Below are 57671 nucleotides of genomic sequence, written 5' to 3'. Positions count from 1 at the left end.
CTTGGGGATGCATCGAAGAAGTTTTTAAAGATTGAAAAACAGTATGCTTATACAGACTGGGGGCGTAAATCTTTGGTCATGGGTGCTTTTACTAATTATCGACTCGGAAAGTATGATGATTCAATTAGTATGGCTCAACGCTATATTACTCTTTATCCAGGGGCGACTGACTCGGCTTATGCGTACTATATTATTGGTCTTTCTTCTTTCCGTAGGATTCCTGATGTTACACGTGATCAACGTGATACGAAACGTGCTATTGCTGCTATGCAGCTCCTTATAGAGCGTTATCCTAATTCTGAATATGTCAAGGATGCTAAGGATAAAATACGTTTTGGGCGCGAACAGCTGGCTGGTAAAGAAATGCAGATTGGCCGTTATTATGAAGAGGGGCGGCGCTACCTTGCAGCAAGTAGACGGTTTCGTACCGTGGTTGAAGAGTATTCCGATACAAATCAAATTGAAGAAGCACTTTTCCGCTTGACTGAGGTTAATCTTGCTCTCGGTTTAACGGCGGAAGCACAGACGGCAGCAGCTATTTTAGGGCGTAATTATCCCAAAAGTGAGTGGTATAAATTTTCTTATAATCTCTTGCAGAAGAATAAAATATCGCCACGCGAGCATAAATCTTCTTGGATCTCAAATGCTTTAGGTGGTGATAAGAAGAGGGTACGTTGATTCTCTATGCTAGTACAGCTTTCGATTCATAATATTGTTTTGATCGAAACGCTCGATATTCATTTTACGGCGGGGTTGACGGTTTTAACTGGAGAAACAGGTGCGGGGAAGTCTATTCTCCTTGATGCTTTATCGCTTGCTCTAGGGGGGCGAGGTGATGCTTCGCTTGTGCGTCATGGTGCTGACCGCGGACAGGTCACAGCTGTTTTTGATGTGTCTGTTTCACATCCTGCACGTCAACTTATTCGTGAGAATGGTCTTGATGATGAGGGTGATATTATTTTACGACGTGTGCAATCAAGTGATGGACGGAGCCGTGTTTTTATCAATGATCAGGTGTCTAGTGTTGCATTGATGCGGAGTGTTGGCCGTTTGCTGGTTGAAATCCATGGACAACATGATGATCGTGCGCTTGTTGATGTTGCTACACATCGCCAATTATTAGATGCCTTTGGTGGTCTTGAGGATGAAGTGGAAAATTTGCGTCAGTGTTATCACACATGGCGTGAATTTGAGGAGCGTTTGCAACGGCAGCGTCTTAAAGTAGAGAGCGCTGTACGTGAGGTTGATTATCTTCGTGCGTGTGTAGAAGAGCTTGAAAAGCTTGATTTTAAAGTTGGTGAAGAGGATGCTCTTTCTCTTCGTCGTGCCGATATGCTTAAATTAGAAAAAATAGCGACGGATATTAAAGAAGCGGATGATCTTTTAACGGGTCAAAAATCACCAATCCCAGTGCTTTCTAATTTGGTGAGGCGTTTGGAGCGGAAAATTCCTGAGGCACAAGAGCTTATTGCACCAGTGGTGAAATCTATTGATGAGGCATTGCATGCACTTGCAACAGCACAAGAAGGTATTGAGACGGCAATACGAGCATTAGATTTTGAACCCGATGAATTGGAACGGATAGAAGAGCGTCTTTTTTCTCTTCGGGGTTTTGCTCGTAAATATCAAGTTTCTGGGGATGAATTGGTTCAGTTACGCGATAAAATGGATGCTGAACTGGCTGATTTTGAAGAGGCTCAGATTATATTGACACGTTTTGAAGATGAGGCAAGACAAGCACAAAAAAATTATGATATGTTAGCACAAGCGTTGACAATAAAACGTCAAGAGGTTGCAAAACACTTGTCTGAAAGCGTGATGACTGAGTTACCGGCATTGAAATTAGAGAGGGCTGAATTTATTGTTGAAATGCAAAGTGATATGGAAAAGCGGAGTGCAGAGGGATGTGATCGTATTGAATATTGGGTGCGAACAAATCCTGGAACACGTGCTGGACCGATGCTTAGTGTGGCTTCTGGTGGTGAATTGTCTCGTTTTTTGTTGGCATTAAAAGTTGTTTTGTCTGATCGAGGATCAGCACCGACGCTGATCTTTGATGAAATTGATACAGGTATTGGGGGGGCTGTTGCAGCTGCTATTGGGCAACGGTTGCAACGCTTAGCAGAGCATGTTCAGGTTTTCGCTATTACGCATGCTCCACAGGTTGCATCGAAAGCGCGTGGTCATTTTCTTATTTCAAAAATTGAGAGTCATGATAAAGGACGCTTTGTTACTGCGATTCATAAAATGGAAGAGCATGAGCGTGCAGAAGAAATTGCTCGTATGTTGGCAGGAGAACAGATTACTGAAGAAGCACGTGCAGCGGCTCAAAAGCTTCTAGCATAAAGGTAATTAGTCAGCGATAAAAATACTGGAAAGCTTGTATTTGTTGAGATTCACTTTATGAGGAAGCGTGGAGATCCTTGTAGTAGTGCTCGTAATTTGGAATAGATTTTATGAACAAAGATGCAGATAAAAATCTCACAGCTATTGAAGCAGAAAGTGAATTAGAGTGGTTGGCAAAAGAGATTGCACGTCATGATGTGCTTTATAATCGCGATGATCAGCCTGAAATTTCTGATGCAGAATATGATGCTTTGCGCCGCCGTAATGCAGAAATTGAAGCTCTTTTTCCAGAGCTTATTCGTGTTGATTCTCCTTCACATAAAATTGGGGCACCAATTTCTGAAAAGTTTGAAAAATCTGTTCATACACAGCCAATGCTTTCACTTGATAATGCGTTTAGTTCTGAAGATGTTACTGAATTTGTTGAGCGTATTCGTCGTTTTTTACGGTTTCCAGAAACACAAGTGTTGGAAATAACAGCGGAGCCAAAAATTGATGGTTTATCTTTGTCTTTGCGCTATGAAAAGGGGCAGCTTGTGGGTGCGGCAACGCGTGGGGATGGCACTGTTGGTGAAAATGTGACGGCAAATGCCCGAACAATTGCTGATATTCCAAACGTTTTGCAAGGTGATTTTCCTGATATAATTGAGGTGCGTGGTGAAGTTTATATGGGGCGGGAGGATTTCCAAGCACTTAATATCAGCCAGCAAGAGAAGGGCAAGTTAACCTTTGCTAATCCTCGAAATGCGGCGGCTGGTTCACTCCGTCAGCTTGATTCACGGATAACCGCTAGCAGAAAACTTCAATTTTTTGCTTATGCTTGTGGTGAGGTGAGTGAAATATTGGCAGAAAGTCAAATGGAGATGATGAAAAAGCTAAAACAATATGGCTTTGTTATCAATCCATTAACAAAAGTCTTTAAGACAGTAAAAGAAATTTTTTCTTATTATCACGATATCGAAGAATGCCGTCATTCTTTAAGCTATGATATTGATGGTATTGTTTATAAGGTTAATGATTTGGTACTCCAAAAGCGCTTGGGGTTTGTTTCTCGTTCGCCGCGTTGGGCGATAGCCCATAAATTTCCAGCAGAAAAAGCGATAGCGCTTTTGGAAGATATTGACATTCAAGTTGGTCGCACGGGAGCTTTGACACCTGTTGCACGTCTTACGCCTATTACTGTTGGTGGAGTGGTGGTGACTAATGCTAGTTTGCATAATGAGGATTATATTAAGGGAATTGGTCATAAAGGAGAGCCCATTCGTGAAGGACGTGATATCCGTATAGGCGATAGCGTGATTGTACAACGTGCTGGTGATGTGATCCCTCAAGTTGTTGATGTTATTATTGAAAAACGCCCGAAAGATGCTGTTGTTTTTATTTTTCCTCATTTGTGTCCAGCTTGTGGGAGTCATGCTGTTCGTGAAGTGGGGGAAGCCGTGCGTCGCTGTACAGGGGGGCTTATTTGTCCTGCACAGGCGATTGAGCGTATTCGTCATTTTGTTGCGCGCAATGCTTTTGATATTGAGGGCTTGGGTAAAAAACAGGTAGAGTTTTTTTTCTATGCTCAAGATGAAGCGCTTTGTATTCATACACCAGCCGATATTTTTACTTTAGAACGTCGCCAAGAAAAATCTTTGATACGTTTAGAAAATATAGAAGGTTTTGGTACTGTTTCAGTTCGCAAATTGTATGATGCTATTAATGCACGCCGCGAAATTCCTTTAAGCCGTTTTTTGTTTGCATTGGGGATTCGTCATGTTGGAGAGGTGAATGCACGCCGCCTTGCGCGTGCTTATAAAAATTATACAGCTTTTGAAACTGCGGCTATGGGAGCACTTATGCCATGTGATAAGGAAAATGAAAAAGGTAATGAAGCTTGGATGGAGCTTATCAATATTGAAGGAATTGGACCACAGGTAGGGAGCGCAATTGTTGATTTTTATCAAGAAGCGCATAATCGTGAGGTTTTGTCTGTTTTACTTGAAGAAGTAACCCCTCTTAATGAGGAGCCTATCATGACAGCTTCTTCCCCAATAGCGGAGAAGATAATTGTTTTTACAGGAACTTTGGCGCATATGTCACGCGATGAAGCAAAAGCATTGGCAGAGCGATTAGGGGCCAAAACATCTGGTTCACTTTCTAAAAAAACAGATCTTCTTGTTGCAGGACCTGGAGCGGGCTCCAAATTGGCTAAAGCTGAAGAATTAGGTGTTGAGGTTATCGATGAAGAGGCTTGGCTACAGTTGATTGAGAAACATAATGTTTAGAGGGTGTTTTCTAGAAGATGCGTATGCTGTTTGTATGATTATCTCTCTTACATTTTTGGGGGGGTGGAATCAAAAAGGGGATAATAGGGGCTATTTTTTTGCAAAAATAGAGCGCCATATACTTTGATATTTATTAAGTTATTAAAAAAACGTTAAACTTAAACTATTATGATTAAGAATATACAAGGTTATTATTAGTAAAAGATATACGGTATCACTGTGAAGCAAGGTAAAAATTGTAAATAAATATGCAGATTATAATAAGAGTGTTAGAAATGCGATGCGGAGGATTACAACATATAATGAAAATTTCTATATAGCAGAATAAGGCTATAACTCATGTGGAGATGGTGGAGGATAGTTGAGAAGCATTATCTTTTACAAGTGTATCCCGTTCTGTTTCAGTTTGGGAAGAGCTTTTGTCGTATCGGCAAAAAAACTTGAAGTATTTTATAGAAGCATTTTTTGTGTTTGCTGATGATAAATACGCATTTCTCTCTTTAACAGAGAAGGGTGTGGTGTTTTGTAAGAAGCGTTGGAAGATATTTGTGTTTCTTCATTTAAAGAGGCATTGTTGCCTCTTTTGACCATTTTTTATCTTCTTCATTTAAGTAAGGTGCATTCATCTGATAAACGCGCGCATGGTAGTCATTGAGCCATTGCCGTTCTTCTTGTGTCAAAAGATTTGGGAGAATGAGTTTTCGATCAATAGGGCAAAGTGTAAGCGTTTCAAACGAAAGCATTTCTATATCACCACCATCAATTTTTTGTGCTGGCTTTACGATTATCAAATTTTCAAGACGGATACCAAAAGCACCTTCGCGATAATATCCTGGTTCGTTTGAAAGAATCATACCGGAGATGAGTTCTTGGCATCCTTTGCGGGAAATATTTTGTGGTCCTTCATGAACAGAAAGATAAGATCCAACACCATGACCGGTGCCATGAGCATAATCAAAACCAGCTTTCCACAATGCAATGCGCGCTAGAATATCAATGTCTTGTCCACGGGTTCCTTTTGGAAAGCGAGCAGTTGAAAGGGCAATCATACCTTTGAGGACAAGCGTGAAACAGCGTTTTTCTTCTTCTCCAATATTCCCAATTGCTACTGTACGTGTGACATCTGTCGTTCCATCACGATATTGGCCACCTGAATCAACAAGGTAAAGTTCACCAGCATTGAGTTGTTTATTTGTTTGTGTCGTTACACGATAATGAATAATGGCGCCATTTTCTCCTGCTGCTGAAATTGTATCAAAAGAAAGATCTTTGAGTTTCTCTCCCATTTCCTTTGCTGTGTTTATGCGAAATTCTTCTAATTTTTGAGCAGCAGAAATTTCATTTATTGTACCTGGTATTTGTTTATCTAACCAAGAAAAAAAACGGGTTAGGGCAACACCATCGCGGAGATGCGCTTTACGTGCGCCATTGAGTTCTGTGTCATTTTTAATAGCACGTGGTAGAGCGGCAGGATCGGTAAGTGTGATGAAAGAGCTATTTTTTTCTTCAATAACAGTTCGTAATTTTTCGCATGTTAGCTGTGGATCTAAGGCAAACACTGTTCTTTTTTGAACATACTCTTTGATCTTTGGAATAAGCTGTTCTGGTTCATATAATTTTGCATAACGTTCCAGATATTGTTTCTGTTCTACATCAATTTTTTTGCTGTTAATGAATAAGGCTGGTATTTCGTTAAGTGGAATGAGAGAAAAACACAAGATAAAAGGTGTATTGGAAACATCACTGCCCCGTATATTGAATATCCATGCAATAGAGGAGGGATCTGTAAAAATAAAAGCATTTGCATGAGTTTTCTGTATATCTTTGTAAATCAAAGCGAGTTTTTCATCTGTATCGCACCCAGCATATTTGAGAGGGTGAATTGATAAGGCAGATTGTGGAAATGGTGGCTGATCATGCCAGAGCAGATCAATGGGATTATGTTGAACTGCTACAAGTTTTCCACCGGCTTTTATCTCTAAAGATTTTTTCAATGTTGCTGTAGCGGCAATCGTGTGGAGCCATGGATCAAAGCCAATAGAAAGTTTTTGGCCATTTTTTTCAAACCATTGTGAGGGAGGGCAAGCTATGAGATCTTCATAATCAAAAATATCAGGATCAGTTTGTTGGCGAACTTGGAGCTTATATCGCCCGTCTGTAAATATGATGGCTTTGTTTTTTAAAATCAGTGCAATCCCAGCTGATCCAGTAAAGCCGGTTAGCCAGCTAAGGCGTTGAGCATGAGGAGGGACATACTCTCCTTGGTGTTCATCTGTACGTGGAACAAGAAAACCATCGAGTCCAAGACGGTCTAGTTCTTTACGAAGAGAGGTAATGCGTTCTGAAGCATAAGCAGGATTTGTTGTCGCCTCAAAAGATTGATACATAACGACGTCCTTTTCTTTTATTTTAGATGTATCGTAACCCATCCTTGCCGGTGGTATGTTTCGATATGCTTGAGCCCTTGTTTTATATAAGTCTCCAAAACATGGGCATGTTGTTCTTCAAGAATTCCAGAGAGTATAAGTGATCCTCCTTTTTGAAGTGCTTTTACCACTTCTTGCGCAAGTTTAATAAGCGGATTAGCAAGGATATTGGCAACGATGAGATCAAAAGGGGCTCGTGATGCAATTGCATCATGGGCAAAACCTGTTGCTGTAATAGCTGTAACATATTCCTTGACACCATTGAATTCGATATTGTGTTGTGCAACTTGAACAGCAATTGGGTCAATATCGGATGCAAGCACAGTAATTGGTTTGAGCATTGCGATGCCAATGGCTAGTACACCGCTCCCAGTACCAAGATCAAGGGCATTTTTTGGATTTTCGTGTTTCATGACTTTGGCAATCATTTCTAAACAACCGGCTGTTGTTCCATGATGTCCGGTGCCAAAAGCTTGATTAGCTTCAATTTCAATAGGGAGAACATTTGCTGGAATGGCGTTTCGGTTGTGACTTCCATGAAGAAAAAAAGGTCCAGCATGCACAGGTTTTAGTCCTTCAAGGCTTTTTTGTACCCAATCAATGTTGGGTAAAACTTCCATATTAATTTTATCAAAATCTATAGAAAGGATTTGGGCAAAACGTTTTGAAATATGCTCGTAGTTTTCTTGGTCTACATAGAGTGAAAGTTCATATACAGCATTTTGTTCATCTATCTCTGTAAGAGCAAGAGGATAACCTTCTTCATCAAAGGCTGTTTCTATAAGGGTGTAGAACCGTTCTGCTTGATTTTTAGAAGCAGTATAATAGAGACGAATTTGTTGCGACATGCTGTTCTTTCTTTATGATCGGCTTTTTTTAGTTTAAGATGAGTTTTTTTAACCGTTCAATGGCGATTTCATCTTTTAATTCGCTATCGCTTTCTTTCGTGTCATAACGGATAACGCCAGCTAATTTTCCACCTTTTTTGAGTAAAAAAATTGCTGCTGTATGGTCATATGTATAGTTTCCATCTGTTCCAGGGACTTTTTCAGCAACGATGTTAAAGGAATTGACCATTTTATGAACTTTATCAGGATCTCCACTGATACCAATGATTTTATTGTTAAAATTACTGAGATATTCATGGAGTACTTCTGGTGTATCACGTTCGGGGTCAACAGTAACAAACCATATGCCTAATTTATCGGCATTGGGTCCAAGGGCAGTAAGCCATCGATCAAGATTCATCAATGTTCTAGGGCAGATTTCAGGACACATAGTGAAACCAAAAAAAATTATTGAAGGCTTGCTTCGGATATCAGCTTCAGTAATAATTTTTCCATTGGAATCAGTGAGTGTAAAATTATCACCTAAAGGCTTATTTTTTAACGCATCATAAATAAAAATGCCTGTAAGAAATATGACTGTCAGCCCCAAGATGCGTATTACATTTTTCATAATTTGATTCTCTTAGATAAATCAAGAAATTGTAACATCGGCAGTTTTTTTTGCAATCTCTGTTTCATGGTTGATTTTATTGGCTTGATTGGTATGTCTTTCTATATCTATTGATGAAACATTGGTGAAAGATGCATGAACATTGAGAACGATCTTCGATTTCATGAAAGTGAGCCTCATATTCATACGACAGCACGGCTGCATGGTTGTAAATTAGGGCGCTATGTGGAAATTAATGAGCGGGTGATTTTACGGGATGTAACCGTTGGAGATTTTTCTTATTTAGAACGTAATAGTGAGGCTATTTATAGCGATATTGGGCGTTTTTGTTCTATTGCATCTCATGTACGGATGAATGCGTTGGAGCATCCTATGGAGCGCGTTTCAACGCATAAAATAACCTATCGTCCTAATGAATATTTTCGTTATATGGCATTAGATAGTGGTTTTCGCGAAAGGCGCTGTGCAAAACGTGTTATCATTGGGCATGATGTATGGATTGGATATGGTGCGGTTATTTTGCCTGGAGTGACAATTGGACATGGTGCAATTATTGGTGCGAGCGCTGTTGTAACGAAAGATGTTATGCCTTATGCGGTTGTCGCTGGTGTTCCTGCAAAGCGCTTGCGGATGCGTTTTTCCGATTATGTGATAGAGTGCCTTTTGGAGATGGCTTGGTGGAATTGGCCGCTTGATAAAATTTATAACGCATTGCCTGATATGCAAAACTTATCCATCGAAGTCTTTGTTCGCAAATGGAAATGATAATCAGAATAAAACAAAATGGTCTCTTGAAAAAACTGATTGTGGTTTGCTTTTAGTTAAGCTTTGTTTACAAAATTATCCAGCACACGCTTTTCTCCGGCTTTTTCAAACATTATTGTCAATTTATGATCGTCTATTTCTGTAATATGACCATAACCAAATTTTATGTGAAAAATCCGATCATGGATAGAAAAATCTGATGATGTATGAGAGATTGATTGAGCGATAATTTTCCCTTCAATAGTCTTGTTTTTTTGTGCACGCTTTTGTCTTGCTATTGCATAGTCAGTATAACAGGAATCGTGATTTTGAAAGGAAGATTTTCCATAACCACCATAAGATGTTTCCATTGCTATGGCTTCTATATGTTCTGCTGGTAATTCATCTAGAAAGCGGGAGGGAAGAGCAGATTGCCAAAGTCCATGAATTCTACGGTTAGATACAAACCATATATGCAGATGTTTTTTTGCTCTTGTGAGTCCAACATAAGCTAGTCTGCGCTCTTCTTCTAAACCTGAACGTCCACCTTCATCTAATGAGCGCTGGTGGGGAAAGAGTCCTTCTTCCCAACCTGGAAGAAAAACTGTTTCAAATTCAAGCCCTTTGGCGGAATGAAGAGTCATGATGTTGACTGCATCGGTATTTTCATTGTTTTCAGCATCCATAACGAGTGCAACATGTTCCAAAAAACTTTGAAGATTTTCAAATTGTTCCATGGAACGGATCATTTCTTTAAGATTTTCTAGTCGTGTAGGAGCCTCTGGTGAGCGATCTTCTAACCACATGGTTGTATAACCAGAATCATCAAGGATGATCTCGGCAAGTTCTCTATGAGGAGTGTCTTGAAGCATATTTTGCCAGCGGCGGAAGTTTTCAATAAGGCTTCGTAATGCACTGCGTGCCTTAGGCTTTAACTCATCTGTTTCAATGATGTCAGCGGCTGCAGAAAAGAGAGGAACAGCACGTGCTCGTGCACTCTCATAAAGAATACGTAGGGTTGTATCGCCTATGCCACGTTTCGGTGTATTAATAACACGCTCAAAAGCTAAATCATCAGCAGGTTGGACAACAACACGTAAATAAGCCATGGCATCACGTATTTCCATTCGCTCATAAAAACGAGGACCACCAATGACGCGATAGTTAAGACCAAGTGTTACAAAGCGATCTTCAAATTCACGCATCTGGAATGATGCGCGCACTAATATAGCTATATGATTTAATGAATGACCAGCTTTTTGCGCTTGTTCAATTTCTTCTCCGATGGCACGGGCCTCTTCTTGCGAATCCCATGCTGAATGAATTTTTACTTTTTCTTCCTCACTCTTTATTTGTGCAGAAAAAAGGACTTTTCCTAGTCTTTCTTCATTATGAGCAATGAGATGGGAGGCGGTTTTAAGAATATGGGATGTTGAGCGATAATTGCGTTCTAGACGAATAATTTTGGCAGAAGGAAAATCTTTTTCAAAACGTAATATGTTCTCGACTTTTGCGCCACGCCATCCATAAATGGATTGATCATCATCGCCAACACAACAAAGATTAACATGTTGACCTTGAGGATGTTGTGCCAAAAGGCGAAGCCAGAGATATTGTGCTGTATTTGTATCTTGATATTCATCGACAAGAATATAGCGAAATTGAGAATGATACTCGCGAAGAATATCTGGATTATGTTGGAAGATGGAGATAGAATGAAGCAGAAGATCGCCAAAATCACAAGCATTAAGATCTTTTAATCGATTTTGATAACTGTGATAAAGTTCGCGTCCCATGCCGTTGCCAAAGGAATGAGCATCACTCTTTGAGATATGTTCTGGTGAAAGTCCTTGATTTTTCCAAGAATCAATCATCATGACAAGGTTTCGTGCGGGCCAACGCTTATCATCTAATCCTTCAGCTTGAATAAGCTGTTTTAAAAGTCGAAGAACATCATCGTGATCGAGAATAGTAAAGTTTCTCTTTAAATCAACAAGCTCTGCGTGACGGCGTAAAATTTTAGCACCAGTGGAATGAAAAGTTCCAAGCCAAGGCATACCTTCAACAACTCCTCCAATAAGTTCACCAATACGTATTTTCATTTCACGTGCTGCTTTGTTGGTGAAAGTGACAGCAAGTATTTGCTGAGGAGAGGCAAGCCCAGAGCGTAAAATATGAGAAATACGGGTTGTTAAAACGCGCGTTTTTCCTGTACCAGCACCTGCAAGAACTAAAAGAGGACCCTCAGTATTCATAACAGCTTGTTGCTGTTCTGGATTGAGCTGTTCTAAATAGTCTGTGTTATATGATTTTTGTTCTTTTAGAGTATGGAAGAAAAAACCAGAGCTCTTCTTATCATGGTCTGGAGGGGAATCTTCTTCAAAGAAAGGTATGTTGTGATCAGAAAAATTACTCATTATATCTCTTTTTTAGTCTTTTTTTCATTGAAGTTCTAGATTAAAAAAACTTCTCTTAAAAAAGTTACAACAGCTTCAGTTGAATAAACAGAAAAGCTTCAGTTGAATAAACAGAAAGAGAGCGTAAAAAAATAAGCACAAATATTAAAGGCGTTGGGTGAGAACGCTTTGAAGGGCATAAACGCGTAACGAAGCCGAAAGATTTATGTGTTGTGGTCTTTTGCTATCAATATCAGTGATAATAAAGGCTAAAGATTGTCCTTTTTTGCGGGCGATATCTTTTAGAATATCTAAAAATGGTGGTTCTAAAGAGACGCTTGTTGCGTGTCCATCAACGCGAACAGATATCTTTCGTGGAATGACTTTTGACCAATCGATAGAATTATTTTCGTGCATTTTTCCACCTTTATTCGTCGTTTCGTAAATGATTTTGATCAAGAAATTTTTGTGTTTTTAAAGATTTTTGTTGCTCAAAATTTTTTTCAGTTTTTGTTCGTCCAAAACGATAACGATTTTGCTCAGCACGAAGAGATTTTTCTGTACGTTTTTTTTGTTTTCGAAATTGGCGAAGATTAATCAATTCAGTCATGAGAAAAATTATTTTTTCCGAAAAGAATCTAAAGAGACAACATCAGCACTTTGTTTTGTATCATTATTTGAAGATCCTTTATCTGTACTGAAATTCTGTTCTTTTGTAAGTGTGTTTTCTTTTTTTTGTTTGTTTGATAGGGTAATGGGCGTAGTTGAGGTATTTTCTGAACTTTCACTTTCTCCAGAGGTAAGATTTGAGGGCAGATCAAATGCTGCTTCAAATGCTGCTACAGGATCATAAAAGACTTGAATGGAAGTAAAAGGAATTACGAGCTTTTCGGTTATTTCCCTGAAGGAGAGGGTTACTTCGAAAGCTGTTTCTGAAACACTGAGATCTCTAAACTGATGTTGTAAGACGATTGTCATTTGTTCAGGATAGCGATTTTTTAGCCGAGGAGAAATTTTAATACCTGGAGCATTTGTCAAAAAAGTTATAAAAAAATGATGATTTCCCGGAAGACCTGCTTTGGCAACTTCCGATAAAACTTTACGGATAACTCCACGAAGCGCATCCTGAACGAGAATATCGTAACGGATTTGATCTTTAACCATCGAAGTTTATTCCTTTTATTTCACGTAGCAGAATGAGGCGTATTAATAATGTCTGATAGAATATATTTTAAAATTAGCAGTATTTTGTCTACGATGCACCTCAATAAATCGAATAAATACGAAACTCTATGGTAAATAATGTCTGATAATGCCTGAAAGATCAATCAATAACATTTAAACAAAGTGAAGGCTTCTGTTGCCAGGTGCCTCCGAACCCCGCTTAAACCTGCGACGGTTTAAGACTTAGTTTGAAACATTCACACTGCATCAAGCAGCGAGACGTGCTTCCGCATAGTTGTCATTTGCAACTACTCATTTAGTCCGATAACGGTGGTACTATGCCGAGTAAAAGAGCAATCTTTACGCCCTTGTCGATCCTATTTCGCCCCCACCAAAGTATAATTTTCGCTTATTATATTTTGGTGGAGGCGCCGGGTACCGCCCCCGGGTCCAATGAGTTTATTTCATTGTCCATTTATTACCATAGCTGGCAAGCCAGCTCTTTAAATATAGATGAAGAACGGTCTTTAGAAAAGGGGGGGTTGTTAATATTTTAAATCCTCTAATTATTTATGAAGCTATATAATGCGGTTGTAAAATACAGTCGCTAATTCTTGGAGAGGAGATGGAGCAAAATGACCAATGATCTAGCAGATATTAAATTATATGATAAAAGTCCCGATGAGGCTGCAATAGAAAGGCTTCGTCATCGCTTAGCTTTAGTGATGAAAAAACAGGATGCATCACTTGTTGCTACATCGGATCCAAAAGAGCTAGAACGCGTTGAAAAATGGGTTCAAGATGTATTAGGTGCTGATGAGCAGAGGGCTAAAATGGCTGTGTCAAAAGTTGCAGAAATGATGTCTGGAGATCACAGAAAAAGTCGTATGACTTTCTATTATTTGGTAGCCAAACAATTAAACGCACTTGATAAAATTTAAACAATTTTAAAATTCAATTTTTGCTCAATAAAAAAAAGCCCAAAATTCTTTGGGCTTTTTTTTAGTATCGAGGGCTTAATTTTTTTCGTCTTCTTGAAGATATCCTCCTTTTTTCATATCCGGTATAAAGAGGGTAGCAATGAATGCAATGATCATTATGCTGATTACATAAAAATAAAAGAGTGATTCATGTCCCATATTTTTTAATCCAAGTGCTACGTATTCGGCAGAACCACCAAATAATGCATTGCCAATAGCATGAGAGAGACCAACTCCCAGTGCTCGTACTGAAGAGGGAAACATTGCTGATTTTACGACACCAGAGATGGATGTGTACATGCTCATAATACAGAGTATTCCAATAATGGCTGATAGCGCAATCCATGGATTATGTGCGTGACCGATTATGAGAAGTCCAGGAATTGTAAAGAGAGTAGAGAGTGTACTCCAAAGGATCAGTAAATTTCTAGTCCCAATTTTATCAGCTATGATACCAAATATGGGTTGGAGTAATATGAAAATAAAGAGTGCTGCGGTCATTACAGTTGTAGCGGTATGTTTATCAAAACCGGTAGTTGTGATCAGATATTTTTGCATATAAGTCGTACAGGTGTAAAATGTGAGAGATCCCCCAGATGCAAAGAGAACAATTACAAAAAATGCTTTTGTGTGTTTACTTAGAAGCTCTTTAAGACTCCCAGTGTGTTTTTGAGAGCGGCTTTCTTTAGTGGTTGTTTCATGAAGTGAACGACGTAGATAAAGTACAACGAATACTCCCAATCCACCAATGGCAAATGGAATACGCCAGCCCCATGTTCTTAATTGGTCTTCCGTTAGATAAAGTGCCAAAATAAATATAATAAAACTAGCTAAAAGTTGACCAGTAATAAGCGTACCAGATTGGAAAGAAGCGAAGAGTCCGCGGTGTTTTTTAAGGGAAATTTCGCTTATATAAGTTGCAGCTGTACCATATTCACCACCTGCTGAAAGTCCCTGCATCATACGGATTAGGAGAAGAAGAATTGCTGCAGTTCTCCCTAAAGTTTCATAAGTGGGAAGTATGGCAATGAGAAAAGAGCCCCCACACATCATAAGAATAGATATGAGCATTGAGCGTTTGCGTCCATAACGATCAGCAATAAAGCCAAAGATCCAACTTCCAATTGGGCGCATAAGAAAACCAATAAAGAAGATTCCTGCAGTTTGTAAAAATTGGGTAACAACATCGCCATCTGAAGGAAAAAATTGTGGTGCAAAGTAAATAGACGCAAATGAGTAAACGTAAAAATCATACCACTCTACTAGATTCCCTGATGCGCTAGATATGATAGCAAAGATACGTTTTCTTGTGTCATGTTGTATTAAAGTTGTTTGATTATTCATGAAGTGCTCCCCTTTTAGATTTATAGTTTATATTTTCTAAATATTATTGTTTATGATTTTCAGAAAAATTCAATTGTATAATGATTATTTTTATGAAAACTATTAAAATACTTTCGCAAATTTAAATTAAATCAATAGATTTATACAATTTTTAGTAAATTAAATAGGTTATAAGAGAGGGTATTTATTCTTTTGTTAAATAATTTTTATTCATAGCATTAACTCTGTTCCTGAGTTGCAAGAGGTATATGAGGATGTGATATAAAAAGGGTAAAATGAAAAAATCTTATGGTATTTGGGTTTCTCAATTAAGATACAAAATGATAAACAATCATTACAAATCAATACATTATGGAAGTAATATCTGTAGATCATAGAAAGTCTTCGATGACTGTCCATTATTGAGAGTAAGATAATGAAATGGGTTTCATAAATAAAAATTAAGTTTTTGTGTAAATAATTATAAAAAATAAGTTTAATGAAGTTTATTATCTTTATCGAGATATCCTCCTTTGTCTATATCGGGCATAAGGAGAATAGAGATGAATGCAATGACCATCATACCAACTATGTAAAAAAAGAAAACAGATTCGTATCCCATATTTTTTAATCCAAGCGCTACATATTCAGCAGAACCGCCAAATAGTGCATTACCAATGGCAAAAGCAAATCCAACACCAATTGCGCGGATTGAGGCTGGGAACAATTCTGCTTTTATGATACCAGCAATGGACGTATAAAAACTCATAACATAGAGTATTCCAATAATGATTAAGAGTGCTGTCCATGCATTCTGGGCATTCCCAATCATTTTAAGTACAGGAATGGTGCAGATAATGGATAAGGTACTCCAACTAATGAGTGAAGCTCTTGCTCCAATTTTATCGGCTATGGAACCTAAAAGGGGTTGGAGTAGCACAAAAATAAAGAGGGCGGCAGTCATTATCGTTGTTGCGGTTTGTTTATCAAAGCCTGTGGTTGTGATCAGATATTTTTGCATATAAGTGGTGTATGTATAAAATGTGAGTGATCCACCAGCTGTAAAGCCAACAACCAAAAAGAAAGCTTTTTTATGATTGCGAAAAAGTTCTCTAAGACTACCCGCATGTTGTTCAGAACGGCTTTTGTGGGTTGTTGTTTCATGGAGCAAACTACGCAGATAAATTGCAACAATTGCTCCAAAGCCACCAATGACAAAAGGAATACGCCATCCCCACGCTTTTAACTGATCTTCAGTAAGGTAAAGGGATAAAATAAATATTATAAAACTTGCGAAAAGTTGACCTGTGATCGTTGTTGCATATTGAAAAGAGGCAAAGAACCCACGGTGATTTTTGGGTGCAACTTCGCTCATGTAAGTTGCTGCTGTACCATATTCACCGCCAACGGAAAGTCCTTGAAACATGCGGACTAAAAGAAGGAGAAATGCTGCTGTTATTCCCAAGGTTTTATAAGTGGGAAGTATGGCAATGAGAAAAGAGCCACCACACATCATAAAAACAGAAATAAGCATTGAGCGTTTACGTCCATAACGATCCGCAATGAATCCAAAGAGCCATGCTCCAATTGGACGCATAAGAAAGCCAATAAAAAAGATTCCTGCAGTTTTTAACAGTTGTGTAATGATATCTTCATCTTCAGGAAAAAATTGTGATGCAAAATAAACCGATGCAAAGGAGTAAGCGTAAAAGTCGTACCATTCTACCAGATTTCCTGATGCACTGGATATGATAGCAAAAATACGTTTCCTTGTATCATGTGGATCTAAAGTTGTTTGATTGTTCATGAAGTATTCCCCTTTTAGATCTATAACTTTTCTTCTCTTTAAAGCTATTTACATGTGCATTATAAAATAAAAACGCCATTGTACCACGATAATTTTTTAGGGGAACATTGTTGTAAAGATTTTTTCTAGAGCTATTAATGCTGTTTTGGGCTCATGGTGTTGTTATATTGCGTAAATCCTACGCTTTTGACTATCCTTAAGGAAATATTGTTTTTTGTTTGATGGTGAATTACTTGCATATACAGAGTGTGTATGAAGATATGATACTCTTTAGTTTATATGCTGGATGTTGTTTTGTAAAATGGTGTTATTGACTATTACATGAGAGGTTGGTGTGTGAGTAAAAATGCTTTTTATGAACGATTTTAAGTGTCAAGGAAGAATGGAATATTAAGAGCTAGTAGATAGTATAATGACAGCGACTTGCACTTTTATTAAGTGTCAAAGAGGGTGGTACACATGTTTATACTTTATGGGGATTTTACGTTATGTTATTCACAGGTGCCGTCGTGAAATGGAGTTTGGAGTTGGGTGCATTGAGAAATGTTTCTCAAAAAAGTGTGCGATTTTATAACATAATGGTATTTTCTATTTTTCATGAAAGGCTTTATGTTGCATGAGGGGTACCGTTAAGAATGTATTAAACAAAATCATGAGTGTAATCTTTATTATTGATAAAACTTCTTGAAAGATAATCATTTTTCTTCGATTTTGAGTGGAAATGGAAAATAAAACAAACGTTTTTTATCTTCAAAGAACTAAATTCAGCAAAAGAAGTATTTATTACATAATAATGTGAAGTCATTTATTTTTATAAGCGGCGTATGCAAGAGGGAAAATTTCTTCTTTAGAGTGTTTGAAGGGATAAAAAATTGTGAGTTTTAAACTTCCATAAAGAAGATATAAAAAAGCCCAGAGCTCTGGGCTTTTTTGTTAAAACTCTTTTTTGTTAACATTAAAGGTTAATTAATATCGTCTCCTTGTAAATACCCTTTTTTGCGAGCATCTGGCATTAAGAGAATTGCGATAAAGGCAACGATCATCATGCCGGCTATATAAAAATGGAATATAGATTCATATCCATGTTTTTTAAATTCGAGTGCTACAGTTTCAGCAGAACCGCCGAAGAGTGCATTGGCAATAGCATAAGAGAGCCCAACTCCCATGGCGCGTACTGAAGCAGGAAACATTTCTGCTTTTACGATACCTGAGACAGATGTATAAAAACTCAAAATACACAGCATTCCAATAACGATTAAGAGTGCAGTCCAAGTGTCATGGGTGCTACCAATGATTCTGAGCCCAGGAACGATAAAGATGATGGAGAGGGTACTCCAAATAAGCAGTGAAGTTTTAGTGCCAATTTTATCTGCGAGAGAACCAAAGAGGGGTTGGAGTAACATAAAAACAAACAGTGCAGCAGTCATTATTGTATTAGCAGTGGGTTTATCAAATCCGCTCGTCGTGATCAGATATTTTTGCATATAAGTTGTGCTGGTATAAAATATGAGCGATCCTCCAGCTGTAAAACCGATCACTAAAAGGAACGCTTTTCCGTGATTGCGTAGAAGCTCTTTAAGACTACCAGTGTGTTTTTGAGAGCGACTCTCTTTTGTGGTTGTTTCATGAAGAGAACGACGCAGATAAATTGCAACAATTGCTCCGCATCCACCAATTACAAAAGGGATACGCCATCCCCATGCCTTTAACTGATCTTCTGTGAGATAGAAGGCGAGAATAAACATAACCAGACTTGCAAGAAGCTGACCGCCAATAAGCGTGGCATATTGAAAGGAACTAAAGAACCCACGACGTTTTTTAAGAGCAACTTCGCTCATATAAGTTGCTGTTGTGCCATATTCACCGCCAACGGAAAGTCCTTGGATCATACGGAGCAAAACGAGTAAAACGGCTGCTGTCGTTCCAATTGTTTCATAGGTAGGAAGGAAGGCAATAAGAAAAGAGCCGCCACACATCATAAAAACAGAAATAAGTAAAGAGCGTTTACGTCCATAACGATCCGCAATAAAACCAAAGAGCCAACCACCAATTGGACGCATAAGAAAGCCGATAAAAAAGACAATGGAAGATTTTAAAAGTTCGGTAACAACATCTCCATCAGAAGGAAAAAATTGCGAGGCAAAATAAATAGATGTAAAAGAATAAACATAAAAATCATACCATTCCACCAAATTACCCGATGCGCTCGATATGATAGAAAGAACACGTTTTCTTGTATCATGTGGTGCTAAAGCTTCTTGTTTTTCCATAGTCGATCCCTTCATTTCACGTTTATCCACCTTTGTTTATTATCCCTCTATGTTATTTTCTTAGAAGCTGTCTATAGTATTTTATCTTTTGCATTAAAATTTTAGTGAGATCATGATAATTTCTTGTGTAAGATGTCTTCGGAAAAAGATTTGAATTATGTTTGTACGGATTTTACAGTTTTTATTTTCTATAATGAGAAGAATCGGACATAATAGCCCTATGAAATCATATCTTGCTCTTTTATCTCATGTTTTAAATCAGGGTATTGATCGGTCAGATCGAACGGGTGTTGGAACGCGATCTATTTTTGGGTATCAGATGCGCTTTGATTTACAAGCGGGATTTCCATTGTTGACAACAAAGAAACTACACTTACGTTCAATTATTTATGAGCTTTTGTGGTTTCTTAAAGGCGATACAAATATCGCGTGGTTGAAAGAGCGTGGTGTATCGATTTGGGACGAGTGGGCTGATGAAAAGGGAAATCTTGGTCCTGTTTATGGTTATCAGTGGCGTTCTTGGCCTGCTCCTGATGGACGTCAGATTGATCAAATTAACAATCTTTTAACGATGATTAAGAAAACGCCAGATTCTCGTCGCTTGATTGTATCAGCTTGGAATCCTGCATTAATAGAGGAAATGGCTTTACCTCCGTGCCATTGTCTTTTTCAATTTTATATTGCTGAGGGTAAATTATCTTGTCAGCTTTATCAGCGTTCGGCGGATATTTTCTTGGGTGTTCCATTCAATATTGCATCCTACGCATTGCTAACGATGATGATTGCGCAAGTAAGCGGTCTTAAAGTAGGCGATTTTATTCATACGCTGGGAGATGCCCATCTTTATTCTAATCATTTTGAACAGGCAAAATATCAATTGTCTCGTATACCAAATGCTTTGCCATATATGCGTATAAATCCAGCAGTAACAGATCTTTTTTCCTTTCAATTTGAGGATTTTGAGTTGCTTAATTATGAAGCGCAGCCACATATCAAGGCACCGGTAGCAATATGACGATTTCCATTTGTTTAATTGCTGCTGTTGCAGAAAATGGGGTTATCGGTCGTGAAGGTGCGATGCCTTGGCATTTATCGACGGATTTGCGACGCTTTAAAGCTTTGACGTTGGGTAGACCCATTATTATGGGAAGAAAAACTTGGGATTCTCTTGGGCGTCCTTTACCAGGGCGTACAAATATCGTCATTACCCGTGATTGTACTTTCGTTGCTGAAGGGGCTGTTGTTGCTCACTCTTTATCGCAAGCTTGTTCTATCGCAAGAAGTGAGGCTTCTCAAAATGGTGCAGATGAAGTTTTTATTATTGGGGGTGGTGAAATTTTTCAACAAGGGTTGCATATGGCTGATAAAATATTCCTTACAGAAGTGTTAGCTTCTATAGAAGGTGATAGTTTTTTTCCTGTTTTTAATAAAGAAAAGTGGACTATTGTGGAAACACAAGATATTCCCAAAGGGGATAAAGATAGTCATCCGACACGTTTTTTTGTTTATGAGCGGAAATAATTTTTTAATATTGAAGTGGAAAGGGTTTATCAGTTGCATACTAATGAGATAAGAGAATCCCTATAAGATTCAAGTGAATGGTTGGTATTTGAATGAATGGTAGTCAGTTAAAGAGGTGATAATGCCCTGGACAAATCAAAATGGTGGTGGCCCGTGGAGTGGCGATAAAAACAAGAACAGTGGTGACAAAAAAACATCGGCTAAGAATCTTTTTGGTTCTGGTGGCAATAATGGTGGCGAAAATGGTCCCAATCTTGATGATATTTTGCGTAAAGGGAAGGATCAGTTTAAACAATTTAGTAGAGGAGGAATTGTTGTTTTGTTCCTTCTGCTTGCTGTGTGTTTTTTGCTCTATCAATCACTTTATATTGTCCAACAAAATGAGCAAGCAGTAGAATTGCGTTTTGGTGTGCCTAAGGCGGGAATTATCGGTGATGGATTGCATTTTCACTTTTGGCCAATTGAGACCTATATGAAAGTGCCTTTAACTGAAAAAACAATTGCAATTGGTGGGCAGACAGGACAGAGACAACAAAGTGAAGGTTTGATGCTGTCTAGTGATCAAAATATTGTTAATGTCAATTTTTCTGTTTACTATCGCATTTCACATCCAGGACAATTTTTATTCAATGTGAATGATCAAGAAGGGACAGTTCGTCAGGTTGCTGAAAGTGCAATGCGCGAGGTTATTGGATCCAGACCTGTTGATGATGTTTTACGCGATAAAAAAGAGGAAGTTGCTAACGATGTGCGAAAGATTACCCAGTTGACTGTCGATAAATATCAACTCGGTGTCGAAATAAGCCGTGTATCGATTAGTGAAGCTGCTCCTCCTACTAAGGTTGCTGCTGCGTTTAATTCTGTTCAGCAGGCAGAGCAGGAACGTGGACGGATGATTGAAGAAGGAAATCGTGTGCGTTTTACGAAAATTGGTTTAGCAAATGGTGAAGCTTCACGTACACGGGAAATCGCAAAAGGTGAAAAAGCACAAATGATTGAAGAGGCACGCGGGCGTGCTGAACGTTTTCAGGCCATAGCCCGTGAGGCGGCAATCTCACCAGAGGTTGCGCGATATCGTCTTTATATGGAGACGATGGGGCGTATTTTATCTTCGCCAAATAAATTGGTTCTTGATCAAATTAATTCTCCAGCGGTGCCTTATCTTCCTTTAAACGAATTGCTGCGTAACAATTTATCAGAAAAAGCAAAAGAAAAATCAGCACGTTTGGCATCGTTCTCGGATGCTCATATTTCTGGAGGACGCTAATAATGCAGCAGTCTCGTTTTTTGTTTATTTTTAGTACTATAATGTTTCTTTTGATCATCTTGTGGATGTCGCTTTTTATTGTCTATCCTCGTCAACAAGTGGCAATTAAGCGTTTTGGTCAAATTGTTAAGGTCGAGTCTAATCCTGGAATTTATTCGAAAATGCCCTTTGTGGATAAGATGATTGTAGTGGATAATCGTTTGTTGCGTTATGATGTTCCTACGCAATCGGTACAAGTTCGTGGGGGTGCTTATTACGAGGTGGATGCGTTTTTTATTTATCGTATTACAGATCCTAAATTGTTTTTACAGCGTATTGCTTCAGGGCGCCCACAAATTGCGGCACGTGAAAACCTTGCACCACGGTTTATTGACGCTTTGCGTGCTGTTTATGGTAAGCGAGAATTTAAAGCAGCTTTATCGGATGAACGAGGCGCGATGATGGCTGAGGTGCAACGGCAATTTTCTATAGATGCAGGTTCGTTGGGTATTACGATTGTTGATGTGCGTATTCGAAAAACCGATTTAACGGATGCTGTTTCAGAAGATGTTTATCGACAAATGGCTGCTGAACGGGAGGCTGCTGCGGAAAATATTCGGGCTCGTGGTCAACAAGAACGAGATCGTATTGTGGCAGAAGCAAATCGTGAATATGAAGAAATTGTGGCAGCTGCAAAGCGTGATGCTGAAATTACTCGCGGTGAAGGACAAGCCGAAAGTATTCGCATTTTATTAAATGCGCGGGAAGCTAATCCATCTTTTTACGATTTTTGGTTAGCGATGGAACAGTATAAGAATTTAGAAAGAGTTCCGATGGTCATTTCACCAAATGAGGATTTCTTTTTTTATTTTCAAAATCCCCTGCAATCAAAGAAAAAGCTTTCATCAACAATGAGTCCTAGTTTGAGCAAAACTGATTCAAAGTCTGGTGGAGAATAGATGTATACTATTTCATACGAGAAGTATGCTCTATAGCTTATTTTTTATGATGAATGTAAGAGAGTGTTAAGCCATAGTGATTGTGCATAATAAATTGAATAAGGTTCTTTGCAGCTTTAGTTAAAGGCATGTCATGGATAGAAGTATCGTAAGTAGAAATACGTTTTTGAAGTCTTTTATCACAAGAGTTGTTTTGTGTGTGATTTTGTTTTTATCAGGATTAGTGAATTTGTCTTGGGGCAAAGAGACAAACAAGACATTGCTTTCTGTTCCTGATTTAGCTTCTGAGCTTTTGGAGACGGTTGTGAATATTTCTACGGCACAGACTGTTGAAGGAACAGAACAGGATGAAAATACTTCGGTACCCGTTATTCCCAAAGATTCATTGCTGGAGGAATATTTTAATGATTTTTTTACACCTAAAGATGGTCAAAAAAATAGTCAATTTCAAAAGGTGCGTTCTTTGGGATCGGGTTTTGTGATTGATGCGCAAAAAGGGATTATTGTTACAAATTATCATGTTATTGTTGATGCTGATGATATTGAAGTTAATTTTACGGATGGTACAAAACTCAAGGCAAAGCTCCTTGGCAAGGACAGCAAAACTGATTTAGCGTTGCTTCAAGTAGATGCAGGACGTAAAAAATTGAAAGCTGTGCGTTTTGGTGATTCAGAAAAAGCACGTATTGGTGACTGGGTTATGGCTATTGGTAATCCTTATGGTTTTGGTGGAAGTGTGACGGTTGGTATTATTTCTGCACGTAACCGTGATCTTAATGCTGGTCCCTATGATAATTTTATTCAAACAGATGCAGCAATTAATCGGGGCAATTCTGGTGGTCCGTTATTTGATAGAAATGGTGAAGTCATTGGCATTAATACAGCAATTGTTTCACCTTCTGGAGGATCTATCGGTATTGGGTTTGCTATTCCATCGGATATGGCCCTTTCTGTTATTAATCAATTGCGTGATTTTGGAGAAATAAGGCGTGGTTGGTTGGCTATTCGTATTCAGCCGGTAACAGAGGATATTGCAAAAAGTTTAAAATTGGACAATGCTGTAGGAGCATTGGTGGCTGGTAAAATAGAACAGACGGAAGAAAATAACGTAGATAATAGCCAGTTACAAACTGGAGATGTTATTCTTTCCTTTGGTAATTTCAAAATTAAGCATGCACGTGATTTGCCGCGTTTAGTTGCAGAAAGTTCAGAAGGAAAAGTGGTGGATGTTACTGTTTTACGGAATGGGCAAGAAAAAACAGTAAAAGTTAAGCTTGGACGTTTGATTGAAACAGATGCAAATGAAGATATAGAAGAAGAAGTTGATGATAAAAAAAACAATGATCTGTCAAAAAGTGTGACAATGCAATTTATGGGAATGACGCTATCTGAATTGACAGAGGATTTGCGTCATCGTTATTCAATTTCAGATAAACTTCAAGGATTAGTGGTAACATTTGTTGCACAAAATAGTGCAGCGGATAAAAAGCGTATTCGCGTTGGTGAAGTCATTATTGATATCAATCAAAGTGCTATCACAACAATCGATGAGGCTAAAAAACGTATTCATAAATTACGTGAAGCTGGACGCAAAAATGCTCTATTCATTGTAGCGCGTCCAGATGGAGAGTTACGGTTCGTAACGCTCCTAATGGATTGATACCCTAATGGGTTGATCCTTGAAAAATTAATTTTTTGTTTTTTATTAGTCTTAGTATATCGGGTATTTTATAGTTTAGCTATGTGATGTCTAATATTTTTCAAGCTCATTTCACGACGGAGATCATGGATTGTGTAACATAAAATCCATTGGGCAGCTCTGTTTTTGCGTTAAATAAAAGTACAAGTTGGTACCATCATAGATTTGCTAGTTCCCAATATTGCACAAGCCTAGGCTTTGAAATGCTGCATAAGAGATCTATGTCTTGTGTTTAAGTCAAATTTTTATCTCTGCTTGTGATTCACAAGTGAATGGTATTGATATGGCGCTTTATGAGAAGGATAAAAATGAGAAAATTTTACGATATTGGGAGCTCTTATTTAGGTTGCATAACGCTCAACTATTATAAATAAAGGGTGCAATTATTATTATAAATAATGTTTTATTTAGTGAGACTTTTAGCACTTTGTGATTGTATTTTTTGTGCTATAGAAAGCGTTTTTTCACTTTAGTTTGAAAAAAGTTCTCCTAGAGAAAAATCATATTAGACTAAATTAGTTATATATATATTTATACTTTTCTTGGTGATAGATAAAAAAAATAGTTATAAAAAAAGAGAGTGTGAAAAAGACAATTTCTGAAGCTCTTATTATAAATCAGAGTAGCATGCTGTTTTTATAGGAAAAATTAAAGCTGTTTGATTGTATAGGTTAAGTTCAGTCTTATTTTTCTGATTGATTAAAAAGAATATGTTTGTTTTTAATGGACTAACGGACAGAATGATTATGGCTGGAGTTTATTATTGAATTATGATAGCAAAAAATGCTTGGAAATTCCCTTGATGTTATTATTAAGTTCATTTTTTCTTTTTTTATAAGTTCATAAGGGGTTTTGTCCTAAGGAGAATTTGTGTTCATATTTTTGTTTAAAGTGTTCACTCTATGATAACGAAGATAAAATAGAGGGGCTTTGGGGGATGTCATGCATGTTGCAATAAGTTACTGCTTGGGAGAAATTGCTATTCATGACACAGAGAACAGTTACATTAATAGCAGGACCAACGGCAAGTGGGAAGTCAGAACTTGCCTTGCAAATGGCTCAAGAAAAAAATGCTCTTATTATTAACACTGATTCAATGCAGGTTTATGATGTTTTAAATATTTTAACGGCACGGCCGAGGGAGGCTGATACCGCGATTGTTCCACATTATCTTTATGGTCATGTGAGTCCTACTTTGAATTATTCAGTAGGGCAATGGTTGTGTGATGTCGAGAAGCTATTGGCTACTTTTTCTTTAAGATCAGTTATTTTTGTTGGTGGAACAGGACTTTATTTTCGTGCTCTTTTAGAGGGGATTTCGGAAATCCCTCATGTTCCAGATGTTGTGCGGCAGAAGTGGCGTTTGCTGCTTGATAAAGAGGGACCTGAAAGCCTTTATCACCAGTTGTTGCAGATTGATGCTGTTGTTGCTGAAAAAATTTCTTCGCACGATAGACAGCGTATTGTCCGTGCTTTGGAAGTTTATGATGCAACCGGTCAGACGCTCAGTTGGTGGCAGAAACAAAAAACAACACCTCTCATTGCGCCGAATTTCACCGAAAAAATTCTTCTCATGCCACCACGTCCTCTGCTTTATGAACGTATTCATAAACGCTTGGATTCTATGATTGAAAGAGGAGCTTTAGAAGAGGTGATGATCATGAAGAATCTTATGCTTTCCCCTTCATTACCAGCAATGAAGGCTATTGGTATACCTGAATTTATGGCTTATTTGGATGGATATATAAGCTTTGAGAATGCTCTTGAAGCGGTGAAAATACAAACGAGGAGATATGCAAAAAGACAAATGACATGGTTTCGTAATCAATTTGATGAAGAATGGATGCTTACTTTTTGATAAGAGAGCTAGAGCTTTGCAAAGAAACTTATCGAAAGATAAAAGATAATTCGTGAAAAAGATTTTTTTTAGAAAATATAATTTTTTATTGACGAATGGTATCAATGGAATTAGAAACCTTTCTACAAGGAAATTTTTATATATTTTATACGTTGGAATAATGGGGGTGATCATACAGTGTGTGTTGTGTAATAGGCTCCTTTAGGGTCTTTTTTTATGGGCTCCGTTAGGAGCTTTTTTATTGTCCTATCAAGTAGGTGAGTGGGAAAAATGAGAAATGATCCAAGAAAGCAAGAGAGTGCAGACGGAAAAATAATGTCGGGGGCTGAAATAGTGGTTCAGGCTCTTATAGATCAAGGGGTTAAACATATTTTTGGTTATCCTGGTGGGGCTGTTCTGCCTATTTTTGATGTTCTCTATCACCAAGATACATTCCAGCATATTTTGGTGCGCCATGAACAAGCTGCAGGGCATGCTGCTGAAGGTTATGCACGCAGTACTGGAAAAGTAGGTGTTATGCTTGTAACTTCTGGTCCAGGTGCAACGAATGCTGTTACACCTTTGCAAGATGCTCTCATGGATTCTATACCTCTTGTTTGTTTTTCTGGTCAGGTAGCGACAACGATCATTGGAACAAATGGCTTTCAAGAAGCTGATACGGTTGGAATTACAAAGCCCTGTACGAAGCGTAATTGGTTGGTTAAAAACGTTAATGATCTTGCGGCTATTATTCATGAAGCTTTTTCTCTTGCTCAATCAGGTCGTCCTGGACCGGTTTTGATTGATATTCCTAAAGATGTTCAATTTGCTTCAGGATTTTATAGAGCACCTCAAATTCAGGAATCTTTGCATTTTTCTCTATCGTTGAAAGAGAATAATAGTGAGGCTATTGAAATTGCTGTTTCTCTTTTAGTTGAGGCAAAACGCCCTATTATTTATTCTGGTGGCGGTGTTATTTCATCGGGGATGGAAGCTATACAATTCTTGCGTAATTTGGTTCAATTGGGAGATTTTCCGATTACTTCAACATTAATGGGACTTGGTGCTTATCCTGCTTCTGGCAAAAATTGGCTGGGAATGCTGGGAATGCATGGAACCTATGAGGCTAATATGGCCATGCATGATTGTGATGTCATGTTAGCTGTTGGAGCACGATTTGATGATCGTATCACAGGGCGCCTTAATGCATTTGCACCTCATGCGCGTATTATTCATATTGATATTGATCCTTCTTCCATTAATAAAATTGTAAAAGCAGAAGTTCCACTTATTGGCGATGTGGCTCATATTTTGGCAGATATAATGCAACATTTACATAGGCATCAATCAAAGTTTGATAAAGAAAGTCGTAAAACATGGTGGATGCAAATTAATCGCTGGAAGGCTCGTAATTCATTGGCATATATGAAAAAAAAAGATGTTATCATGCCACAATATGCTCTTGAACGGCTATATGCTCTTACCAAAGATGCAAACGCTTATATTACAACGGATGTTGGACAGCATCAGATGTGGGCAGCGCAGTATTATCATTTTGATGAACCAAAACATTGGATGACTTCTGGTGGGTTGGGAACTATGGGGTATGGTCTTCCTGCGGCTATCGGTGTTCAAATAGCACATCCTGATGCGCTTGTTGTGTGTATTTCTGGTGATGCCTCCATTCAAATGAATATTCAAGAGCTTGCAACAGCAATTCAGCATGATACACCAGTGAAAATTTTTATTTTAAATAATCAGTATATGGGGATGGTCCGTCAGTGGCAGCAATTGCTGCATGGTAATCGTCTTTCTCATTCTTATACGGAATCTATGCCTGACTTTGTGAAATTGGCACAAGCTTATGGAGCTGTAGGGATTCATTGTTCAAAACCAGATGAACTTGATGATAAAATTCAGCAAATGATTGACTGTGATAAGCCTGTTCTTTTCGATTGTCGTGTTTATCATTTAGAAAATTGTTTTCCCATGATTCCATCGGGATGCGCCCATAATGAGATGCTATTACCCGATGAGGCAAGCGAGGAAGCTGTTGCAAATGCTGTTTCTTCTGAGGGAAAGATTCTTGTATAAAATGAATATGTTAACCAAATAGTGAAGGGATTTTATGGTTGTTGATCCTTTTCAATTCTTCCTTCTATCCCTCATTTTGAGAGATATTTTTATCATTTTTAGAGACTATTTCTATTTCGTTGTGCAGTAACAATCCAATGTTTATAGGAGTATAAGGCATATAAAATTTTATACATATGATTTTTTAAAAGACTGTGTGGTGAATATTCTTAGTCAATGTTTGTCCGCAGAGTTTATGAAGGAGTAAGCCTATACCATCATACTGTTTGCTATCTCAATGTTGTTATAGTTTTGCGTATGGTTGATAAAAGACATTTTTATTCCTTTCTTTGATTATTTTTATTTAACATCAATTTTGCTTGCGATGTGTAAAGAAATGATTTTTCTTGATTTAAGATAACATATTGATTTATTGTGTAAATAAACATGTTATCTATTAATTGAAGCGCATAAAATGTTTAGTAAGTAGAAGCTGTTTAAGGGCAGTCGAATTGTTAGAACATCGCATACACTCAAAAACAAAAGATAGAAAGAAACCAATAAACAGAGGAACAATAGAATATTTATAATACATGCTAACAGTGCTATTTATCTAAACATATATTATTTTTTTAGATAAAGTAGCAAAGCTTTATAAAAATTTCTCTTTCAATTTTATAAGAGAGAAAAAATTACGATAATAACCGGATAAAACGCTGAACAGTATCATGCATTCCATACTCTAATGCATCAGCAATGAGTCCATGGCCAATAGAAACTTCATCAAGCCAAGGAATGTTTTTGACAAGAGTAGGAAGATTCATAAGTGTCAGATCATGCCCTGCGTTCATACCTAACTGCAACTCTTTTGCTCTTTTTGCTGCTAAAACAAGTTTATTGAGCTCTTGGACTTGTTTTATTTTGTCCTGAAATGCATCACCGTAAGGCCCAGTATAAAATTCCACACGATCAGCCCCTATTGCTTTAGCAATATCAAGACCATCGATAGTAGGATTAGCAAAAAGTGATACACGAATCTTTCTTTTTTTCAAATGCTGAATAATAGGTGTTAAAAATTCTGCATCATGAGCAAAATTCCAACCATGATCAGACGTTGACTGATCTGGATCATCAGGAACAAGGGTAATCTGATCCGCGTAGTTTTCAGCTATATCCAAAAAATGATCACTGGGATAACCTTCAATATTAAACTCAGCTGTAGGAAAAGTGTTCTTGATTAAACAGTATATATCTGGCAAATCCGCAAAACGAATATGCCTTTCATCGGGACGTGGATGAACCGTCAAACCTGCTGCTCCAGCAGCAAGCGCTATATGCCCAATATTCGTGATACTTGGCCACGGAAGATTACGTCGATTACGCAAAACAGCAACAGCATTAAGATTAACCGAAAGTTTTACCGCCATGCCCATTTCCATTTTTCTATATTGTGTAACAAGATAGAAAAAAGCATTTTCCATCTGAAACTTAGATGATACACATATTTTTTCTATCGAACAATCATTAAACGTTCTGCTGCGCGCGTAATTCCCGTATAAAGCCAGCGCGCATACATATCACGAAATGCAAAACTTTCATCAAACAAAATGACGTTATTCCATTGAGAACCTTGCGCTTTATGAACCGTTAATGCATACCCATAATCAAAATCATCATATCGCTTTTTTAATTGCCATGAAATTTCTTGATCAGGTTTTTCAAACGCTGCTTTTAACAGTTTAATCTTTGCTACCCCACGCTCACTTTCTTCTGGTTTCACAAGAAGATTAATACTTGGTTTAACTGTTTCCTTCTGTGAAGTCATCACCTTCCATAAAGAGCCATTCAACAAACCTTTAGTAGGATCATTTCGCAAACACACCAGCTTATCTCCTGCTTGCGGATAATCTGCTGTAAATCCTTTTAACACACGCAAACGCTGATTATAAAGGTAGCGCGTACGATTAACCCCTACCAATACCTGATCAGCATCCAAAACCAATTGTTGATTGACCTCTTTACGTGTAACAACACAAGCTTCTCCATAATCACCATAAGCAATATCGCGTCCTTCACGTACATCCATAGCAAGACGTATAATCGGATTATCCCGCGCTTGCCGATGAATTTCTGAAAGAAGAAAATCTGGTTCTCCATTGGAAAAAAAACCTCCACCTGATATAGGAGGCAATTGACCTGGATCACCCAGAACAAGAATTGGCGTCCGAAAGCTCATTAAATCACACGCCAATTTTTCATCTACCATCGAGCACTCATCAACAATAATGAGTTTAGCTTGTGCAGCAGCGCTCCTTCGATTTAATGTAAATGTTGGAGCAATAGACTTTTTTCCTGTTATTTCATCAGAAACTTCTTCTTCTCCACGTGGACAATAAATCAGCGAATGAATAGTACAAGCATTGCTTGCACCTTTAGAACGTAAAACCTGCGCTGCCTTCCCTGTAAAAGCAGCAAACTGAACAGAACCATCAACTGTCTCTGCAAAATAGCGCGCAAGCGTCGTCTTACCCGTCCCCGCATAGCCAAAAAGGCGAAAAAGAGGAGAACGCCCTTCCTTCAACCACGCGGCAACAGCCTTTAATGCATTATCCTGTTCCGGTGAAAACTGCATCGCTTATCAAAATAAGATTCGCATAAAAAACACAACTAAAAAAACTGTCGTTAAGAATTTCGATACATGAACTACTTTCATAACGCACTCACTAATCCTTGTATTAAGAATTTTTATACAAAATATTCAATAATCTAACTTTTGACTTCATGAAAAATTTGTATCACCCCTCTTGAATAAATTTCTTGCATATTATGTAACATTTTGACTTTTAATGATAATTAACTGTTTTACCTGTTAAATAAGGGATCTGAATATCGTAAGTTTCTCTCATTTCAAACCTATTCCATGTTGAATTAATCAAAATCATTTGTTTGCATGTCAAAAGTGAGGCTTGCTTGCTGTTTCATAAGTGTAAAGATGGTATTACACAATATTTATAACGTATGTTTATAATTTACGAGGCTCTACCGTTATTACTTATAGTCACTATCGCAAGATGAACTTAGGCGTATTAAGAGATGTGTCTAAAACAAGCACGTAAGTTCGCAACCCAATAGTGTTTTGTTTTGCATGAAGAATCGTATCTGATTGAGGTAAAATATCCTATTTTACAGCACAAAACAAACTGCCCCAGATTAATATAAGTGTTTCTGTTGCATTATAATTAGCGTTTAAAAAGTAATTAAAAAATAAAATGTTAATCAAGTGAGTCAATAAAAATGCTTCACACAAAAATTTATCTTTACATCTCAAAGAGTATAATTCTACACGCTATACATGCTTTATGGGATAATCGCCTCACTTGCACATGAAAATCAAGCACAGTCACCATAATGAAAAATAAATCAAACACATCAAAAAAGAGAGGGTAGCTTTTTCAGTAGAAACAACAAAAGTAATAAAAGATCTTAAAAAAATCTGTTTACCCTAAAGAGAGTCTATAATCTTCTTCCCTCGATTCCTTTCAACAAATTGACAACAAATAAATTGTATCTCAACGAATGAGAAGAAAAAAATTACATCACGCCCTATCAGAATACAGCCTATAAATTGCACGCATTTAAGAAAATGCAAAAAATACAAGTAAATAAAATTAAACCCTATGAATGCATTTATCCTCGATCTAAAATCAATGTCGGAGTTTTAAAAATAGCTTACCAGCTAGACAAATTATAAATTTTTTTTCAAAATACAGATTAATAAAACTTTGCTTTCGAAGATATAAAATGGACATACTCGAGCCTCGCATTTCTCATCTTATTACGCAAGCTTCTTATATAATAAGTCCTCTATTATGCATCTTAATCATGAAACACAGTCTAGAGGTATAGAAATTATCAAATACAAGTTTTATCTTATAATTAAAGAAGTTAATTGCCAAATGACAAGCCTCCCTTCTAGAACAGAACAACTTATCGAAAATACATTTTATAGCAACCAGTATTTTAACAACGTTTATTGCATAAACTCTTAAAAGAGACAAAAAACAGAGCACTATTTTCCTTTATGAAAAGATGCAATTCTATAAGAATTGTGGTAATTAGAAAGAAACATGTCATAGCTCAACATGAAACGGAGCAAAAAATATAAGCAAACACTCAAAACTTTTCTGAAAACGTTCAATCATTTTTTTAATGAACAATTATTCATGAATAAAAAGATCAGTTCTCAAACATAATGGCGATTTTCGCATTAAAACAGAAAAAATAAGTTTTAAATCAATATCTATTTTCTAATCTAAGCTGAAGAATAACAATGCTTAAAATTTTTTCCAATGGATGTATCATGTTAATATGAAAATAAAAGTGACAAAACACTCTTAAAAATAAGCTTTTCCCGTTCTATAAATATGTAACGAGATAGACAAAAATAAATATATACCTAAAAAATGTGCAACAATCTGCAAAAAACTCAGCTGTAATTTCATAACGCAAAGCACTATTGGACTGAATAGATCACAATATGCTATCACAAGTACAAATCCTAACTTCCTTCCTGCCCTAACAGACAAGGATTTCTAATCCCACCTATCTTCTTTATTTGTACCATCTATTATGAGGAAGTTTTAAAATCTTCTTACTATAATTTCTTTGAAAGGAGAATAAATATGGTTTTGAAAGTATTTTCCTTATAAAGGGGTACGTAGGATTTTAATGGATCAATACACAAATTATCTTGATGTTTGAGCTCATTTTACGGGTTATCTGTAAATAGTATAACGTAAAATCTTTATGGATGATATGAAATCTATTGCTATCATCATTTTATTTGCTAGTTTACTGTTATGGCAGCTTTTGCAATGAGATAATTTATAAGGCATATTGTTATCTATGTGCAATGCTGCTTTTGGTATATAAGGGGTTTGATGATTTCATCATGAACAGATTTAAAATCAGAAAATGCTTTTTATGAATAGGCTTAATGCAATAAGAGCTGTCAAATAGAATGATGATATCAACTTGTAGCTTTATGAAAGTAAAGAGAGTGGGTGCAATAAATCTTAGAGTATTATAGGGGATTCTTGAAAAGGGCTCGAGCGTATTAAAAGTTTTTTTATAAGGCGCCATAAATGAATAACATAATCACAGTAGGGGTGTTCTTTTTCGCGTGAGAAGCGTGGATATTAAAGAACGTAGAAAGTAAAAACGTCCTCTCTATTATATCTAAAGATATTGTTGTATATGCTTTTGAAGATTGTATTAAAACAATACTTGTTATTTTGTAATTTTTCTTGCTATCCGTATTGATTTGGTTCATGTTAAAGATTGTATATTGTATCTTAATTTTTAGAATATAGTGTTTTGTTGGACGATAGAAGAGTAGAGTATTAGCCAATATATTTTCTTTAGAAATCTTGTTTTGTGTAATTATTTTTTTGTAAAATAGCAGTTGAAGTTTATTGGGGGATCCGTATATGTTTTGGGAATGTCTGGGGACTACAGTTTTTTCTATGCAATATGTAAATTTAAAAAATTATTCAATTGCTGTGTTCTTATAAGCGGTGTTTTTTTCTTTATAAGTGTGTGATGCACTGAAGATAATGTTTCTTATTTGATAAAAATAATCTGAAATCTAGTTTAAATAGAAAAAGAAGGAAATTTTTTATGCGTGTTTATTATGATCGTGATGCAGATGTTAATCTCATTAAAGGGAAAAAAGTAGCCATTGTTGGTTATGGTTCTCAAGGGCGTGCGCATGCTTTAAATTTGAAAGACTCCGGTGTTGAAAATGTGCAAATAGCTTTGCGTTCAGGGTCGGAAACAGTTAAAAAGGCTATGGCTGATGGTTTTGAAGTGGTGAGTGTTGCTGAAGCAGCAAAATGGGCAGATCTCATCATGATGGCAACACCAGATGAATTGCAAGCTGATATTTATAAGGAACATATTCATGATCATTTACGTGATGGGGCAGCGATTGCTTTTGCGCATGGCTTGAGCATTCATTTTGGCTTGATTGAACCTAAAAAACACGTTGATATTGTGATGGTTGCTCCTAAAGGTCCAGGACATACAGTTCGTCATGAATATCAACGGGGTTGTGGTGTTCCTTGCTTAATAGCGGTGGCGCAGGATGCTTCAGGGCATGCACATAATGTAGCATTATCTTATGCATGCGGACTTGGTGGTGGACGTGCTGGGGTGATTGAAACAACATTTAAAGAAGAGTGCGAAACTGATCTTTTTGGTGAACAAGCGGTTCTCTGTGGAGGTCTTGTTGAACTGATTCGAGCAGGTTATGAAACATTAACACAAGCAGGTTATGCACCGGAAATGGCTTATTTTGAGTGTTTACATGAAGTTAAACTGATTGTTGATCTTATGTATGAAGGGGGTATTGCAAATATGAATTATTCGATTTCTAATACAGCTGAATGGGGCGAATATATCTCTGGTCCACGCGTGATTACGGATGAAACCAGAGCGGAAATGAAACGTATATTGAAAGATATCCAAACAGGTAAATTTACGTCAAATTGGATTCAAGAATATAAAGCTGGTGCTGCTCATTTTAAAAGTATGCGGCGTTTAAATGATAATCATCCCATTGAAGAAGTTGGTAAAAAACTTCGTTCTATGATGCCTTGGATAAAATCTAACGCTTTGGTTGATAAAGAGCGTAATTGAAGCTTCCACAGAGATATTTTGTTAATAGCTTTTATAATTTTATAGATAATATCAAAAAAGGGTAACTTTAGTTACCCTTTTTATGTTTTTTTGCAACATAAGCTTTATTTTTTAATTTTTTGCATAATTCTTTTTCCCAAAAAGAAAGTATACAATTGCTAAAAATATGAACCACGCTGGAATGTATTTTAAAGCTATGGCAGTATCAGCTTCTAATGACAATAAATAAATAATGAATGCAAAGAAAATAAGAAGCGTCCAACACATAACAACACCTCCTGGCATTTTATAAGGAGAGACAGTATGCTGGAGAGGACGATTGCGACGATAGACGATATAACTGATCAAAATGATAGACCATACAAATATAAACAAAGTTGCGGCAATCGTCGTAACAATTGTAAAAGCAGCTATGAGGGTCTGAGATAACGATACAACTGCATAACCAAATAAGATGCATAAACATGAAAAGAATAATGCGTTGGCTGGAACGTGGTTACGAGAAAGTTTTCCTAAAAATTTAGGAGCGCCTTTTTGTGTTGCTAGCCCATATATCATACGGCTGGTAGAAAAAATTCCACTATTTGCTGAAGATGCGGCAGCTGTGAGGACAACAAAGTTCATCAAACCTGCAGCAGTTGGAATACCAATAAGTGCATACATTGTTACAAATGGGCTTTTTTCTGGACTGATTTGATCCCACGGCGTTACAGACATAATCACAAGAAGAGAGAATATATAAAAGAATACAATGCGGATTGGTATTGAATTAACAGCCTGTGGTAAAGCTTTTTGAGGCTCTTTTACTTCAGCAGCAGCTGTTCCAGCGAGTTCAATGCCAACAAAAGCAAAAATAACAATTTGAAATCCAGCAAAAAAGCCTGTAATTCCTCGCGGAAAAATATTTCCATTGTTCCATATATGGCTAAGAGAAGCAACCGTACCGTTTGGAGAGATAAAACCGGTAAAGATCATATAAAATCCTACAACAATTAAGACTAGAATTGCTACGATTTTGATAAAGCCAAACCAAAACTCAAGTTCGCCAAATAGTTTTACGGCGACGAGGTTAAGAATTAAAAAGGACATAAGACCAATTATAACAGGAATCCACGGATTGAGTTCAGGCCACCAAAAGTGTGTATAAGTGACAATAGCAATAATTTCAGCAGTTCCAGTGACAATCCAACACAACCAATATGTCCAGCCGATAAAGAATCCGGCACACGGCCCTAGAAGATCGGTTGAGAAGTCAATAAAAGATCGATATTGTGTATTAGAAAGCAATAACTCTCCCATAGCGCGCATGACAAAGTATAGAGAACAACCAATAATTGCATAAACGAGTAGAATTGAGGGTCCTGCTACACTGATTGTTTTTCCTGATCCCATGAAGAGACCTGTTCCAATCGCTCCACCAAGGGCTATAAGTTGTATGTGTCGGTTATGTAGTCCACGTTGCAATTTCTTCTTAGTTTTTTTTTCTAAATTTTGTTTGTTCATTTTTGGGAAGTTCCCCTCAGTTATTTTTAAATAAAAATTATCCTAAAAAAGGTAATCCCTTCTATCGAAACACGCAATGGTTAAGGAGTAAAGGAATTTTTTTCTATGACTATATGTGAATAAAGAAAAAACATTATAAATTAATGGAATAATTATTTTGTATATAATAAATAAAACATAAATTATATTATATTTTAATTTTTCATGTTTTATTTATAATATATAAATATTATTTATATTTAAAATTTATTACAAATAGAAAAATATTTTTACAGAATCTTTTTTTATTGTAGATAGCTATTAAGATATATTCTGTTTAGAGCTGTATTTTTAATTTTGATAAAAAATTGAATATAAATTTTTTAGGGGGGTGTTTCTGATAAAATCTCATGTTTTATTAGTAAATAATGTCAGTGAAGTTTATAGAGAGTTCTTCACAGAATAGCTCGTTTCTTATCCTATTATGCAGTAAGATGCTGTTGTTTAGAGTAGTGATATAAAGTATATAAAATTTTACACATTAAGTATTTTTAGAATGCATGGTGAGTATTCAGGGCAGGGCGAGCCCATAGAGCCTTATGTAGGTGAACCATATAAGTGCTCATCAGCGTTTCCTCTTAAAAAGCCGGATTGTTTACAAACCGACGTTTATAGGAATCCTGGTTTTTTGAAGTGTGCGGAGGAGGTTAAGTAGAAAAAGGGTAACTAAAATTACCCTTTTTTTAGATGTTTTTATGTATAGACTTTATTTGTTACCTTGAGTAATTTTTTTCTTTACAAATGTAAAATAGGTTATGCCTAAGAAAATAAACCAGAATATACCGTATTTTAAAGCTGTTAGGGTATCTTCTTCTAACGTTAACAAATAGAGCATGAAAGCAAAGAAAACTAAAATTACTCCGCATACGATAACTCCTCCTGGCATTTTGTAGACGGATTGAGTATGCAAATGAGGGCGATTGCGACGATATACAATATAGCTAACCAAAATTACAGACCATACGAATAAAAATGCAATAGCTGAGATGCTCGTCACAATTGTAAAAGCAGTTATGAGGCTTGGAGAGAGTGAGGCGATTGTATATCCTATTAAAATACATAAGCAGGAAAAAAATAGAGCATTGGCTGGGACATGGTATTTGGAAAGCTTACCTAAAATTGGAGGAGCACCTTTTTGTGTTGCTAGTCCATATATCATACGGCTGGTAGAAAAAATACCACTATTTGCTGAAGAGGCAGCCGAGGTGAGAACGACAAAGTTTATCAAACCAGCAGCTATCGGAATACCAGCAAGCCAAAACATCGAAACAAAGGGGCTTTTATCTGGAACAATTTGATCCCAAGGTGTGACTGACATAATCACGGCGAGAGAAAAGATGTAAAAGAGTACAATACGCACTGGTATTGCATTAATTGCTTTTGGTAGAACTTTTTTAGGTTCTTTGACTTCAGCTGCAGTTGTTCCTGCAATTTCTATACCAACAAAAGAAAAAATGGCAATTTGAAATCCAGCAAAAAAACCTGTCATTCCTCTTGGAAAGATATTTCCATCATTCCATACGTGATTGAGAGAAGCAACAGTACCATTGGGAGAAGTAAAGCCCGTAGCGATCATATAAAAACCAACAACAATTAATGCTAAAATTGCTACGACTTTGATAAGGCCAAACCAAAATTCAAGTTCACCAAACAGTTTTACAGCAAAGAGATTAAAAATTAAAAAGAAACCAATGCAAGAAAAAACGGCAATCCATGGATTAAGCATTGGCCACCAAAAGTGCATATAAGTGATGATAGCAATAATATCTGCAGCTCCAGTTACAACCCAGCTCAACCAATAGCTCCAGCCCACAAAGAAAGCGATTCCCGGTCCTAGCATATCGGTTGAAAAATCAATAAGGGACCGGTATTGTGAATTAGAAAGCAATAATTCTCCCATAGCACGCATTACAAAGTATAGGGCACATCCGATAATAGCATAAACGAGTATGATGGAAGGGCCTGCTACACTAATTGTTTTTCCTGATCCCATGAAGAGACCTGTTCCAATCGCTCCACCGAGGGCTATAAGTTGTACGTGACGGTTATCTAGTCCACGTTGTAGCTTTATTTGAGGACCATCTTTTAAATTTTTTTTACAATTCATTTTTTTGGGGTTCCCTTTAATTATTTTGAGATTAAATTACTAAAAAATGCATCATTCTGTATCGAAGCATGATATAAATGAGGTGTAAAGGAAAAAAACGTTTTTTATGATTTTGTGTGGATAAAGAAAAGAATATGGTTTTGAAATTTGAAAAAAGAGGATATTCTTCTCTTAAATAACGTAACAGATATTTCAATAGGGAGTTTTTTATTGTTATTAATAACAAATAAATGGTTCATTAAAAGACTTGGCGGCTTTTAAAATTATTTCAGAAAGTTGTCAGAAGTCTTTATAATTTTCTTAAATTTATTATTTATAATCAGTGCATTATTTGTTATTATTCATAATGGTGTGAGTTTTAATTTTTGTTCAAATAGCGCTCGAGAGTTCTCATCTTAGTTTAAGAAACAGTTTTTATGATAGAAAATTAAAATGATTTTTAAATCACTTTTTTGTTTGTATTATGCTATCATAAATCAAAAAATTACTTTATGTTTCATAAACGAAAAGAGGAGTATTATAGCTTATTTCTTTTAAAGTGATGAATAAGGATTTTGTTTAGATATTGATAACATTTTATAAAACGTTGCGAGAAATTCACATTGTTTACACAAAAGTCCTTGAGACTATGATAAAGAAATGCAGCGTAATTCAGTTATACAAAGAAAAAAAGAACTGAGGATTGTATAAGCTCTATTAGAGGTTGAGCTATTCATAGTGAGAGACAGAATCAGAAAAAAATTACTCTATTAGCCTTGCAATTTCCTTTTGTTATCAAAAGATAAAACTATTCCTGTCGCTACATTAATCGCACCTTTTATCCGCTATTTTTTTTTAAAGCGGAGCTGGCAAATGATATAAAAATGGTTATTAAAGTAAATCATGCAAAGATGTTGAAAGAATGTATTGTGATAAGTTCAAAGCCTTTTTTAATGCTACTGCCAGAAGACAAAAATTTCGGGAAGTCCACTATGTAAAATATTGATACCTTGGGATTTAGTATTTGTGTTAAAAAACCGTCCATATAGCTGGTGAAAAGTTTTGTTTTACCGACAGTACTCGTTTCATTCGTTGATATTCTTTCTTTTGAATTTAAGCTGTGTATTCCAGATTTAATCGATTTAAAGCCCATGTATAATAAAGTGCTGCTACCTATGTGTTTTACTAAAAAACAGTGTTTTGTTGTTGAGAATGAGCGCTGATACACTGGAGAATGCCCCATGCACATATATTGCTGTACATAATTCTAAAACGTTTACAAATGCGTTCTTTCTTCCTAATCTTTTTGCCCTATCGATGATAAGGGCCATATTCAGCTCCGGTGAGATGACTAAAATTAATTGATCTTCGAGATATAATTCTATTCTGTCAAATTGAGAAAGTTTTCCTATACCCTGTGGAGTACCTGTGTATATGAGATCACTACGTTTTAGCTGAATGTATTGACTTTAAAATGATATTATCTTCTAAAGCTATAAAGCTAAAGATCATATTTTCGTATTGCCAACTTATCTTGTTTCGCCATTCAGCTTCATTGCAAAGGTTATTGGGTCGTTTATTTTTTCCTTGTTTATGAAGTCAGAGACGTATGCGGCTCCTTTAAATCCTTTCGATAAAAACCAAGGAAGCTTTTTTCTTTCAGTTTTGTTTGCAAATCCCATGCTGTGAGATCAAGACCTATTTCTACAGCATCATAGCATTCTTCTGCTTCTGTCTCCGTGACCATGAAAGCGTCCTTTGAGATTTTGAGCACGATTTTATCTTCAAAATCATTGCCAATTTCCTGAAATTACTTTATTACTTAAAGGGTGATTTGGGTCGTCTACGCAGCGATCAGTAGGGTTGGAAAGCCCTAAAGTTCGATCATAAAAATGCGCCCGCTCCGTGGGTGTCCTTAGAATTCGGAGAGTTATTGCTATGTCCAGGTGTGATAAGCACTAAAAGCAAAAAAAGCTGATTTGAACTCAGTACTTTCGGGCTTTTGGAATATTAATGCGAGGGTGCTCGCACTTGCACAAGTGCTCTTGCGTTCCTTTGCTATGTACTCTGATATGAAAGTAGGTAAGTGTCATAAAACACAAGATGATGCTGCCGAACTCGATGTCTCAGATCTCGCTCTACCAGCTACCAACGGATGCTCAAAAGCTTTGAGAAAAGAAAATAAAGTCTTAGCACATGCAATGACCGTAGTGTTTTCGGCTTACCATTCGATCTAAGTGATTGCATATGCGAAAAAGAAATATGATTTACCCGAATTTGATCTGATCATCTGTAACACATTCAATTTTAAAGAAATAGAGAAAGAATTATTAAATCTTCATAAGGTCCATAAAGATACCTTCCTCTTGACTGCAGCTTTTCTTATATTGACGGAACACAAAGTGCCAAAGAACGTAATAAAGCCCTTGATTGGCTTAAGGAAGATGTGGGAGAGAATGTCTGCTGTGTTTGCTCACCAATGTAAGATGTCTGTCTGATGGGGTGGATGTCCTTTCTCTTGATGCTATCATGTTTTACGCTTCCGTAAAAGTCATGTGGATGTGATACAGGCGGTAGGGCGTATCGTGCGTCGTGCAAAGAAAAAAACAGAGAGTCTATATTATTTTGCCCGTTGGCCTACCTGTCAGTGTCTCTGCTGAACAGGCTTCAAAATACAATAAGAGATACAAGGTTGTTGGCAAGTGATCAATGCTTCGCTTGCTCATGATGAGAATTTTGAAATACCCCTTAACCAGATGATTTTAGGTCAAAATGTCAGTTTTGTTTTGGAGATTATCGCCTTACAGAATATGATCGCGGTTGAGGATAAAATCCATATCCATGAAAAATCAGAAAATATGGGACTTGAGATTGGAAAAGTAGCTCATGAACCACATTATATTCATAGCGTGACAGGAAGATTCTCCTTTTTTGTTGAGTTTCCCAATGCCCTACAAATCCTTTTTGCTAAGAAATTTGCTATTGCAGATTATTGGAAAAATGGGGCTGGCAATGTTGCTGAGATTGCTCAAAATCATGTCACCCATCTTCAAAATCTACTTTCTGATGAAAGCAGTGAAGCCTCTCACGCTTTTGATGCATTCCATAAGGAATTAAAAAACAACTTAAACAGCAAAATCAAACAAGAGGAAGCAATTGAGATGTTAGCGTAACATCTTATAACGCGTCCCGTGTTTGAATCCTTGTTTGATGGCAATGAATTTGTACAGAATAATAACATCTCACAAGCGATGGAAAGGATTTTAGCTAAGTTGGATAAAACCAATATCAAGCAAGAGTCTAAGGAATTACAAGAGTTTTATAACAGTGAAAAATTCCGTGCCTCTGAGATTACCTCCCCTCAAGCAAGGAAAAATCTTATTATTACGCTTTATGAAAGCTTTTTTGTGTACGGTAGAAAAATTAGGCATTGTTTATACTCTTGTTGAGATTGTGGATTTTATTATTCGTTCCGTTGAGGAGGTTTTACGCAATGAGTTTGGAAAAAGCCTAGGTTCACGTGGTGTCTCCATTCCTGACCCTTTTACTGGCGCTGGGACTTTTATCACAAGGCTTTTACAATCAAATCTCATAAAACAAGAGGATATGGAATATAAATTCCGTCATGATATCCATGCCAATCAGATTGTTTTACTAGCCTATTACATAGCAGCGATTAACATTGAATCGACTTATCATAGTCTTATGAGAGGAGACTATATACCCTTCAAACATATTGGTTTGGCTGATACGTTTCAGATGCTTAAAGAAAAAGATCTTATAGATGGTATAATTAAAGAGAACAGTGAATATTTATAACGTCAGAAAAAGCTCAATATTGAAGTTATTTTTGGCAATCCTTCTTATTCAGCAGGTCAAAAAAGCGCTAATGATAATGCATAGAACATCGCTTATCCCATATTAGATAAACGTATTGGTGAAACTTATGCTGCACAATCTGAATCAATCAATATGCAAGCGCTTTATGATAGTTATATCCGTGCAATTAGACGGACAAGTGATCGTATAAAAAACACGGTGTTATTGGTTTTGTCACAAATACGAGTTTTATCCATGCATGCTCTTTAAATGGCTTGCAAAAATGCTTCATTGAGGAGTTTAGCAGCCTTTATATTTTCCATTTACCAGATAATCAACGAACCTCTGGATAACTTTCTCGAAAAGTAAGGTGGTAAAATTTTTGGTTCCGGATCTCGAGCTCTCATTGCTATCTCTATTCTTGTAAAAAAATCTAGCATCCAAACAACATGGCAAGATATATTTCCATGATATTGGAGATTACCTCATGAGACAAGAAAAAACTTACGATAATTGAATCCTTTGGTAGTATTGATGGTATTACGCGTAAACAAAGCTGGCAAATGATTACACCAGACAAGCACGGTGATTGGCTTGATCAATGTAATGACAGTTTTAAAGCATTTTTAGCCATAGGTGATAAGAAAGGGAATGATAAAAAGCTCTTTGAAAATTTTTCGTGTGGTATCGTAACGAGTCGTGACGCTTGGACATATAATATAATGCAAGCCATAAAGCTTTAATGAAAAATATGAGTGCTATGATCACTTTTTATAATAGTGAAGTAGAAAGTTTTAAAGATACCTTTCCTCATGCTGACTGTAAAACACGTAATAAAACTGTAAACAATTTCATTAACATTGATGCTACAAAGAACAGTTGAAGTACTACTCTCAAACAAGAATTGGTAAGAAGCAAATTTTCTAAATTTGAGAATAATTGCCTTATTCAAAGCCTTTATCGCCCTTTTACACGACAGTGTCTCTAATGAATCAGTTTTTCAAATGCCGCATATATTTCCTATGGGACAAGTAGTTGAAAATACAGTAATACACGTTACCGACATAGGATCAATGAAAGACTTTTCTGTATTTATGAGTAATACTGTGCCTGATTTTAAGGTGATAGAGAATGGTCAATGCTTTCCAAGATATTTTTATGAAGATATTACAGCCTTAAAAGATAATAATCAGTCACATTTGTTTACAAATACTACCGAAGAAAACAAAATCGCTGGTTTACAGAGGCGTGATGCCATTACGGATGAAGGATTAGCACATTTTAAAGCTGCTTATCCTAATGAAACTATCACTAAGGATGATCTATTCTATTATGTTTACGGTCTACTCCATTCAGAAGATTGCCGTGCTCGTTATGCTGATAAACTCTCTACAGAATTGCCTCGTATCCTTTGTGTAAAGAGTGTTGAGGATTTTTGGAAGTTTGTGACAACAGGTCGTGAACTAGGTCATTTGCCTGTAAACTATGAAAGTGTAACACCTTATCCTGTTAGCTTTAAAAAAGGAAATCCAAAACTGACTGATATCCAAAATCCTGAGAAATTCTATTATGTTACAGAAATGAAATTCGCAAAAGCTGCTAAAGATAAAGGTATATCCGAAAAGGATAAATCGACTGTTATTTATAACAGCAATACTATCATGACAGATATCCCTCTTGAAGCTTATAACTATATTGTAAATGGTAAACCTGCTCTTGAATGGGTTATGGGGCGTCAATGTGTTAAGACCGATAAAAAGAGTGGCATTGTTAATGATGCCAATTGCTATGCTGTTGAAATCGTTGGCAACCCTGCTTGTCCATTTGAGTTGTTTCAAAGGGTTATTACTGTAAATTTAGAAATAATGAAGATTGTTAAGAACCTACCAAAATTAGAAATTAGAGAAACCGAATAGACTTATAAAACATAATAACCTTACAAGGGGTATAGAATATAGCTATAATCTATACCTCTCTTTACATACAATTTTAAAAGGATAGCTTATCATGCGTTATTCTAAAAAGAGAGGCTTTGCACTTTTAAAAACTGTACTTTGGATTGCTTTAAAAATTTTAAGAAACTCCATCTTATATAAGATTAGTTTTTTTTACATTTTCTTTAAAAGATGATATCGAAATCTAAAATGATAGCTTTATTGTTTTAAAAAGCTTTGTTTAAAGAGAGTTGCATATATGTATTTACTCATAGTTTTGAAGGTGTCTAAAACCCTCAAAATACCTTCAAACTATACTATTGGTTGTATTTGTAGGTTGAAATGTTGATATAGATTGTTTTTTTAATTTGATAAATATTTAACCTATTGAAATATATTCATTTTTATTTTTTTCATTTGAAAAAAATGATATAGAGTCCAGAAAGAACTGACAAAAATGACTCCATTTTCTTTGGAGAAAGGTTACTTTGATGAGAGTGCCATTAAAAGAGTTTTGCGTGGTTGTCTTGAAAGGCTCTCAAAAAGATTTCTTATTGTTTGCTATGATGGTTTTTGACGACAGGATGTGCTTGATAGCATGATGTCTCGTTGATATGCGTGTCGTATTGAGTGGATTAGAGGAGCTGGAGAGTGAATTTATCTCTAATTATTGATAAGTATATTGTAGCGTTAAACTGGGGATATTGATGTATTAAACGATATTGATGTATTAAACATTGACGTGCTAAACAGTTTTGGTTAGAGGTCTTTTTATATAAATATGGGGGAGAGATTTTCAGCAGTTAAAATAAAGCAGTTTTTCTAGTGTCACTTTTCTTTGGTTGCAGAGGCATGTGCTTTTGTTAAAAGCGTTATAGGGCAGTGGCTGTTTTGAGTGGACTTGTTAGCGGTTCATGAAGTTTTTTTAAAGAGTGCTTCATGAATAGTGCAAAGCGGGGGCAATCTGTATTGTTTTGTGTATTTTTACGGCAAAGTTCTCTTTTGAGAATTTTTCGTGCCATTTTTGTTTTAGTTGGCTTGTTTACAGGTGTAAGTGTTTATGCGCGCTCCTCAGCTATTTTTCATTCCCCAACAGATAATTTTTCTCGCGGTTATTCAGAAAAGCAGCAATTAGAAAGAATTGAAAAATTACGGGCTTTAACGCCTAAAAGGATAAAGACGCCTTCGGAGCAAAATCCAGAAACGCTTTTGAATGGGAAACAATGTTTTCCAATTCATGCTCTTGTTGTTGAGGGAGTGCATCATGTCAAAAGGCGCTCTATATCAGCCGTAACAGAGCCTTATGTTGGAAGATGTATTGGGCTTTCTGATATCCAGCTCTTAATCAAGCAGTTAACCAAAGTTTATTTGGATCAAGGCTATGTAACGGCGCGTTTTTACATTCCTGATCAAGATATCAAAAACAGCAAGGCGCTCAAATTTGTTGTCGTTGAGGGCAAGCTCTCAGAGATTTACTATAATGGTTCACCGACGTCTCGTTATAACAATGTTGTGTGGAGTGCTTTTCCTGGGCTTCAAGGTCATGTTCTGAATATGCGCGATATTGAACAGGGGCTTGATCAGATCAACCGTTTGAGTTCAGCGCACGCTCAAAGTGACCTTCTTCCAGGGCGTGAAGAAGGGAGCACCATTGTCAATATTAGCAATCATCCTGAGAAAGCTTTCAAGGTTACTGTTTCGCATGACAATATGGGACAAGCCTCCACAGGTTATGCGCGTTATAGTGCGGGCTTGAGGGTAGAAAATATTTTAGGGATGAATGATGCGTGGGATTTTAACTATCAACGCAGTCAATTAGATTATTGGGGTGGGAGCAAGCAAGAAGGACATAGTAATAATCTTTCAGCGAGTGTGAGTATTCCATACGGTTATTGGACCTTTGGATTGAATGGCACTGTTTATAATTACCAAAGCATTATCCCTGGCAATTTTACCGATATTGAGACGACGGGGGATTCCAGTGAGTTGCACGCCAGTACAAGCAGGGTTCTTTACCGTGATAGTGTTTCCCTTACAACTTTGAATTTAGGTCTTTCTTATAAAAGAACCAACAATTACTTCCTTGGTAATAAGATAGAGGTTGGCAGCCGTCAATATAGCGTCGCCAATTTTGGGATTTCACATTCGCGCCAGATGTTGGGGGGGACCTAGACCTTTGATGTGAGTTATTTGCAAGGTCTTCCCTTGTTTCATTCAGTAAAGAAACATGCGCCAGAGGCAGGGGATGCGGAGCCACAATTTGCCAAATTTACCGGCACACTCAGTGCTATGACGCCTTTTAAGGTTGGAGGCTTGGACTTTATCCTGAGCAATCTTTTGAGTGGTCAATATTCACCGCATAATTTACTGGGGGCTGAGCAGATTTCGTTGGGGGGCGCTTCGAATGTTCGTGGTACGCGTGAGAGTTTGCTTTTTGGCAATAACGGTTTTTTTAGCCGGAATGATTTGTTGCTACGCACCATTCCGTGGAACAATCACGCAACCTTCAAAAAGGTTTTGGGGGAACTTCGTCCCTTTGTTGGTTTGGATTATGGGCGTGTGTTTTCGCAAGTTTTGTATGGGGTTAAGAGTGACCAGCTTGCTGGTTGGACAGCGGGTGTCAAGCTTGCGGGGGGCATGGTCTCTCTTGATGCCAGTTATTCGAGTATTTTCTGGAGCACAGTTAAGCACAAAAAATCAGGAACATTTTTTATGACATTAACAATGGAACTTTAAGCATTTTTTATTGGGGAGTTAACGTATGAGATATGAGAAGAGAGAAGAAAGAGCAGCTTTATTGGGCGTTTTAGTTTCTAGTACGATGCTCAAAAAGGTTTTATTTGGGGGACTTGGTTTTTCTTTTCTGTTCCAATCTCAAGCGGTTCAGGCGCAAATTGCAGTTGATGCTAACGCTCATGCCGCCCATCGTCCGGATATAGTGGCAGCGCCCAATGGGGTTCCCTCGATTGATATTGTCACGCCCAATGGCAAGGGCTTATCACACAATAAATATAACGATTTTAATATTGGCAATGCGGGTGTGATTTGGAATAATCATGCGCAAGAAGTGGGGCAATCGCATTTGGGGGGCATTATGCCGGGCAATCCGCATTTGCGTTTCACGGGTTCAGCGAAAGTGATTTTAAATGAAGTCACCAGCAGCAAGCGCAGTGCCTTGAATGGTCCAGGAGAGGTTTTTGGGAGCCCAGCCGATGTGATTATAGCCAATCCCAATGGGATAAGCTGTGATGGTTGTGGCTTTATCAATACGCCCCATGCGACCTTAACCACAGGTGTTCCCGAAATTGATGCGAGCGGTTTTTTGAAAGGCTTTGAAGTGCGAGGTGAGGATATTACCTTTGGCGCCAAGGGAGCCAATTTTTTCTCTGGCCAAGGGGCTGTTGATATTATCGATATTGTCTCACGCACAGTGCATTTTGAAGGAACTGTTGCGGGCAGACTGTTTCTCAAACAATTCTGTCGCATCAAAATGTTGCCATTCAAGCACAACCAGAAACAAATGCCCCCGTTCATTTTGGGCAGCTTTTAGCTCATGGCAAGGCAAATATTGAGGGCGGGGCAGTTGACTTTTCTTCACTGATGACGGGTGAAGAAGCTGTTTTAAAGGTTGGCGGCCTTGATGCAGGCACACTGATGACAGGTGTCGTTTCTACGGGCGGTTCAGGGGATCTTGTTTTAGATGAAAACGGTTCCCTTATGATTACAGCAAAAGAAGGGGTGAAGGTTGGTCAGATTGCCAGTGGTGGCAATATTGAAATTTTTGCAGGCAACGACATTTATTATGATCAGGTCATAGGCTATGGCAACGCAACATTGACGTCGGTATCAGGAGAGATCAGTGTTGAGAATGTGCTGTCTGCTGAGGGGGATGTGAGATTGACAGCGAACACTCTCGATTTGAGCAATAATCGTTCTCATATTTATACGCCGCAAACGCTGTATTTAATTGCAGATCATATTGATGTCTCGGGCAGCGAATTGACTTATGGCGGTTTAGACTTTCAAATCACCAATGCCCTTGAGATTCACAATGCACGGCTACAAGCCGTGACAGATGAGGGAGGGACTGGAGATATTCTCTTTGTTGCCCCAAGCGTTATAGTTGATGAGACAACGTCGATTTTAGCAGCCAGAGATTTCGTGATCAAGACGGGAGAGCTTGGAAATAGTAGTCAATTGGCATCGGGGCAGGATTTAGCCTTTAGCGTGACGGGCAATGTGATCAACAACAAAACGGGCTTAATTTATGTGAAGGGCAATGGTGCCTTACAAGTCGATGGCGCAGTGTTGAATGATTTTGGCACCATAATGGCAGAAGGTGATTTATCTTTCACCAATGCGGCTGGCAGCGGAAAAAGCCTTTCCCTTGTCAATAAAGCAGGCTTTATTCAAGCTGGTGGAAACTTAAATATCCAAACCAACACCCTGAAAAACGAAGCCGATAGCACGCCTGTCATCACGGAAAAAACGGAATATAGCGATATTTCATTCCAAAAACCAAAGGGTTCTGGTCAACTCAGTGATGGGATGTTATATCAAGATGCGAAAGTTGGTCTTTGGGGACAAGGGCACGAATATCAAGATGATAACGGAGTTTGGAAAGGACACTTATACATTTACTTAGATAATCCACTTTGGAATAGTAAAGAAGAAACCTATGGCACCGCAATTTCAAGCGACGGAACAGTCTATAAGGCTTTTATTTGGAAATATATTGACGAAAGAAACTCTGTAGAACAGTATCGATGGAATGGTGATAGGTGGAAGGCAGGAGGGATCTGGTCAATAAACGAACACTGGTCACATATGACAGAAAAGACTGTCACACAAAGGTTTTCGCATAAACCGACGGTTCAGGGGATGATACAATCTAGTGGCAATCTCATCATTAACGCTGATACCATTGACAACCATTATAGCACTATAGAAGCGGGGGGTAATGCCGATATCCACGCTGGTGTGCTGACCAATCTGGGTGCAACGGCTTATAAAAAAACCTATATGGGGTGTAATGCCAATACGCAGGATGGTTATTGTTATGGCTATAAAGCTGATGGAAGCCGCGATGTTTCTTTAGATATAGTCAAATGGCAAGGATCGCCAAACTGGCTCAGAAGCTTTGGAGAGCGTCCCTGGTCTTGTTCAAGCGGGTGGCACGTTGAATTTGGTGGTCGATCAACTCAATAACACGGCAGCGGAAGGTTCGATTACAGGGGATGCGTATTTTAAAGCACAAGCAGCTGAACGTAAACCACTGGAGGAGCTGAGTGGTTTAACCGGGGCTGGCGCTCTCTTTACACCAAAAGTGGATCTCAATAATGCAGGGGAACTTGCTGAGGGGTTCCCTTTACCAAAGCCCCAATCGGGTGGGGTTGGTGGCACGCTGCCCAACCAGAATTTCATTTATGAAACGCGTGCGGAATTCCTTGATGTTGGCAAGTTTTATGGCTCAGCCTATTTTTTGAACAGAATTGGCTACAATCCTGATAGAGAGATTTTTTTCTTAGGCGATTCCTATTTTGAAAAACAATTGATTGAAAAACAAATGCGTGATCTTGTTGGTCAAGGGTTGGGCAAAGGCTCCTTTATTCCTGGAAGTGATGCCATTGAACAAGTCAAAACCTTGCTGGATGGTGGGGCAGACTATGCAAAAGCCCACAATCTCCCCTTTGGTGAGGCTTTGAGTGAAGAACAATTGGCGTCCCTAGAAGCGCCGATGGTGATTTATGTGCGTCAACAGGTCAAGGGCATGGATGTTTATGCACCGGTGCTTTACCTTCCAGAAAAGGAGAGAGCCTCCTTTGTCTCTGCTGGGGCTTTGATCATGGGCGATGATGTCAATATCACCAGCCAAAATACAAGCAATTCTACAATAACCAATTCAGGGCGGATTGCGGCAAACCACCAATTGCATGTGCATGGCGGGGATATCTTTAGTCAAGGAGGGCATTTTGCGGCGGGTGGTGATGCTGTTTTATTTGCGGAGAACAACATTCGTTTGGATACAGGGCGCACAAGCGTTGACGGCGTGGAGACAGTATTAAACACCGAGGCACTTTCTGCTGGTGGTAATGCAACGGTGATTGCTAAACAAGATATCACCGCCTCAGGGGTGGGGATCACCACCGGGGGTGATCTTGCCATGGCTACAGAAGAAGGCAACTTGACGATCGGTTCAGCAGAAACCCTTTACCATGATGAGCAGGGTGATGCCACCATGCATCATAAATCGGAAGTCAACTCTGGAGGCTCAACAACGCTTTCCTCTGGACAAGATTTGAATATTTTAGGCTCTGATGTTCAAGCAACGGATAAACTTCTCTTGCAAGCTGAGAGGAATGTTTCGATTGATGCCACACGCAACAGTATGGACAATCAGAGTGGGAGTGAAACCTCTCATGTTGCCTTGCACAATGGCTCTCATTTAAGTTCTGGAAAAGAGAGCACTGTTCTATCGGGTGGCGATATCCATATTGCTGCTTCCGATATAGATGCCAAGGGCAATGTTGGACTTGGCGCCCAAGGGGAGATAACAATAGGGGTGAGAAATGATGAGATGGAGTATCATCTTCAGAGCAACAATACGAAAGTAGATATGCAAGCCTCTCATGCCGTTGGCTCTTTGATAAAATCGGGAGGTGATACCACTGTCATTGCAGGGCAGGATGGCAAATCGCATGATCTTAGCATTACAGGGAGTTCCATTGCGGCTGAGGGCAAGGTGGTGCTGAAAGCCAGCAACGATGTTTTGATCAATAATGCAGAGGATGGCTTACATTATGAGATGTCGTATCACAAAGAGGGTGGAGCATTTAGTAGCAGCAAATCTGAGCATAACAAGGTGGATGCTGTCCAAGTTGTGGGGTCAAGCATAACAGGGGGGCAAGGCGTTGCCATTGACTCAGGAAACAATACGGAAGTTGTCGCCTCGACGCTCATAGCCGGTAAGGCAGAGGAAACGTCAGGAAAGGAAACACTGGGAGATCAGAAACAAGCGGATATTACCATTCATTCTGGGGGAAAGATTGTCATCAAAGGCGCTAAAGAACAGTTGGATCAACAAGCACAATCCTCATCAAGTGGCTTTTTGCATGAAAAATCGTCCGATACATCTCAATCGCATAGCACAACGGTCTCCTCTGTTCTGGGAGCAACGGGCAACATTATCACACAATCAGACAAAGAGACCACAATCACTGCTTCTCATCTGCTTTCCGGTCAAGATATCAATGTGAGCGGAGAAAGTGTGACGATTGATGGCATGACAGATCACCATAGCAGCCATTCAGAGACCCATGAAACGGGTTTTGGTGTGGGATCAGGCAAGGGCTTTGTGTCGATATACGGGAGTGAGGGAAAGACAGAAAATGAAGAGAGTTTTGAGCATCAAGGCTCTTCTCTCAATGCGGATGGCAATATCACCATCACTGCCAAGAAAAAAGATGTGAAAATTGTTGGCTCTGATTTTACTGCAGGGGAAAATATTCATGTTTCGGCAGCCCATGATATCAATGTTTTACCGGGTCACAATCGTCATAGGGCAAGCTCAAAGGAAGAACGCACAAGCTTTGGCATTCAGTTTGAAAAGAGCAACAGCGGTGCTTCTGTAGGTGTTGGAATTGCAAGCGCCAAAGATACGGGCGATCAATGGGAAACCACTTCCACACAATCACACATCACGGCACGCCAAGATGTGCAGATTACTGCTGACAATGATGTGAATTTACAAGCGACAAATGTTTTGGCGGATCATGATGTAAACATTGATGCCGGCAATAATATCACGCTTTCGGAAAGCTACGATACCTCTAACGCAAAAGAAAAACATGAAAAGTCCTTTGCTGGTGTGACAGGCTCTGTCAATGTAGGCATTCTTGGTACAGTAAAAGATGTAAGGGATGCAGCAAAACGTTTTGGTCATGGGGATACAAAACACAAAATCGGTAATGGTCTTATTGCTGGTCTAAAAGGCTATGATCTCTATAGCAAAGGCAAAGGTCTTTATGATGGGATGAAGGGTGGAAACAAACAGTCTATTCGTGATATTGCTGATGTTTCTGCCAGCGTAACCTTGGGCTTTAAGACAGAGAAGGCAGAAGCCTCTGTTCAGACCTCCACAGCGGTAACAGATAGTATAGAAGGCGGGCGCGCTGTTAATATGCATGCCCACAAAGGCAGCATCCATGCTGTTGGCGCTGATATTATCGCTGGTACCAATCCAGTCTGTGCAAATGATGAGCAGAGTGGGAATATCACCATGGAAGCAGGTGAAGATATCACCTTTGAAAGTGCGCAAAACACGCAAAGCACACAAAATCATACGCAAAGCGCTTCAATGAATGTTGGGTATAGTTATGGTACTGGTGGTACAGGGTGGATGGGGAATACTTCTTTTGGTAAAGGCAAGGGTTCCAGTGAGGAGGTTCACCAGAAGAACAGCCATATTATAGGCACCGGCACTGTTCACACCAGCAGTGGAGAGGATACCACATTGGCAGGCGCCGTGGTTTCTGGAGAGCGTGTAGAAATGGAAGTAGGGGGTGATTTTACCGTTGTCAGCCGCAGTGATACGGGACAAAGTTCCAGCAAGCAAGACTCTTTTTCTATTGGTTATAATAGTCGAGAAAAGGAGGGTACAGCCTCAACCAATATATCCTTGAACAAGGATAAATCTTCTAGCGATTATCACAGCGTTGTGGAGCAATCAGGCATTAAAGCGGGTGATGGCGGTTTTAAGATCAACGTTAAAGACAAAACGACCCTAACCGGAGGTATTATTGAAAGCACCGCGCCGGCAGATAAAAACAGCCTGACCACAGGAAGCATCAGCACCAGTGACATCAGCAACAGTGCGCATGCGCAAGCTAGCAGTCATGGGATCAGCATTTCTGCAGGTGGTCCGATGTATCAGGGCAAATATGGTGTTGGGAAAAACATTGCTAAAAATGTCTTAGATCATTCAAAAGCTAAAGATTCAGAGGAAGGATATACCAAATCCGCTATCAGCAATGGCACCATCGTCTTGACTGATGAAGCAGGGCAGAAGGCATTAACAGGACAAGATGTTGAACAAGCCATAGCCTCCCTTAATCGTGATACTGCCACCGCCCATAAGGGTGTACAACAGCTCGATGTAGGCAAGCTGGAACAAATCGTCCATGAAAACCGCGAAATGGCAACCCAACTCTTAGAAGAAGGGTTTAAAGTGAGCGATGACTCCTATAAAACCATGTTTATCAAAGAACACCCCATCGCTGCGGTCGACCGTGATGAAAAGGGCAATATACTCTATGAAATAGATGCAAATGGACAGTATATCACAGACGCTCGTGGACAACCAATACCTCACGCACATTATTTAACGGATGAGGAAAAGCAGCATTTGCAAGAAGGCTCTGATGGCAAGGTGCATGTGTCCTTTAATGGCATCTTTACGCCACCCTATGAAGCTGCTGTTTATGCAGAGCAACATGCGGAGAATAAAAATGAACCGCTTTATTTTGTTGTGTTCCCAGAAGCTGATTCTGCTATCTCAGAACTTCTAGTCGCGGGCTATCAGAAGTTTATGGAAAATAACTTTTGGGGTTTGACCAATTCAACACAAGAAGCAAAAGATTTGATGTATAGCTATGGTCTTACAGGATTAGAACTTTATGGACATAGCCGTGGGACAATGACATTGGGGAATATGCTGAATTCTTTCAAACAAGAAGGTGTGCACGGAATAGCCGACAACACGAATATCAATTTCTATGGACCAGCCTTTAATGTTTTAGTTGCATCCGGTCTGTTAGGTTATGTGAGTGACGGCAAACAAACTACCATTGGCTTTGATGGGCATAGATTTGACTTTGTAAGCAGATTGATTGGCGGCAATGGCTCTACTTACGAGACAGTGCCTGCTGGTAGTAACATGTTTAAAGAAACATGGAATATGTTCTCAAATCCTTACAATCCTCATACTTGCCTTGGACATGCGGGGCGTATGTGCAGCATACTTTACGGCCCTTCTCATCGTGAACAAAAACCTTGAATTAGATCATGGAGGAAAAAATGAAACAAACCTTAAAATTATTAAGTGCGATAACTCTATTAAGTATAGCTGGATGTCAGTTTAATAAAACTCCCCCAGGAGATGTGGCTGCGTGGAAAAAGCCAGGAGCAGGTTTTACAGAGGTAGGAAAAGCCTTGTTAGAATGCGGTCTGCCAAGCCTTATTAATGCTGATACAGAAAATAGAAAGCTCAGCTACAATGCAAATGCAACCATTGATGCTTGCATGCTCCAAGCGGGATTTCGCTATAAATATGATGTGGGGGGAGGCTGGTGTGGAAATTATAAAGCGGAAAACTTGCCCATTTGTCGTCCAGGTGCTGTGATCCCGAGGCCCAGTGTCAAGAAGCGCTTAAATAGCCCTTATTGTAAAAAATATAAAAATGCACCTGAATGCAAACCTTAAGTGTTTCTATTGGTGATGATCAACAATCTGCCATCCTTGCCTTTGCTTGGAATGGCGGGATTGTTTTTTCCAGTAAGCAAAACTCTGTTTCCATTGGGTATAATAGCCGAGAAAAGGATGGTACAGCCACAACCAATATTTCATTGAACAAGAATAAATCTTCTAGCAATTATCATAGTGTTGTGGAACAATCAGGCATCAAGGCGGGTGATGGCGGCTTTAAGATCAACGTTAAAGATAAAACGACCCTAACCGGAGGTATTATTGAAAGCACCGCGCCGGCAGAAAAAAACAGCCTGACCACAGGAAGCATCAGCACCAGTGACATCAGCAACAGTGCGCATGCGCAAGCTAGCAGTCATGGGATCAGCATTTCTGCAGGTGGTCCGATGTATCAGGGCAAATATGGTGTTGGGAAAAACATTGCTAAAAATGTCTTAGATCATTCAAAAGCTAAAGATTCAGAGGAAGGATATACCAAATCCGCTATCAGCAATGGCACCATCGTCTTGACTGATGAAGCAGGGCAGAAGGCATTAACAGGACAAGATGTTGAACAAGCCATAGCCTCCCTTAATCGTGATACTGCCACCGCCCATAAGGGTGTACAACAGCTCGATGTAGGCAAGCTGGAACAAATCGTCCATGAAAACCGCGAAATGGCAACCCAACTCTTAGAAGAAGGGTTTAAAGTGAGCGATGACTCCTATAAAACCATGTTTATCAAAGAACACCCCATCGCTGCGGTCGACCGTGATGAAAAGGGCAATATACTCTATGAAATAGATGCAAATGGACAGTATATCACAGACGCTCGTGGACAACCAATACCTCACGCACATTATTTAACGGATGAGGAAAAGCAGCATTTGCAAGAAGGCTCTGATGGCAAGGTGCATGTGTCCTTTAATGGCATCTTTACGCCACCCTATGAAGCTGCTGTTTATGCAGAGCAACATGCGGAGAATAAAAATGAACCGCTTTATTTTGTTGTGTTCCCAGAAGCTGATTCTGCTATCTCAGAACTTCTAGTCGCGGGCTATCAGAAGTTTATGGAAAATAACTTTTGGGGTTTGACCAATTCAACACAAGAAGCAAAAGATTTGATGTATAGCTATGGTCTTACAGGATTAGAACTTTATGGACATAGCCGTGGGACAATGACATTGGGGAATATGCTGAATTCTTTCAAACAAGAAGGTGTGCACGGAATAGCCGACAACACGAATATCAATCTCTATGGACCAGCCTTCAATGTTTTAGTTGCATCCGGTCTGTTAGGTTATGTGAGTGGTGGCAAACAAACCACTATTGGCTTTGATGGGCATAGATATGACTTTGTAAGTCGATGGATTGGCGGCAATGGCTATACTTACGAGACAGCACCTGCTGGTAGTAACTGGTCGAAAGAAACATGGAACATGTTCACAAATCCTTACAATCCCCATACTTGCCTTGGAGATGCGGGTCCAAAATGTCGAGATATATATGGACTTTCCCATCGAGTACAATTCCCTTTAAGGAGTAAAAAATGAAACAAACTTTAAAATTATTAAGCGCTGTAACTTTGTTAAGTATCGCTGGATGTCAGTTTAATAAAACTCCTGCAGGATACTTCACGGTGTGGGAGAAATCAGGAGCAGATCGGCTTGAGGTAAAAAAAGCACTTTTAGAATGTGGAATGCCAGCTCCTTATGATGTATTTCCAGAAAACAGAAATTTAAGCAACAATGCATGGGCAACCATAGAAGCTTGTATGATTCAAGCTGGTTTCCATGATAAATATGATAGGGGGGGCTGGTGTGGAAATCATAAAGCCGAAAACTTGCCCATTTGTCGTCCAGGCGCTGTGATCCCGAGGCGCAGTGTCAAGAAGCGCTTAAATAGCCCGTTTTGTAAAAAGCATCCAGAACAATATGAATGCAAACCTTAAGTCTTTCTTGTGATGATCAACAATCTGCCATCCTTGCCTTCGCTTGGAATGGCGGGATTGTTTTCTCAATCCATCATCTCAATTTAGTCCTAACCTGTCTTGAACACAGTATGAACAGAAAATATCAACAGGCTTATAAGCTTTTTTATTGTAAATAAATCCATTGAAAGAGGGGAAAAATGAAGAAAATCTTAAAACTATTGAGTTGCATGGCTCTGTTAAGTATCACTGGATGTGTTAACTCAATTCCCTCACTTTCTCCAGCATTATGGAGAAATAAAATACTTTTAGAATGTGGAGTACCGGACCTTAATAAGGTTGTGGCGCTAGATTTGAATCAATTTGCTAGTATTGAAATGTGTATGGCGCAATCAGGTTTTCGTCCTAGCTTTACAATACAAGAATGGTGTGAGAACCATAAATCGGATAATCTTCCCATATGTCGTCCTGGTGCTGTCATGCTTCAGCGAAGTGTTGAGAGACGCTTAAATAGCCCGTTTTGTAAAAAGCATTCAGAACAACTTGAATGCAAACCTTAAGTCTTGCTTCAGCAGAGAAAGTCTTGAATTTACAGCAAATAAAGCTCTAGGGTGATAAGCTTGAGAAAGCCTTGTCCGTCCTTACGTGACAAGTTTTTTTATGCTGCGTCGTTACAACGTT

General features: G+C 38.2%; 32 protein-coding genes, 1 other RNA gene and 4 pseudogenes (1 of these 37 running past the window's edge). 20 read left to right on the top strand and 17 right to left on the bottom strand.

Annotated elements, in window-relative coordinates; genetic code table 11:
- The 3 genes from ACFIJS_RS02590 to ligA all read left to right on the top strand — a co-directional run.
- Positions 1-678 carry the 3' portion of an outer membrane protein assembly factor BamD gene (locus ACFIJS_RS02590; protein WP_375649640.1) on the top strand. 216 nt of this gene lie to the left of the window's left edge, so only the last 678 of its 894 coding nucleotides appear in the window; the start codon falls outside the window, past its left edge; its stop codon occupies positions 676-678.
- 6 nt (positions 679-684) lie between these two features.
- Positions 685-2346 (top strand): DNA repair protein RecN, encoded by a 1662-nt coding sequence (gene recN, locus ACFIJS_RS02585; protein WP_375649638.1) that lies wholly within the window; start codon positions 685-687, stop codon positions 2344-2346.
- Between the two features lie 110 nt (positions 2347-2456).
- Complete coding sequence (gene ligA, locus ACFIJS_RS02580; RefSeq protein WP_375649636.1) at positions 2457-4616, top strand: NAD-dependent DNA ligase LigA; 2160 nt, start codon at positions 2457-2459, stop codon at positions 4614-4616.
- 560 nt (positions 4617-5176) lie between these two features.
- On the opposite strand, the gene ACFIJS_RS02575 is transcribed toward ligA, so the two are convergent.
- From ACFIJS_RS02575 to ACFIJS_RS02565, 3 genes are read right to left on the bottom strand one after another with little or no spacing between them, the layout of a single operon-like run.
- Complete coding sequence (locus ACFIJS_RS02575) at positions 5177-7003, bottom strand: aminopeptidase P family protein (protein WP_375649632.1); 1827 nt, start codon at positions 7001-7003, stop codon at positions 5177-5179.
- A gap of 17 nt (positions 7004-7020) precedes the next feature.
- On the bottom strand, positions 7021-7890 hold the full coding sequence (locus ACFIJS_RS02570) for a 50S ribosomal protein L11 methyltransferase (protein WP_375622988.1): 870 nt from the start codon (positions 7888-7890) through the stop codon (positions 7021-7023).
- 28 nt (positions 7891-7918) lie between these two features.
- On the bottom strand, positions 7919-8500 hold the full coding sequence (locus ACFIJS_RS02565; protein WP_375649630.1) for an SCO family protein: 582 nt from the start codon (positions 8498-8500) through the stop codon (positions 7919-7921).
- 135 nt (positions 8501-8635) lie between these two features.
- Here ACFIJS_RS02565 and ACFIJS_RS02560 point away from each other — a divergent pair, with 135 nt between their 5' ends.
- Positions 8636-9265: a chloramphenicol acetyltransferase gene (locus ACFIJS_RS02560; protein WP_375649628.1), complete on the top strand. Its 630-nt coding sequence runs from the start codon at positions 8636-8638 to the stop codon at positions 9263-9265.
- 56 nt (positions 9266-9321) lie between these two features.
- Here ACFIJS_RS02560 and ACFIJS_RS02555 read toward each other — a convergent pair whose 3' ends face one another.
- From ACFIJS_RS02555 to ssrA, 5 genes are all read right to left on the bottom strand, one after another.
- Positions 9322-11661 (bottom strand): ATP-dependent helicase, encoded by a 2340-nt coding sequence (locus ACFIJS_RS02555; RefSeq protein WP_375649626.1) that lies wholly within the window; start codon positions 11659-11661, stop codon positions 9322-9324.
- Positions 11662-11805: 144 nt separating this feature from the next.
- A complete protein-coding gene (locus ACFIJS_RS02550) occupies positions 11806-12057 on the bottom strand; it encodes a ribbon-helix-helix domain-containing protein (RefSeq protein WP_375649624.1) in 252 nt (83 codons plus the stop codon).
- A 10-nt stretch (positions 12058-12067) separates the two neighbouring features.
- The gene (locus ACFIJS_RS02545; RefSeq protein WP_375649622.1) at positions 12068-12250 is read right to left on the bottom strand and encodes a DUF4169 family protein; all 183 of its coding nucleotides are present in this window, start codon (positions 12248-12250) and stop codon (positions 12068-12070) included.
- A gap of 8 nt (positions 12251-12258) precedes the next feature.
- On the bottom strand, positions 12259-12804 hold the full coding sequence (locus tag ACFIJS_RS02540) for an SspB family protein (protein WP_375649619.1): 546 nt from the start codon (positions 12802-12804) through the stop codon (positions 12259-12261).
- Positions 12805-12986: 182 nt separating this feature from the next.
- Positions 12987-13343: a transfer-messenger RNA gene (ssrA, locus tag ACFIJS_RS02535) on the bottom strand.
- Positions 13344-13439: 96 nt separating this feature from the next.
- Here ssrA and ACFIJS_RS02530 point away from each other — a divergent pair.
- The gene (locus ACFIJS_RS02530) at positions 13440-13745 is read left to right on the top strand and encodes a DUF2853 family protein (protein WP_375622976.1); all 306 of its coding nucleotides are present in this window, start codon (positions 13440-13442) and stop codon (positions 13743-13745) included.
- Between the two features lie 75 nt (positions 13746-13820).
- Here the strand turns inward: ACFIJS_RS02530 and ACFIJS_RS02525 are convergent, their stop codons facing one another.
- The 3 genes from ACFIJS_RS02525 to ACFIJS_RS02515 all read right to left on the bottom strand — a co-directional run bounded on the left by ACFIJS_RS02525 (position 13821) and on the right by ACFIJS_RS02515 (position 19184).
- A complete protein-coding gene (locus ACFIJS_RS02525) occupies positions 13821-15128 on the bottom strand; it encodes an MFS family transporter (RefSeq protein ID WP_375649617.1) in 1308 nt (435 codons plus the stop codon).
- Positions 15129-15603: 475 nt separating this feature from the next.
- Complete coding sequence (locus ACFIJS_RS02520) at positions 15604-16914, bottom strand: MFS family transporter (protein WP_375649615.1); 1311 nt, start codon at positions 16912-16914, stop codon at positions 15604-15606.
- A gap of 962 nt (positions 16915-17876) precedes the next feature.
- The gene (locus ACFIJS_RS02515; RefSeq protein ID WP_375649772.1) at positions 17877-19184 is read right to left on the bottom strand and encodes an MFS family transporter; all 1308 of its coding nucleotides are present in this window, start codon (positions 19182-19184) and stop codon (positions 17877-17879) included.
- Between the two features lie 220 nt (positions 19185-19404).
- On the opposite strand from ACFIJS_RS02515, the gene ACFIJS_RS02510 reads away from it, so the two are divergent.
- The 7 genes from ACFIJS_RS02510 to ACFIJS_RS02480 all read left to right on the top strand — a co-directional run bounded on the left by ACFIJS_RS02510 (position 19405) and on the right by ACFIJS_RS02480 (position 28540).
- Positions 19405-20199 carry a thymidylate synthase gene (locus ACFIJS_RS02510; protein WP_375649769.1) on the top strand — a complete coding sequence of 265 codons (795 nt, stop codon included), beginning with the start codon at positions 19405-19407 and terminating at the stop codon, positions 20197-20199.
- Positions 20196-20705, top strand: coding sequence for a dihydrofolate reductase (locus tag ACFIJS_RS02505; RefSeq protein WP_375649612.1), 510 nt, complete (start codon positions 20196-20198; stop codon positions 20703-20705). Before ACFIJS_RS02510 ends, ACFIJS_RS02505 begins: the two co-directional genes overlap by 4 nt.
- Before the next feature lie 121 nt (positions 20706-20826).
- Complete coding sequence (hflK, locus tag ACFIJS_RS02500; RefSeq protein ID WP_375649610.1) at positions 20827-21972, top strand: FtsH protease activity modulator HflK; 1146 nt, start codon at positions 20827-20829, stop codon at positions 21970-21972.
- A 2-nt stretch (positions 21973-21974) separates the two neighbouring features.
- A complete protein-coding gene (gene hflC, locus ACFIJS_RS02495) occupies positions 21975-22910 on the top strand; it encodes a protease modulator HflC (protein WP_375649608.1) in 936 nt (311 codons plus the stop codon).
- A 133-nt stretch (positions 22911-23043) separates the two neighbouring features.
- Positions 23044-24570 carry a Do family serine endopeptidase gene (locus tag ACFIJS_RS02490; RefSeq protein ID WP_375649605.1) on the top strand — a complete coding sequence of 509 codons (1527 nt, stop codon included), beginning with the start codon at positions 23044-23046 and terminating at the stop codon, positions 24568-24570.
- Positions 24571-25594: 1024 nt separating this feature from the next.
- Positions 25595-26467, top strand: a complete 873-nt coding sequence (gene miaA / locus ACFIJS_RS02485) for a tRNA (adenosine(37)-N6)-dimethylallyltransferase MiaA (protein WP_375649603.1) — start codon at positions 25595-25597, stop codon at positions 26465-26467.
- Between the two features lie 270 nt (positions 26468-26737).
- Positions 26738-28540, top strand: a complete 1803-nt coding sequence (locus tag ACFIJS_RS02480; RefSeq protein ID WP_375649601.1) for an acetolactate synthase 3 large subunit — start codon at positions 26738-26740, stop codon at positions 28538-28540.
- 671 nt (positions 28541-29211) lie between these two features.
- On the opposite strand, the gene ACFIJS_RS02475 is transcribed toward ACFIJS_RS02480, so the two are convergent.
- Both ACFIJS_RS02475 and ACFIJS_RS02470 read right to left on the bottom strand, forming a co-directional pair.
- Complete coding sequence (locus ACFIJS_RS02475) at positions 29212-29946, bottom strand: pyridoxine 5'-phosphate synthase (protein ID WP_375649598.1); 735 nt, start codon at positions 29944-29946, stop codon at positions 29212-29214.
- Positions 29947-30029: 83 nt separating this feature from the next.
- Positions 30030-31151: an ATP-dependent RecD-like DNA helicase gene (locus tag ACFIJS_RS02470; RefSeq protein ID WP_375649596.1), complete on the bottom strand. Its 1122-nt coding sequence runs from the start codon at positions 31149-31151 to the stop codon at positions 30030-30032.
- 3047 nt (positions 31152-34198) lie between these two features.
- On the opposite strand from ACFIJS_RS02470, the gene ilvC reads away from it, so the two are divergent.
- Positions 34199-35218, top strand: coding sequence for a ketol-acid reductoisomerase (gene ilvC / locus ACFIJS_RS02465; protein WP_375649594.1), 1020 nt, complete (start codon positions 34199-34201; stop codon positions 35216-35218).
- A 111-nt stretch (positions 35219-35329) separates the two neighbouring features.
- Here the strand turns inward: ilvC and ACFIJS_RS02460 are convergent, their stop codons facing one another.
- From ACFIJS_RS02460 to ACFIJS_RS02445, 4 genes are all read right to left on the bottom strand, one after another.
- Positions 35330-36721: an amino acid permease gene (locus tag ACFIJS_RS02460; RefSeq protein WP_375649591.1), complete on the bottom strand. Its 1392-nt coding sequence runs from the start codon at positions 36719-36721 to the stop codon at positions 35330-35332.
- A 745-nt stretch (positions 36722-37466) separates the two neighbouring features.
- A complete protein-coding gene (locus ACFIJS_RS02455) occupies positions 37467-38867 on the bottom strand; it encodes an amino acid permease (protein ID WP_375649589.1) in 1401 nt (466 codons plus the stop codon).
- Positions 38868-39747: 880 nt separating this feature from the next.
- Complete coding sequence (locus ACFIJS_RS02450) at positions 39748-39999, bottom strand: hypothetical protein (protein ID WP_375649767.1); 252 nt, start codon at positions 39997-39999, stop codon at positions 39748-39750.
- Between the two features lie 438 nt (positions 40000-40437).
- Positions 40438-40593 (bottom strand): hypothetical protein, encoded by a 156-nt coding sequence (locus ACFIJS_RS02445; protein ID WP_375649587.1) that lies wholly within the window; start codon positions 40591-40593, stop codon positions 40438-40440.
- A gap of 298 nt (positions 40594-40891) precedes the next feature.
- On the opposite strand from ACFIJS_RS02445, the pseudogene ACFIJS_RS09360 reads away from it, so the two are divergent.
- From ACFIJS_RS09360 to ACFIJS_RS02390, 7 genes and pseudogenes are all read left to right on the top strand, one after another.
- Positions 40892-44581, top strand: a pseudogene (locus ACFIJS_RS09360) (type ISP restriction/modification enzyme); the annotation flags it as partial.
- Positions 44582-45538: 957 nt separating this feature from the next.
- Positions 45539-47335 (top strand): annotated as a pseudogene (locus ACFIJS_RS02415) (ShlB/FhaC/HecB family hemolysin secretion/activation protein).
- Between the two features lie 25 nt (positions 47336-47360).
- Positions 47361-54653: pseudogene (locus ACFIJS_RS02410) on the top strand (hemagglutinin repeat-containing protein).
- A 20-nt stretch (positions 54654-54673) separates the two neighbouring features.
- Positions 54674-55078: a hypothetical protein gene (locus ACFIJS_RS02405; RefSeq protein WP_375643854.1), complete on the top strand. Its 405-nt coding sequence runs from the start codon at positions 54674-54676 to the stop codon at positions 55076-55078.
- A 68-nt stretch (positions 55079-55146) separates the two neighbouring features.
- Positions 55147-56613: pseudogene (locus tag ACFIJS_RS02400) on the top strand (filamentous hemagglutinin); the annotation flags it as partial.
- Positions 56610-57011, top strand: coding sequence for a hypothetical protein (locus ACFIJS_RS02395; RefSeq protein WP_375649576.1), 402 nt, complete (start codon positions 56610-56612; stop codon positions 57009-57011). The pseudogene ACFIJS_RS02400 and the gene ACFIJS_RS02395, both read left to right, overlap by 4 nt.
- Before the next feature lie 179 nt (positions 57012-57190).
- Positions 57191-57550, top strand: a complete 360-nt coding sequence (locus ACFIJS_RS02390; protein WP_375649574.1) for a hypothetical protein — start codon at positions 57191-57193, stop codon at positions 57548-57550.
- The last annotated feature ends 121 nt before the right edge of the window (positions 57551-57671 follow it).

This window comes from Bartonella sp. OT172YNZD (assembly GCF_042193725.1).
Classification (GTDB): Bacteria; Pseudomonadota; Alphaproteobacteria; order Rhizobiales; family Rhizobiaceae; genus Bartonella; species Bartonella grahamii_A.
The sequence above is the reverse complement of the archived record's forward strand: the minus strand, read 5'-3'. Positions and strand labels throughout refer to the sequence as shown.

Excerpts from the sequence above, each read along its gene's own strand:
- recN (WP_375649638.1), top strand. The coding sequence starts at position 685 with ATGCTAGTACAGCTTTCGATTCATAATATTGTTTTGATCGAAACGCTC.
- ACFIJS_RS02505 (WP_375649612.1), top strand. The coding sequence starts at position 20,196 with ATGACGATTTCCATTTGTTTAATTGCTGCTGTTGCAGAAAATGGGGTT.
- ACFIJS_RS02395 (WP_375649576.1), top strand. The coding sequence starts at position 56,610 with ATGAAACAAACTTTAAAATTATTAAGCGCTGTAACTTTGTTAAGTATC.
- ACFIJS_RS02545 (WP_375649622.1), bottom strand. The coding sequence starts at position 12,250 with ATGACTGAATTGATTAATCTTCGCCAATTTCGAAAACAAAAAAAACGT.
- ACFIJS_RS02550 (WP_375649624.1), bottom strand. The coding sequence starts at position 12,057 with ATGCACGAAAATAATTCTATCGATTGGTCAAAAGTCATTCCACGAAAG.
- hflC (WP_375649608.1), top strand. The coding sequence starts at position 21,975 with ATGCAGCAGTCTCGTTTTTTGTTTATTTTTAGTACTATAATGTTTCTT.
- ACFIJS_RS02520 (WP_375649615.1), bottom strand. The coding sequence starts at position 16,914 with ATGAACAATCAAACAACTTTAGATCCACATGATACAAGGAAACGTATT.
- hflK (WP_375649610.1), top strand. The coding sequence starts at position 20,827 with ATGCCCTGGACAAATCAAAATGGTGGTGGCCCGTGGAGTGGCGATAAA.
- ACFIJS_RS02510 (WP_375649769.1), top strand. The coding sequence starts at position 19,405 with ATGAAATCATATCTTGCTCTTTTATCTCATGTTTTAAATCAGGGTATT.
- ACFIJS_RS02450 (WP_375649767.1), bottom strand. The coding sequence starts at position 39,999 with ATGGGCTTTAAATCGATTAAATCTGGAATACACAGCTTAAATTCAAAA.
- ACFIJS_RS02405 (WP_375643854.1), top strand. The coding sequence starts at position 54,674 with ATGAAACAAACCTTAAAATTATTAAGTGCGATAACTCTATTAAGTATA.
- ACFIJS_RS02470 (WP_375649596.1), bottom strand. The coding sequence starts at position 31,151 with ATGCAGTTTTCACCGGAACAGGATAATGCATTAAAGGCTGTTGCCGCG.
- ACFIJS_RS02475 (WP_375649598.1), bottom strand. The coding sequence starts at position 29,946 with ATGGCGGTAAAACTTTCGGTTAATCTTAATGCTGTTGCTGTTTTGCGT.
- ACFIJS_RS02555 (WP_375649626.1), bottom strand. The coding sequence starts at position 11,661 with ATGAGTAATTTTTCTGATCACAACATACCTTTCTTTGAAGAAGATTCC.
- ligA (WP_375649636.1), top strand. The coding sequence starts at position 2,457 with ATGAACAAAGATGCAGATAAAAATCTCACAGCTATTGAAGCAGAAAGT.
- ACFIJS_RS02455 (WP_375649589.1), bottom strand. The coding sequence starts at position 38,867 with ATGAATTGTAAAAAAAATTTAAAAGATGGTCCTCAAATAAAGCTACAA.
- ACFIJS_RS02525 (WP_375649617.1), bottom strand. The coding sequence starts at position 15,128 with ATGAATAATCAAACAACTTTAATACAACATGACACAAGAAAACGTATC.
- ACFIJS_RS02445 (WP_375649587.1), bottom strand. The coding sequence starts at position 40,593 with ATGGTCACGGAGACAGAAGCAGAAGAATGCTATGATGCTGTAGAAATA.
- ACFIJS_RS02460 (WP_375649591.1), bottom strand. The coding sequence starts at position 36,721 with ATGAACAAACAAAATTTAGAAAAAAAAACTAAGAAGAAATTGCAACGT.
- ilvC (WP_375649594.1), top strand. The coding sequence starts at position 34,199 with ATGCGTGTTTATTATGATCGTGATGCAGATGTTAATCTCATTAAAGGG.
- ACFIJS_RS02530 (WP_375622976.1), top strand. The coding sequence starts at position 13,440 with ATGACCAATGATCTAGCAGATATTAAATTATATGATAAAAGTCCCGAT.
- ACFIJS_RS02540 (WP_375649619.1), bottom strand. The coding sequence starts at position 12,804 with ATGGTTAAAGATCAAATCCGTTACGATATTCTCGTTCAGGATGCGCTT.
- ACFIJS_RS02565 (WP_375649630.1), bottom strand. The coding sequence starts at position 8,500 with ATGAAAAATGTAATACGCATCTTGGGGCTGACAGTCATATTTCTTACA.
- ACFIJS_RS02575 (WP_375649632.1), bottom strand. The coding sequence starts at position 7,003 with ATGTATCAATCTTTTGAGGCGACAACAAATCCTGCTTATGCTTCAGAA.
- ACFIJS_RS02570 (WP_375622988.1), bottom strand. The coding sequence starts at position 7,890 with ATGTCGCAACAAATTCGTCTCTATTATACTGCTTCTAAAAATCAAGCA.
- ACFIJS_RS02480 (WP_375649601.1), top strand. The coding sequence starts at position 26,738 with ATGAGAAATGATCCAAGAAAGCAAGAGAGTGCAGACGGAAAAATAATG.
- miaA (WP_375649603.1), top strand. The coding sequence starts at position 25,595 with ATGACACAGAGAACAGTTACATTAATAGCAGGACCAACGGCAAGTGGG.
- ACFIJS_RS02390 (WP_375649574.1), top strand. The coding sequence starts at position 57,191 with ATGAAGAAAATCTTAAAACTATTGAGTTGCATGGCTCTGTTAAGTATC.
- ACFIJS_RS02490 (WP_375649605.1), top strand. The coding sequence starts at position 23,044 with ATGGATAGAAGTATCGTAAGTAGAAATACGTTTTTGAAGTCTTTTATC.
- ACFIJS_RS02560 (WP_375649628.1), top strand. The coding sequence starts at position 8,636 with ATGAACATTGAGAACGATCTTCGATTTCATGAAAGTGAGCCTCATATT.
- ACFIJS_RS02515 (WP_375649772.1), bottom strand. The coding sequence starts at position 19,184 with ATGGAAAAACAAGAAGCTTTAGCACCACATGATACAAGAAAACGTGTT.